This is a genomic window from Occallatibacter sp. FHG110214_02 (assembly GCF_059115385.1).
This window is the reverse complement of record NZ_JBZYWK010000026.1, coordinates 1-56,196: the sequence shown is the minus strand read 5'-3', so window position 1 is coordinate 56,196 and position 56,196 is coordinate 1. Positions and strand designations below refer to the sequence as shown.

Below are 56,196 nucleotides of genomic sequence, written 5' to 3'. Positions count from 1 at the left end.
GGGCGATTGAGAACAAGGTTGAGCTGGTGCATATTCAACCGGGCAAGCCGACGCAGAACGCTTATGTGGAGAGCTTCCACGGACGGCTGCGGGAGGAGTGCCTGCGGATAAGCTGGTTCCAGAATTTATTCGACGCCAGAAGAAAGATCGCGGCCTGGCGGCATGACTACAATCACCAACGGCCACACAGCAGTTTGAACTATCGGACGCCAGTCGAGTTCGCAGCGAAAACTGGCTATGTAAAGTGGAAAACGAGGAAGCCGTTTCCCTCTTTCACACAGCCTCGGCTGCTGCTGGTTAATTCGTACTAACTACGTGAGGATTTTGGGGGCAGGTCAACCCCACAATTTAGTTGCGCCAACGACGTTCAGCAAGCTCATGAAAATGCAAAATATAGAGCAATGATGAGCAATGCTGAAAGCTGTAATATCCTAGCTCTTAACCGACAGGTTGTAGGTCCGATTCTGACCCAGATTGCGCGCTGTCCCATGAAGCGCGCGTGGCAGGAAAATCCACCTGGAGAAGTCAACATCGCTGCCATGCTTCCAGCAACCTTTTCCCCCCTCCAGATCAGTGAAGCTGTGAGAGCATTGTTTTCGTAAGCACAAGCTCGGCTAAGTCGGGATCGGCCTGGCTCCAAAGTGTCTCTGCCTGTTCCAGCATTTCCTTTGAGCCGTCCATCTCCCCGGCGTGCTGCGCCACCAGCGCAATGGCAAAGTGCCCGCCTGCATAGTATGGGTCGTGTTGAATCATCTGTTGCGCCGCATATTGCGCCAGCGGCCAATCATCCACGGCGCGCGCGTCGCGGGCAATGGATTCTAGAATGAAGAGCGCGGCGATCCAGCCATCTGGACCGGGCATCGCGACAGCGGATTGGATCACGCGGACATAGATGGCTTCGCCGTCTTCGGTTTTGCCTTCGCGAAGGAGAAGCGCGGCCTCAAGCGAGGCAGGAACGGGCAATGCGGCCAAGACACGCTCGGGAACATGCGCGGCCTCCTGCCGGGCAAGAGCCAGCTCTTTCTGAGCCTCCTCGGCGCGATTAAGCCCTAGGGCTGCCTCACCGGCTAGCGTGTGCGCTGTCATGCGGGCCATGGGCCATGGGCTCGATGCCAACTCATGCGATGCTGTGAGCGCTTCGTCATAGCGGCCGCGGCTCAGCAGGAACTCCGGCCATGCCATGCGGTTGTAAGCAAGGAATTCGGTGGATGCGGGAAGCGCGAATGCCTGGCGCAGAAGCTTTTCCGCAGTCTTATTCTGGCCGAGCAGCTCATAGTTCATGGCCAGCAACTGCAGGTTGTGCGCGTGATGCCAGTCGTACTGCGCGGGAATTTTTTCGGTCCGGTAGTAGTTCTGTTCGAGCTCGTCGGTTTTGAGGAACTCCTGGATGGCTTCCTGGGTCTGCCCCATTCGCATGAGCTCGTGCCCGTGCATGTGGTGGGCGTGCGGAATGGCCCACGCAAGACGCGCATAGGAGGCGCTTTCTTCGAGAGCGTCGCGGGTGTTGCCGAGATTTTCATTGGAATGGATGGCGTAGTGAAAGGCGGCAAGATTCTTCGGATCGGCCGCGAGCGCCTTCTTGTAGTACGGCAGGGATTCGGCTCCGCTGGCCTGGCCGTGGGTGTAGGGTGAGGCTTCAACGGAAAGGCCTCGCTGCACCCAGAGCCACGGATCGTGTGGATTGGCTTCGGCCGCATCGTTGACGGCTTTGCGATACCCGGCATACTTTGCGGGGTCGCTGCCACTTTCGAGATAAGCGATTTCGAGGTTGCGAATGGTCAGCCACACACGCTCTCCGCTGCTCATGCTGACCGCGAGCACGGCGGCTTTGTTGTAAGCGGCGCGCGCGGAGGGAACGTCCTGCAACCCGATGTAGGCGTCGGCCAGACTGAGATACGCCATGGCGAGATGCGGATCAAGCCGCAGTGCCTGATGAAAGGAGCGCGCCGCGTCAATCCACATATACGAGTGCAGATAGGCCAGGCCTTGGTTGTAAAAGGCCTGCGCCTGCGGCGACTGCGTGCTCACCTTCTGCTGCATGGTGCCCGTTCCCTGCTTTAGCGTGATGGGCCGGGAAAGAATCTCTTCGGGCACAGGACCAGCTGCGTGCATGTGATCGTCGTGCTGCGCGTGGAGCGTCGTGATGGCGAGTACGCAGGCAACCGCCGCAGGGCTGAGCTTATATTTCATCGATATCGACCAACCGATCATAGAGTCCCAAATCCATTTTGCGTGTGCGGACCACGGGGTCCGCGATTGACAGGCGAATCTGATAAGCCCCCGGAGCTGCGGGCGACCAGGTGTGCGTCCAGACCGTCCAGGAATCATTCTTCTGCTGGTGAAATCCTTCGATGTTTACGAACTCACCCCCGGGATTGAAGCGAATGGCAAGCTTCTTGACCAGTTCCTGTCCTCCCCAGAGGATTCCTGTTATGCGGTACTTGATTTTGCCTGCAATCTTCCATTTTTCTACACGCACGGGGATTGCGGCATGATCCACGGTTGCGGGCTGATACTCCCGTGCCAGTTGCGGAGCGCCCTCCTGCAGCGTTCGCACCGCGTATTCCCGCATCTGGCTCGTGCAGTCGGCGCTGTCGTCCACAAAGGAGATGCGGTTGACCCACTTGATGCAGGAGCAGCCGTACCATCCGGGAACGACTAGGCGTACGGGCGCTCCATGATCGCGCGTGAGCGGTTGGCTGTTCATTGCGGTCGCTAGAAATGCGCCAGTCTGCTTGAGCGTATCAATAGGAAAGATCCAGCTAGCACCGGGAACGGAGGTCTGCGCGGGCGCAGCATATTCATCAAAGCCGGCAATCTCGACGGCGGTGGCCTCGGGCCGGATGCGGAATTGGCTGAACAGCTCCGTGATGGGTATGCCGCTCCAACTAGCCACGCTGATGAGTCCAAAGCGCGTCTGGCGCACATTGCCGGCACACTCCATGAGGTGTACGCCCATGGGCTTGGAAGAAGTCCGCAGCATTTTCATGTCAATCGATGACGGTTGCGCGACTAATCCATCGACGCTGACCTTCCATCCGACAGGAGAAGGCAAAAGGCGAGAGGACCGCGAGCGAACGAAGAACTCCTCTGCCGGAGTAATCGTGCGGGTTGCCGAGATGCGCGTAAGGTCCGTATAGAAGCGCCCGTCCAGCTCATCCGCAATCGGCGCATTAACGGGCGCAGAGCCTTCGTCAAGAAACGGCAGAAGCTTAAGGAAGCTGCCTCCAGCCAGGTCGCCGGGCACTGGAGCAGCTTGAATCCACTCAATGCCAGAGAGCAAGCCTGCCGCTGTGAGCGCGCCCGACCGGAGAAATCTTCTGCGGCTCGGCGCATCCGGATTCCCTTTTCCCTCTGGCTCAAAAGCCTTTGTGGGACTGGCTCGCCGAAGCGTTCGATCATCTCTTTGTGCCATTGCGGTGGCTTTCAGATTACTACGCTGGACGTGAGTAGAGTTGTTCTCTACTCACGTCCAGCGTGATGAGATTTTTCGCCTTCTGCGAATTGTCGTAGAAATCTTCATTCATTCCTTATTGACACTTGGTTGACTCCACGTTACGCTACGCCTACACAGACCCAGGGGGCAGGCTCTTTCCTATTTCACTCAGTCTGCAGTCCAGGCGGAATACGTAAGAATAGTTTTCGCAGTTGGTTTTCTTCCCCTTTTGCAGTCAAGCAGTCCGGTTTTTCGGCAGTCTTCTGTTCACGCTATCTGTTTATCACAAAAGAAATAGAGCCTTCGCTCTTAGAGGCTTAGTGTACGTGTTTTCAGAAGGCGCGCAAGTGCCTGCTGTACCACGCTTTTATCTCTTTGGAGGAACATCTGTGATGCCCAGGAAAAGCTTCCTGTTTTTGCTGTTGCTTTCCATCTCGGTAATGACCTCAATCCCACTCTTCTCGCAATCGGTGCAAGGTGTCATCTCGGGCACCGTTACTGACCCAAGCGGTGCGGTGGTGCCGGGCGCAACTGTCACGATCATCAATACCGGCACCGGCGCTTCGCTAGTCACCACGACGGTCTCGGGCGGTGAGTACCGCTTCCCGCTTGTGCCGCCGGGAACCTACAACATTGAAGTCAAGGCCTCCGGCTTCGGCCCGGCCAAGGCGGACGGCATCACGGTATCGGCCAGCCAGACGGTTCCCCTCAGCTTCAAGCTGTCGGTAGCCGCGTCTTCGGCGGTTGTCGAAGTCACATCGAACACTCCTCTTGTCCAGACGGAAACCTCGGACCAGTCGCTCCAGATTGACAACGCCACCATCCAGAACATGGCCTTGGTGGACCGCGACGTCTTCACCGAGCTTCCCTTCCTTGCTCCAACCGCGATGCCCGGTCTCGATACCGGCGTTACCGCCGGTGGCGCCCGTGAGTCCGGCACCTCATTCATGCTGAACGGCGGCGAGGATAACGACAACTTCGGCGAAGGCAGCGCCAACATTCATCCGCCGCTTGAGTCCATCCAGGACTTCAGCGTGCTCACCAACAACATGAGCGCGGAATACGGCCGCGGCGTAGGCGCCCTCATTACTGCCAGCCAGAAGTCTGGCACCAATAAATTTCACGGCGTGGTCTATGAGTTCAACCGCAACGCCTCGCTGAATGCGAATGACTGGTTTTACAACCGCACCTATTCCGAGGATCCGAATCCTGCGGCAGACGGTCTTTCAGCGCGCCCCAAGTACATCCGCAACCAGTTCGGCGGCGAGGTAGATGGCCCCATCTACCGCGACCACACCTTCTTCGCTGCGGCCTATGACCGCGTAAAGCTCCTCTCCGGCTCAACCTCGGCCCATAACTACGTGCCCACCCCCGCAGCCATCGATTACCTCAAGGTGCATGGAGGCACAATTGCGCAGGCCATTCTCGGCGCCTATCCGCCTTCCACGTCGAGTGACACCTCCTGCCTCGCCGGTGGCGTCGCGCCCGTCGAGCCCGACGGGCTTCCCAGCTTTGTCGGTTGCCTGTCCTTCTTTGACCCGGTTACGGATACAATCGACACCTACTTCGGCAAGGTCGATCAGATTTTCAGCGCGAAAGACCGCTTGAGCTTTACCATCAACCTTTCCCGCGAGCTTAACCAAGACACATACGGCGGAGGACCGCTCACCAGCAAGGGCCCCATCCCGGCGTCCACCAACAACCACTTCCACCAGCTTGTTTTCGATGAGACGCACGCCTTTGGCGCGTCGCTGCTGAATGAACTCATCATCTCGCACAACCGCCACTACAACGTCTTCGAAGAAGGCAATGGCGCATCGGATACTACCCCGAATATTTACATCGACAATGGCAATGAGGGCGGCGAGGGCTATTACCTCGGCGGTGCTTATGAAGGCGGCCAGGTCGAGAACTTTACCCAGGATCGCTGGGCCCTCCAGGAGAATCTCTCGTATCTGAAGGGGCGTCACTCCTTTAAGTTCGGCTTCAGCACGCAATGGGGGATCCTCTACCGCAACTGGGACCTCGGACTGCCCGGTCAATATGAATTCGGCGAGCTGATCGCGACAAACTGCCCCACGGCAGGAAATTGCTCGGTGATTACGCCGGCTACCGACCCCAACGGCAGCGCATTGCAATCGGATGGCACCATCGCAAACATCCAGGACACATCCCTGTCCAACTTTGCCGGTGATTACCCCTACTTCCAGGAAACATCCACCGACCCGCTGGCAGGCGGCAGGGCCAACGCCTACCGGCATTACACGAACCACGACTACGGTGTCTTCGTGCAGGATGATTTCAAGGTCACTCCCCGCCTTACGCTCAATCTCGGTCTCCGTTGGGACCGCTACGGTTCACCGGCCGAAGTTCACAACCAGATCTCGCAGTTCGTCAACTTCAATACTTGCGATATCCTTGAAGCTAGCTGCCTTGCCACCCTGCGCGTAGGCCAGGTCAATCGCATGTGGCCCACCAATAACAAGGACTTCGGTCCGCGCATTGGCTTTGCATATGATCCCTTCGGCGACCACAAAACAGCCATCCGCGGTGGATACGGAATCGCCTATGACCGCATCTTTGACAACATCTGGTCGAACGGCGCATGGAATCCTCCGTTCTTCGCACTGCTCGACCTTACTGCAACCCCGGGAGCAAACTCAATTTATTACTCCAATCCAACCTCCATCGGCTCAGCCTACGATCCAAAAGGACCTTGCGGACCGATTCCGTATCCCGCAGGCGGCGCTTGCGGTGGCGGTTTCCGCGCCGCTCTGCGCACCATGGACGTGAACATGAAGGACTCCTACAGCGAGAACTTCTACTTCGGCGTGGAGAGGGAGGTTCCGGGCAGCCTGCTCTTCCGTGTTAACTACCAGGGCGCTCTAGGCCGGCATCTGCCGGTGCTCGAAAACCTCAACCGCGTCGATGGAGATGCCGCCAACAGCACGCTCTCGGCGGTTCTTCCCAACGCGCTCTACAACGCCTTCAACTACCGCGCCAACAGCGTAGCCTCCAACTACCATGCCCTGGTTCTGCAGGCGCAAAAGCGTATGAGCCACGGCCTGCAGTTCGACACCAGCTACACCTTCTCCAAGCTTCTCGACCTGAACTCAGAACTCTTCGCAGGCTGCTCCACTATCGGCGGACAGAGCTCGGCGACCTACTTCACCACGCAGAAGAACCCGCAGATGCAGTACGGGCGGTCTTCTTTCGATCACCGCAGCTCGTTCAAGTTCTCTACCGTCTATGAACTCCCCTTCTTCAAGGCCGAGAAAGGGTTTGTGGGTCAGGCATTTGGCGGCTGGCACCTCGGAAGTCTCTTCCAGTTCTATACAGGCCACCCGGTTGATGTGTGGGATGGACGTTCCAAAACCCGTGCCCTGAGCACGAGTGGCGGTGCAGCCCTGGACCGTGACGGCATTCCTATTAACCTCGGCGGCGACTACAACCTGGACGGCTCCGCAAATGAGCGGCCGGTTTTTGTCGGATCCAACAAGAAGAACGTCTATAGCCATGCCACACCGGCAAACGGCATTTTCAAGGACAATAACCTTATTGGCTGCGGAGCCCCCTGGGTACCTGGAGACGTAGCACAGACTGGCAAAGTAGGCAGCATGTATTCTATTGCGGCCTGTAATGCCAGATTCGGAGTCGTATCGCCCAACTCGCTCTTTGTCACACCTCCCTACCCTGGACCAGGTGTGCCGACCTACGAGCGCTACAACGGACTCATGGGCCGCGACGTCTTTGTCGGACCGAGCTTCGCCCAGCTTGACCTCAGCCTGGCCAAGTCCTTCAAGATCTGGGAGCGCGGAACGCTGGATATTCGCGGACAGGCACAGAACCTCGCAAATCACCCTAACTTCGATGCTGTAACCGGAAACCTAGGCAGTTCCAACTTCGGCGAAGCCCAGCAGCTTTTGCCCTTCGGAACAGGCGAGCCGAAATCGCGCGTCCTATCTGTAGGCGCCAGGCTGGCCTTCTAAACTAAACCACAATAAAAGAGCGCCTGCCTTTACGGCAGGCGCTCTTTCTTATGCCATATTTAAGATCCCTGCCTCTTCCAGCTATAGTATTTTCCGGATTGGTGTTGAAGGGCCCGGAAAAACAGTACCACTTAGATGGTTAGTCTTTGGCCTGTTTTTGTTTCAGTCATATCGCGTCTAGCCGCGATATGACTGGCGAACTCTGTCGGCGTGCGATCGGCCAGAACTCTGTGAGGACGACTCACATTGTATTCCTGCCGCCAGGCCCATCAGGGAAACAAAGTTGTATCCCTCACTCTTGTCCTGCACACGCGATGCGGAGCCGCCATGCGGAAAATAACTAACTCTCCACCTCCGATCGCGCGTTCGAGCCCCGTCGTCCCCGCCAGATTCCAAGAACCTTAGCAATCTGGCGATTCCCAAACACAATCTCCCATCAAAAAGTTGAGCCCGGCATCTCTGCCGAGCCAATCTCTTGCTTTATCCAAAACAGCACGCCGCGCACAAAGGGAAGATGTATTTCCAACCCCTCATGCGCGGCGCAAAATGCCTTACTTAGTTTCCGGAACCACGGTAATCGTCACGCTGCTCGGATACTGCGCTCCGTGGTGAATAGACGTGTGAGCCACAACGCTCGTCGTCTCGTCATAGTTGTTGCCGCCCGTGTTCAGGTTGCGGTCAAACCGCGGGAAGTTCGAGCCGGCCACTTCCAGGCGAATCCGATGCCCCTTGCCGAAGTAGTTGCTGGTTACCATCGGAGTCAGCGTAATCTTGTACACCTTCCCGTTCTCCAGCAACACCTTCTTGTCATCGCCCTCGCGATACCGCAGGCGCTGAATCGTCTCATCCAGGTTGTACGCAGTGCCATCCGGCTGCACGTCGATAAGCTTCGCCGTCACATCCGTATCTTTCACGTCGCTGCTCACGTAGTAGGTAACCGTAATCGGACCGCTGACCTCAATCCCTTCTTCCAGCGGCTCGCTGGTGTAGACAAGAATGTCGTCGCGCGTCTCCATCTTCCGCTGATCCAGCGCACCGCCATTGCCGGGAATCGTATTCGCAGCGCAGCACACATTGCCGCCATAGCTGGGCGTCGGGTTCATTGGATCATAAGTAAACGTGTCCGCAACATCACCCTTGGCAGGAGCCATCCCCGTAGAAGCAAATTTCAGCAGCCCCGCTCCACCCTTTGCAGCGGAGTAGACCAGCTTGCCATCCCCATTCAAAGTATTGGCATGCCCGCTGCTCGTCAGTGTCAGAGTCACAGGCGTAGCACCTTTCGGAGGCCACGTCTCGCTAGTCTTCCACTTGTTCACGCCCATCTCGTAATACATCACCTTGGGCTGCTTCTCCAGAAAGCCGTTGTTCTCGCCTTTTAGAAAGTGGTCAAACCATCCAAAGGTCATCGCGTCATAGTCCAGTTTGGCATCGCCCATGCTGCGCTCGCCAACAACGGTGTCCTCGGTCGCCCGCTTGTATCCACAGTGCAGCGTCGGAGCAATCACCGCATACTGCTCATCACGATAAGGGTTCGTCTTGTCATCGCGAACAAAGTTATAAGCAGCCAGGTTCGGCCCAATGCTCACGTCATACCACGTCATAAACCAAAACCCCGGCTTATGAATCGGCATCGTATCGCTCTGCCAAAGCCCGCCCTTGCGCCATGCCGGGTCTCCCGGAGTCCGCTCAATCATCGCGCCGCCCGTATCCACCGGCATCTTGTCGGAATAAATTCCCGCCGGACCGCCGGCTGCCTTAATAATGTCCTTCTCCGGCAGGTGCAAAAACGCCTTCGCCCAGTCAATCTGCTTCATCTGCGGAGCCAGGTCAAACAGCTTCGCGCCTTCAATCAACTCCGCCTGCGTAGCGTCTTTCGGAAACATCGGCCGAATCTGGTTCTGCTCTCCAGCAATCCAGTCGATGAACAACATCTGCACCGCGCCTCCGCGATACCAGTTGCCCTGCTCGTTATACGGCCCAACCTTACCCACGCCCGCGCCAAAGCTCTGCGGAATAATCGTCGTCAGGTACTGGTTGTTCAGCGAAGCCGCAGCAAGCTGCCATTCTGCCGTCGAGGAGCAGCCAATGAGCCCAATCTTGCCATTGCCCCACTCCTGCTTGCCCATCCAGTTGAACTGGTCTTCCGCATCCGTCAGCGGCGCGCCCAGGATGTCGTAATTGCCCTCGCTGAAGTAGTGCCCGCGCTCATTCATCTCCACAATGGCATAGCCGCGCTTCACATAATCCAGCTCCGTGCTCATATCACGCCACGTGCCATTGCGTACATCCCAGAAGTTAAAGTTGTAAGGAGTACGGCTGAAGATAATAGGAACCTTTTTGCTCGTGTCCTTGGGACGATAGATATCTGCTTGCATGCGCGTTCCATCGCGCATGGGAACCATCACCTTCCGGTCGATGACTGCAATATCCTCAAGCTCTTTTTCAATCTCTTCCCGGTGCTTGATAAGGGCAGCACGAGCTTCCGGTGTTAGCGGCCCATTGCGTGGCCCTTGCGCGTATAAGCAACAGGTAAGTGTAGACACAGCAGCAACCGCAACCGACAGGGAGCGCATGCGCATAAGACAGACCTCCAGAGTCTTGTTTGATTCCATTTGTATGAATACTGTCAGCTTAACAGCAGAAATCTATCATGCCCGGGCGCGTGGAATACCATGGAAAGGCTTTTGAGTAATAGCACTAGGATGGGTAACAGCTATAGTACCTACGTGGTTTCCTGCAAATCTGGACTCCCGTACCGAGAGACGGTATCCTGCTACTGTGAGCCTGGGAGATGTCAGAATGCCGCAAGACCTTGCGTACGAATCTGCTCCAGCGAGTGCTTCCGTCACCGCGCCGCTTTGCGTTGATCTCGATGGCACGTTGGTAAAGTCCGATACGCTCCACGATTCCTTGCTCGTCCTTTTGCGTACGCATCCGCTTAAGGCCTTGTCATTGCCGTTCAAGGTGTTACAGGGAAAAGCAGCCTTCAAAGCCTTCATTACAGATTCAGTCGCGCTCGATGTAGCGCATCTTCCTTACAACCACAAGCTGCTTCAATACCTGCAGCAAGAGCACGCCAGTGGCCGTGAAATCTATCTCGCCACCGGAGCGGATGTACGCCTCGCCCAGCGCGTCGCCGACCATCTAGGAATCTTTGCTGGCGTCTTCGGCAGCGATGGCACGGTCAACCTCACCGGTTCCAGCAAGCTCGACCGCCTGCGCGCCAACCTGCATGCCGAGTCTTTCGATTACATCGGCAATGCGACTCCCGACCTGCCTCTTCTCGCGCACTCCGAGCATCCCATGGTTGCCAATCCCACCACGCAGTTGCGCGTGGCCATGCGCGCGCAGGGAATTACACCGGAACATACATTTGAAGACCGCGTTCCACCCTTAAAAGGCTTGCTTAAGGCAATCCGCATTCATCAGTGGGCCAAGAATGTTCTCATCTTTGTGCCGCTGCTTCTCTCGCACGCACTGGCAATCTCGCGCATCTCGTCGGCAATTATTGCCTTCCTCTGCTTCAGTCTCACCGCGTCGGCCACTTACATCGTCAATGACCTTCTCGATATAGAAGCCGACCGCCGTCATGCCCGCAAGCGCAAACGCCCCTTTGCCGCAGGCAATCTTTCGGTATTCACGGGCATCGCCATCTCGTTGCTGTTTTTATCAATCGCTTTTGCGGGTGGCTTCCTGCTCTCATATCAATTCCTTGGCTGGCTCCTGCTTTATCTGGTGACCACACTCTCTTATTCCGTCTATCTCAAGCGTGTTCCCATCGTAGATGTGCTGGTGCTCTCCGGCCTTTACACCCTGCGCCTGCTTGCCGGCGGAGCAGCCACGCAAACCGTGCTCTCGCATTGGCTTTCCGGTTTCTCCATCTTCCTTTTTCTGGCGCTGGCATTCGTCAAGCGCTTTGCCGAACTCGAAAACCTGCGCATACAGGGAGCCTCGCCAAAGAACGGCCGCGGTTATCTCATGACCGATATCGAGCAGCTTCGTAGTTTTGGAACCGCAAGCTCCTATGCCGCCGTTGTCATCTTCGCCATTTATATCAACGGCTCGGACGTGCGTTCTCTCTATCACCGCCCCGGCGATTTATGGCTGATGGTTCCAATCATGATTCTGTGGCTCAACCGCGTATGGTTGCTCGCCTCTCGTGGAGAACTGAACGAAGACCCGGTAGTCTTCGCGATTACCGACCCCATGAGCCTTCTCATGGGCGTCGCAATTCTGATTACGGCTTTCATTGCACTCTGACTCGCAGAGTCAGAGCGCAACTGCAACCTCAGCCTTCAGCCGATTCCACGGCAACGCCGTTGTCCGCAGCCTGCTCGGCGTGAAAATGCCGCCAGATATTCTCAGCCGTTTTTTGTGACACCACCGCTGCCAGCGATTCCACGGAAGCCTCTCGCACATCGCGCAAACTGCCAAAGTGCGTAATCAACCGCTGCCGCGTCAGCGTCCCCACTCCTGCAATCGTCAGCAACTCGCTGTCGCGGTCCCGCATCTCCCGCCGCTTGCGGTGATAATCCACAGCGAACCGGTGGCTCTCATCGCGAATCATCTGCACCAGGTGCAGCACCGGTGAACGCCTGTCCAGCACAACCGGCTCATCCTCATTGCCGTAGAGATAAATAACCTCTTCCTTCTTCGCAATCGAAGCCAGCGGCTGCGTCGTCAGCCCTAACTCTTCCAGCGCAGAAGCCGCCGCACGAAGTTGCCCCAACCCGCCGTCAATCAGCACCAGCGAAGGCATCGGCTTGTCCTCATCCTTCAGCCGCTTGTACCGCCGAAACACCACCTCGCGCATCGAAGCAAAATCATCCACGCCAAGAACGGTCATCACCTTGAACTTGCGATACTCGCTCTTGTTCATCTTGCCGTCTTCCCAAACCACCAGCGAAGCCACCGTCTCCGCGCCTTGAATATGCGAAATATCAAAGCACTCAATTCGCTTTGGCAGCTCCGGCAACATCAACGCATCCGCCAGCGATTCCTTAATCGCCTTCTGCGATGGCTCCAGCACGCGGAACCGCTGCACATACGACTGCTTCGCATTCTGCCCGGCCAGATCCACAAGCGACCGCTTCTCGCCGCGCTGCGGAACGGCCACTTCAATCCGATGTCCCGCCCGCTCGCTCAACAGCGCCGTCAACGATTCGCGGTCAGGAAAATCCGTAGGAATCAAAATGCTCCGCGGCACATAAGGCTGGTCGATGTAGAGCTGCTTCAGCAGGGCAGAGAAGAGCTGCCCCGGATTAAATCCCGTCTCATTCATCACCCACAAATCCGTGGCGGAATATCCCCCACCCTCCGGCTCGCTCTCCGCCGCAAAGCTCTCCATCAACTCCGGCAAATCCTCCCAGAAGAACTCGCGCCGGTCCACAATCTTGCCGCGCCGCATGTGAAACAGGTTCACCGCCAGCGCGCCATCTTCAAAGTGATACCCAAACACATCCGCGTCTTCATTCAGCTCTGTCGTCGCAATCCGCTGCTTCTCCTGCAACTGGTGCACCGTCGTCAACTGGTCCCGCAGCCGCGCCGCCGCCTCAAACTGCTCCGCCTCAGCCGCAGCCATCATCCGCTCCGTCAGCGTCTTCTCAAGCTCCGCAGCCTTTCCCTCCAGCAGCATCTGCGCATCCCGCACGGCCTGCTTATAAGCCTCCGGAGTCGTAAGCCCTTCCACGCAAGGCCCCAGGCAGCGGTGAATGTAGTACTGCAAGCAAGCCCGAGGATGATACCGCGACAAATCCACCTTGCAGCTTGGAATCAAAAAGCTCCGGTGAATCAGCTCCACCACGCGGTAAGCCAGGTTGCCCGGAAAATAAGGCCCATAATACGCAGCCCCATCCTTCCGCAGCCGCCGCGTCACAAACACCTTGGGGAAGCGATCCCCCATCGTCAGCTTCACATAGGGATAGGTCTTGTCATCCCGCAGCAGAATATTGAACCGCGGCTTTTTCTGCTTGATGAGGTTATTCTCAAGCGCCAGCGCCTCGCTCTCATTCCCCACCAGGATGTAGTCAAGATCCACGGCCTCGCGCATCAGCGAGCCGGTCTTCGCATTGGCCTGCGCCGCCTCCAGAAAATAAGACCGCACCCGCGACCGCAGATTCTTCGCCTTGCCGACGTAGATAACCTTCCCCTCGGCGTTCTTATACAGATACACGCCCGGCTGGGTCGGCAGAGTCCGGATTTTCTCGTAGAGGTCCATAACAAAAGTTCAGGGCACAAACCCCATCTACTAGCTTATCCGCATAGAGAAGAAAATACGAATAGAACCCTCAAGAGGGAAGTTTCGGTGCTATCAAAACCCCAAACTTACCCACTAGGTAAAGATTACATACTTCACCTCCCCTCAAACCTGCCCCGCAAATTCCCTAACGCATTGATTCCGGGCAATTTGAGCAAAATCCCCGGTTTGGCACGGCAGATGCTAAATAGAGGGCAGAACAAGAACACCGCACTGCTGCTTGAGGTGATTGCGGGAGGATAACAAATGAATCTTCGTACTGGAATTAGCACCGTTGCTCTGGCATTTCTGGCAGTAACCGGATGCGCAAGCAAGAATTACGTACGCACCCAGACCGCACCAATCGTTGATAAGACCAACAACCTGGAAGACCGCACCGCGGAAAACAACCGCAACATCCATGACGTGGACGCCCGCGCAACCGCCGGCATCCAGCAGGCTCAAAGCTCAGCTAACTCTGCCAGCCAGAACGCGCAGAACGCCACCATCGCGGCAAACAACGCCTATAACGCTTCTAACGATGCCGTTCATCGCGCCGACACTCTTGATTCGGTTGTGCAGGGCCTCGACAGCTACAGATCGCTCGCAGATGTCTCTGTAAATTTCGCATTCGACAAGGCCAACCTCACCCGCGACAGCAAGGAAACGCTTGACGGTTTCGCTTCGCAGCTTGGTGGTGCCAAGAGCTACATCCTCGAAGTCACCGGCGGCACGGACTCCGTTGGCTCCAAGGAATACAACTACGACCTCAGCAACCGTCGCGCCGACGCAGTGGTGCAGTACTTGGCCGCCAAGTATAACGTGCCCGCGCACAAGTTCTATCTCATCGGTATCGGCAAGGATCAGGCAGTAGCCTCAAACTCAACAGCCGAAGGCCGCCACAAAAACCGCCGCGTTCAGATTCGCCTCCTCAGCAACATGGGCACCGGAGGCACTGGACAAACCGTACCGCCAGCACCAACCGGCTCACGGTAAAGGCATCAGCTTATATATAAAGCGCAGTCATACATAACGAATCATTAACGGACTTATATATACATAAATTAGAGCCCATAAATTACATGCAGGGAGAAGCAAACAGCCCCGGCTTTTGACCGGGGCTGTTTGCTGTCTGGAATAATTATTGCGCCCTTGCACAAATCAGGTTCGTATGAAGGGTACGGGCTTTAGCCCGTACATCAATCCCGCAAAATATCTCCGGGCTTTAGCCCCTGAGGGAAGATTCTTGCCGGAAACCTACTGAGGCATCAGCGCATCAAGCCTTATGCTTCCCCTGCTTATACCGCAGCAACGCTCTCTCTTTCGCATGCGGTCCACGCGGCAACGGCAACGGCTTCCCCGCAGGCTTAGGCGCAAGCAGTTCCATACCATCCAGCGCATCCACAGCCTTCAAAACCTTCAGCAGGGTACTGACCGTCGTGCTATGCCCCTTTTCCAGGTACAGCACAGAACGAGTAGCAATCCCAGCCTTTTCAGCCACAGTTTTCTGGTCGAGATTCTTAAGCAGCCGCAGCTCACTCACACGGTGCCCAATCATTTGCAGAAGCTGCTCAAGAGACTTGTTATTCAGATTACTCATATGTGCATAATATTGCGTTTTTATACCGAAAGCACGACATAACCCCGCAATATTATGCGCGCCAGCCCATCACTCAGCGGAATTCGCGGAGTGAGCCGGCTTCTGAACGCTCTTATGGTGCCGAACATCGTCGCCCTGCACCCAGAAAATCACATCCTCGGCGATATTCGTAGCATGATCCGCCACGCGTTCCAGGCTGCGCGAAACCATCAGCGCATTCAGCGCCTGCGGAGCCACTGTGCTGTTCTCTTCCATCACCTTCGTCAGCGTCTTGTAGGCCGAGCGGTTCATCGCATCCACGGCATCGTCCATCGTCAGCACGCTGCGCGCCATCTCCGCATCGGCTTCAATGAACGATTGCAAGCTCCGCCGCACCATATCCGCAGCCAGCGTAGCCATCCGCGGAATATCCACCGGAAGCTCCACCAGCGGCAACTGGTCCATGCTCCGCACACGGTCGCTGATCGACTTCGCAGCATCGCCCACCCGCTCCAGGTCGGCGTTAATCTTGATGACCGAAAGAATAAACCGCAAATCCTTCGCCATCGGCTGTTCCATCGCCAGCAAGTCCAGCGCCGCCTGGTCAATGTCGCGCTCCATGCGATTAATCGCCACTTCGCTGCGTGTCACCAGTTCGGTAATCGAGAGATCCCGCACGCGATAAGCCTCAATCGAGCGCTGAATCGCCTGCTCAGCCAACCCGGCCATCACCAGCAGGTTCTCTTTCAAATCCTCAAGGCTCTGTTGGAAACGAATACGTGTCATCCGAACCTGCCTGTAATGTAATCCTCGGTGCGCTTATCGCTCGGATTCGTGAAGATCTTATGCGTGGAGTCAAACTCAACCAGCCGCCCATTCAGGAAGAACCCAGTCTTCTCCGCCACACGCGCCGCCTGTTGCATATTGTGCGTAACAATCACAATCGTGTACTGCGACTTCAGCTCGAAAATCAAATCCTCAATCTTCGAGGTAGAAACCGGGTCCAGCGCCGAAGCCGGCTCGTCCATCAGCAGCACTTCCGGATCAACCGCCAGCGCGCGCGCAATACAAAGCCTCTGCTGCTGGCCGCCCGAAAGGCTGGCGCCCGACTTCTTCTTCAGGTCGTCCTTCACTTCATCCCAAAGCGCCGAGTTCCGCAGCGACTTCTCGACAATCTCATCCAGCACGCGCTTGTTGCCATATCCGTTCAGCTTCAACCCGCTGGCTACATTGTCATAAATCGACATGGTAGGGAAGGGGTTCGGCCGCTGAAAGACCATCCCAATGCGTCGCCGAATCTCCACCGGCTTCGCATCGGCATAGATATCCACATCGCCGACCTTCACCTGCCCCGTCACGCGCGCAATCGGATTCGTTTCGTGCATGCGGTTCAGGCAGCGCACAAACGTGCTCTTACCGCAACCTGAAGGACCAATGAGCGCCGTCGCATGATTGGCCGGAATATTCAGGTTAATGTCCTGCAGCGTGTGATTCGATCCATACCACGCATTCAGATTTGTAACATCAATTCCAACGCCCACTCGAGCATTTCTCCTTCACACAACGCAGAAACCACAACTGTCAGCGTGCGTTTTCCTTAAGAAAACGCACATTCGCAAGCCATCAAAAGAGCACTCATAAGGAGAAAGGCTCGTTTTTAACTTGCTCCTTTGAGAACACCGCGGCTGGTCACATATCGCACCAGAGAAACCGCCGCAACAATCAACACAATCAAAACCAGCGCCGCGGCCCACGCCAAACGGTGCCACTCGTCATAAGGCGAAAGCGCATACTTATAAATCTGCAGCGGCAAAGCAGCAATCGGCTGGTTCAGGTCCACGCTCCAGAACTCGTTGCCCAGCGCCGTAAAAATCAGCGGAGCCGTCTCGCCCGCCACGCGTGCAAACGCCAGCATACAGCCCGTAATAATGCCCGGTGAAGCCGTCTTCACCGTAATCGAAAGCACGCTGCGCCAGTTCGGCACACCCAGCCCCAGCGCCGCCTCGCGCACTGAGCCCGGCACCATCAGCAGCATCTCTTCCGTCGTCCTGCACACCGTCGGAATCATCATGATTCCCAACGCCACGCCGCCCGAAAATGCCGAAAAGTGCCCCAGGAAAGGCAGAATCGTAACATGCGTGCTCACCAGCAGCGCATACGCCGCCATGCCCATCACAATCGAAGGCACGCCATTCAGCACATCGGCGGTAAACCGCACCGCATTCGCCAGCTTCGTCCCGCGCCCAAACTCGGCAAGATAAATTCCCCCGCCAATTCCAATTGGCACGCCAATCACAGACGCCATCGCCAGCAGCACAGCCGAGCCAACAATGGCATTCGCCATGCCGCCGCCCTCTTCGCCCACCGGCTTCGGAATCTGCGTAAAGAAGGCAAGGTTCAGCGAAGCCGCGCCCTTGTAAACCAGGTAAACAAAGATCGCAATCAGCGGAGCAATCACCAGCAGGGTAGCCAGCACCGCCAGCCCTGTAACGGCGTTATCCGTCACCGCGCGAATCTTCGATCGAATTGGATTCCCACTCAAAGGCAACTCAAACTCCCCATAAATCCCATAAGAAGGAAGGTCTTTTCGTCCTTAGCCCCTCGTCCTTCGTCCCTGCATTTACCGACTCTGCGCCGGAGCCCCACGCGTCACAGCCCACACCAGCAACCGCGCAGCCGCGTTCACAATAATCGTCACGATAAACAGCGCCAACCCCAGTTCTGTCAGCGCGCTGCGATGCATATCCGTAACAGCCTCGGCATACTCATTCGCAATCACCGAAGCCATCGAGCTGCCATTCGCCAGCAGGTTGTGGTGAATCTCCGAGCTGTTGCCAATCACCATCGCCACGGCCATCGTCTCGCCCAGCGCACGGCCCAGACCCAGAATCACCGCGCCCACAATGCCAATTCGCGCATTGCGAAGCACGCCCATCCGGATCATCTCCCACCGCGTCGCGCCCAGAGCCAGCACCGCCTCGCGCTGCGAGTGCGGAACCGCGCTCATAACCTCGCGCGTCAGGGAAGAGATAATCGGCAAAATCATGATGGCCAGGATCACGGCCGCCGAAACAAAACCCAGTCCCGTCGGATTGTCATCCGTAAACAACCCCGTCCACCCCAGCACCTTCGCCAGCCACGGATTCACATCCTCACGCAGCAGCGGCACCAGGATAAACACCGCCCACAAGCCGTAGATCACTGAGGGAATCGCCGCCAGCAACTCCGTCAAAAACGCCAGCGGGCCGCGCAGTGCCTTCGGGCACATCTCCGTCAGGAAGATGGCCACGCCAATCGCCAGCGGAACCGCCAGCAGCAGCGACAGGAACGACGAAACCAGCGTGCCATAAATAAACGGAACCGCGCTGAAGTGCGAATTGACCGGGTCCCAGAACAGCGGATCGCCGCTCACCGGGTCCTTGTCAAACGTGTAAAAGAACCGCAGCCCGAACTGGTGCCACACCATGCTCGACTGCTTCATCAGCACAATGGCAATCAGCGCCACAATCCCAAAAATGCAGAATGCGCACAGCACCATCAGAATCTGGAAGGTCTTGTCTGCCACCGCGGAATTTCCACGGCCGCGCAAAAACTCGCGAATCTCCGACCCTGCAGGATGGGGCTGCGGGGCGGATGCCGAACCGGACGGATTCGGTTGCGGAGGCTGTATCTGGGGTTGTAAGGCGCGTATCTCTGCCACTGGAACGGTCACCTCTATCAGGCTATCCGGCAAATGTGAATGGAATGTTACAACCTAGAGAAATCAAGCGCATAGAGCCATGGAAATAGGGTATTTTATGCGCACAGCCGCTTTTTCTTGTCCTAGGCAGACTAGGCCCTAAGGCAATCTCTGAGGAATCACCTGAAAGGGTACGGGCTTCAGCCCGTACATAACGGCCACCAGGTTTCCGGGGCTTTAGCCCCTGAGGGGTGCTTTTTCGCTCATCCCGCCTGAGAACTCCAATCTCATCCCCCTTTTCCGGTAATCTTATCCCGGAAATCTCCGGGGACAAACTCATGCGCGTACTTCTCGCCGTCTTTTTGCTCATCGCCAGCCTCTCTGCCCAGCAGCCCCAGCCGAATCTCAATCCCGACCCGCCGGCCCGAGACTGGCACGCCTATTGGATAACCCATCCCACCATTCCGTTGCGCGAGCCCGTAGTTCTCCACTTCCGCCGCGCACTCGACCTCCCCTCCGTTCCGTCCAGTTACATCGTCCGCGTCAGCGCCGACAACCGCTTCATCCTCTACGTCAACGGCCACCGCGTCGGCGACGGCCCCGCCCGCGGCGACATCGTCCACTGGCGCTACGAGCGCTTCGACCTCGCTCCTTATCTGAAGGCTGGCGACAACGCCATCACCGCCACCGTCTGGAACTTCGGCATCTATGCCCCTGTCGCGCAAATGTCCGACCGCACCGCCTTCCTGCTCGAAAGCGAAGCCACAGGAGAGCAGGGAATCAGCACGCCCAAAAACTGGCAGGTAGAAGTCGAGCCCGGCCACACCCCGCTTGCGCACGTTCCCGGAGGCAATAACGAATACATGGCCCAAGGCCCCGGCGAACAGCTCGACGCCTCGGAATACGACTGGACATGGAACACGGAAAACTCCACCGGCAACTGGCAACCCGCCGCTCCCGCCATCCGCGAAAGCCCCGGCAACAGCAACGCCCACTCCGCCACCACCACCGCGGACAACAACTGGGGCCTCGTCCCTGACGAACTCCCCCACATGGCCTACGAGGAAACCAGCGCCGGCAGCATCGCCCGCGTCACTGGCATCTCAGGCCTCGCCAGTCTCAACGCCTCCATCCTCCCCAACAATCACATCCACATCCTGCTTGACCGCAAAACCCTCACCACCGCCTACCCCGAGCTAACCGTTTCCGGCGGCAAAGGTGCGCGCATTCAGCTCACCTACTCCGAAGCGCTCTACGATAAGAACCGCCACAAGGGCGACCGTAATGAAATCGGAGACCGCCAAGCCCGCGGCCTTGCAGACATATTCCTCCCCGACGGCGGCTCTCACCGCACCTTTGAACCGCTCTGGTGGCGCACCTGGCGCTACCTCGACCTGGACATCACCACCACCGATGCGCCCCTGACACTCGAATCCCTCAAGGCCCATTTCACCGCCTACCCCTTCGAGGAAAAGGCGAAGCTAACCGCCCCCGACCAAACTATGGGCCCGGATCTAGCCAAAATCTGGGAGATAAGCTGGCGCACCGCCCGCCTCGACGCCCACGAAACCTACATGGATACGCCCTATTGGGAGCAGCTCCAGTACATCGGCGACACCCGCATCCAGGCCCTCATCTCCTACACCGTCGCCAATGACGACCGCCTCGCCCGTCAGGCCCTCAACGCCTTCGACAACTCCCGCATCCCTGAAGGCATTACCCGCAGTCGCTACCCCAGCTACGCCCAGCAGACTATTCCGACGTTTTCGCTCCTCTACATCGGCATGCTCCATGACTACTGGATGTACCGCCCCGACGCCGACCTCATCCGCACCCTGCTCCCCGGTGAGCGCAGCGTCTTAGGCTGGTACGCACAACACGAGCATCCCAACGGCCTCCTCGAAAAACTCCCATGGTGGAGCTTCATCGACTGGGTCAACAACGGCGAAATCCCCAGCTACAGCGCCAGCAACGAGTCCTGCGTAACAACACTGGAGTATCTGGGAGCCCTCAACGACGCCGCTGACCTCGAACAAGCCCTTGGCGACCCGCACATCGCCCAGCAGCATCACGCCCGCGCCGAAAAAATCCGCACCGCCCTCTACAACCAATGCTGGAGCCCCGACCGCAACCTGCTGGCCGACAACCCCGACAAAAAAGTCTTCAGCCAGCAAGCCAACGCCCTGGCCGTCCTCTACGACGTAATTCCCAAAGCCGAGCAGCAAGCCGTCATAGGAAAAATCCTCCCCATCGAGCCCACTCTCGACGAAGCCGCCTCCAAAGCCAGCGGCAACATCCTCCCCGCCTCCTGGTACTTCCGCTTCTATCTGGCGAGAGCCCTCGACCACGCCAACATGGCCGACGAATACCTCAAGTCCCTCGACCCCTGGCGCAAACTCCTGCCACTTCACTTCAGCACTTGGCCCGAGCAGCCCGGCAACACACGCTCCGACTCGCACGCCTGGACCTCGCACCCCATCTACGACCTGCTAACGCTGGTAGCCGGCATAGAACCCGCCACCCCCGGCTTCAAGACAGTCCGTATAGCCCCGCACTTAGGCGCATTGCCATCCCTAACCGCAACCTTCCCCCATCCCAGCGGCAATATCGAAGTCCAATACACCCGCACCGCCCAGTCCTTTGACGCAGATATCACCCTCCCGCCAGGCGTCTCAGGAACCTTCGTCTTAGGCAGCACGACCCACCCCTTAAACCCCGGCCCAAACCATCTGCACCTGCCACAATAGTCGGGTGCCGCAGGTCTGTGTGTTCGGACCTGGGATACCGCAACAGCCAGTCCATCACGAATCTGCTTTTGCACTTGCCTTTGCTATTGCAGTAGCTTTGCCTTTACTAGTCTCTAGTCCTTGTCCCTACCCCCCAATCCCTGTTACAACTTCCCAATGGCCAAGGCAAAGCCCTCCAAAGCCGCCAGCAAAACAGCGGCTGTGGAAACGCAACCAACCAAAACCCGAGCTCTCTCCACGCCCCCCGGCCACGTCAACCTCCGCATGCTGGCCGATCACCTCCAGCTTTCGCAGACGACAGTCTCGTTAGTCCTCAACAACTCCCCATCGGCCAAGTCCATCCCCGATGAAACCCGCCGCCGCGTCATGGAAGCCGCGCAGCGCTTCAACTACCGCCCCAACTACTTCGCGCGTTCCCTCCGCCAGTCGCGTTCCATGTCCGTAGGCGTCCTCGCCCCCGATCTCAGCGAAGGCTACTTCACCCGCGTCATGAGCGGCGTAGTCTCCGAGCTGACTGCGGCCCACTACTTCTACTTCACCGCCTGCCACGACTGGAACACCGACCTCATCGCCCAATACCCGCGCATGCTCGTCGAGCGCGCCGTAGACGGCTTCCTCTTGCTCAACACCCCAGCACAGGAAATCCAGGTCCCCGTGCCAGTAGTAGCCATCTCCTCACACTCCGCCGCGCCTAACGTCACCAACATCGTCCTCGACCACGAATCCGCTGCCCGCCAGGCCCTCAAGCACCTCTACGAGCTCGGCCACCGCAACATCGCCTACATGCGCGGCCCCCGCGCCATCCCCGACTCCGAGTTCCGCTGGGAAAGCATCCAGAAAGCCGCCCGCACCATCGGCCTAAAAATCGACCCCGCGCATGTTGTCCGCATGGATTCCGAAGTCTGGTCCACCAAGGCCGGCATCCACCCCATGGCCCCGGAAATCGGCTACCTCCCCATGAAAGCCCTGCTCGAAAAGAGCACCGCCTTCACCGCCGTCTTCTGCTTCAATGACATTGCCGCCATCGGCGCCATCCGCGCCCTCAAAGACGCCGGCCTCTCCGTTCCCAATGATGTGTCCGTAGTTGGCTTCGATGACATCCAATCGGCAGCCTACTCCACTCCGTCGCTCACAACCGTCCGTCAGCCGCTAACAGAAATGGGCCGCCGCGGCGCGCAACTCCTCTTGGAGCGCATATCCCACCGCGACCGCGAATACGCAGTAGAAATCACCATGGCCCCAGAATTGATAGTGAGAGAATCCACCGGCCCCGCAAAGAAGTGAAAGAAGAGAATAGGGAACAGGGAACAGATGCAGTTCCACAAACTTCGCATATCCCAGGTCTCCTTCTTTTGGAGACCTCGGATACCAATACCGCCCGTTCACCTACAAAAGAAAGCAGTGTTATCTTGAGCGAAGCGCATTGGGGCCCCACGAAGTGGGGAAGGCGGAGCGAAGGATCTGCGGTTGCAGTTTATAGCTTTTGTTCTTTACAGCTTTTCCGCCTTTTATAGCTCTATAGCTCCAGCCGTTTATCTAAAACCCTGTACCCTGCCTCTAAGAACAATTAGCCTCAAACCACCGGCTGATATAAACCTGCGCATGCCGCTCACCGCAGTAGTGCCTCACCCCCGGCCGCGTAGCCGCGTCATAAGACCACCGATAAACCGTCAGATGCTCACTGCTGCAATCAATCACAACCCAGCGAACCGGGCTATCCGTTTCCTCACCGCAGATTTCGCATCGAAATATAGTCCCAATCGCCATTCAGCCTCCCGTAGTCGTTCCCCCGCAGAGCAACCGTTCCGCCTACTCTAACATCTGCAACGCCAGCGGTGCAGCAATCATGCAATCCAGGCATGCAATTCCGCTCAAAGCCCGGTTCAGCACCGTCGTCTTGCACGGCTCCACCGTCACCACAAACGGCAGCGCGTCCGCCGGATACCCCGCCTTCTGCACAATCGCCCGGATATTGATCTCTTCCTTCGCCAGCGCCGCCGTAATCTCGGCCACAATCCCCGGCTTGTCCTTCACCAGGAACCGGATATAGTGCGGAACCTCAAACTCCGCGCCAATCCCAGCCTTCTCCGCCGGAATCTCCACCCGCCGCGATCCCGCAGCCAGCGCCAGCAAATCGCTCACCACCGCAACCGCCGTAGGATGCCCACCCGCGCCATGCCCGGAGAAAACCACATCTCCGCCATACCGCCCGCCCAGCACCACCATATTCTCCGTGCCGCGCGACCAAGCCAGCGGCGACCGCTTATCCACCAGCATCGGCCCCACAGCCGCGGCAACTTCACCGTTCGGCTTGTCCGCCCGCGCAATCTGACGAATCGTGCATCCCAGCTCCCGTGCATAGCTGAAGTCAATCGCGGAAACCTCGGTAATAGCCTTCGGAACAATCAACTCCGGGTCCACATCCACCCGCATCGCCAGCCGCAGCAAAATCGACAACTTCGCCCGCGCATCAAACCCGCCCACATCCTCCGTCGGATCAGCCTCGGCATACCCCTTAGCCTGCGCATCTTTCAGCACATCAGCGTAATCCGCGCCCTCTTCCATCTTGCTCAGAATGTAGTTGCACGTCCCGTTAAGAATGCCTTCCATCCGCTCAATGCGGTCCCCGGCAAGCCCTTGCTCAATCCCCGGAATCACCGGAATCCCGCCTGCCACAGCCGCACCATACTTCAAATGCCCGCCATTCGTGGCAGCCAGCTTCTCCAGCTCCACGCCATGAAAAGCAATCAGCTTCTTATTCGCCGTAACAACCGACTTCCCAGACTCCAGCGCCCTGCGAACCCAGTCACCCGCCGGATCAAGCCCACCGGCCAGCTCCACAATCACATCCGCGTCAGAAGCAAGCACAGTATCCGCATCCTCGCTCCACGTCACGTCTGCAGGAACCCAATCCGCCTTCTTCCGCCCCACATTGCGATTGAAAATATGCGTCAGCTTCAACTGCTCCGGCTGCGACTCCGTAAGAATCCGCGCCACGGAGCTACCAACCGTTCCAAACCCAAAAACCGCAATCCGCAGCGGACTCCGCACCCCACCCTGAACGTCAGACACAGGAAACTCTCCTCACCCAGATGACTGTTTCGATAATACCCGAGCTGGTCTTTTCAGACCCCCATAGCCCGGATGAACGCCGCGAGATAATCTCTGGTTCGCAACAAGAATCTCAAGCATCGCAGTAAGCTGTTTCTGCTGCTCCGCCGAAAGCCCCGTCATCAGCTCCTGGTGATGCTCCTTCGCCGCTTCGCCAATCCTGCGCAAAGCCTCTCCACCCTTTGCATTGAGGTGGAGCGCGTAAAGGCGGCGGTCCTGTTCAGAAGGCCGCCGCTCCAGCAATCCACGCTCCTGCAGCTCATCCCCCTCACTTGTTTCCCCGGCTTCATCTGGATCATCGCGGCAGGCTTCACAGTAGGGAAGCGAATCAAGGCAGAAAAAGCAGCCTGAGCGAAGCCGAAGAATCAGCAGTCATTCCTGCAGTTGTCTTTCCCCACCTCTCCACAAAATCCCCGTGCCCCACCCTTGCGACTTTTTTCTGTCGCAAGGGTGGGACAGCACCCCAGCCAGACTAGAGCCCTGTATCAGGGCGCGACTTCAGTCGTGCCGAAAGCGTCCATAAAAACACCGGGCTTTAGCCCCCGCGTTTTTGCCTTACTCATATGCCCAAAAAATAAATCTCAAATCTGTGGATAACTCTTGCGCTCAATTAAGGGGTTTTATGTCACACTCATAATCAACAGAAGAAACGGCCCGATTCCAAAGGAATCGGGCCGTTTGTCTTTCCGGACCAAAAAAGTTTTTTCGGATCATTTTTTTCTGGAAAGTAACCACTTTTCGTAAGCCTGTTAACAATCAGGTAAACACACAATACAGCATGTATCGCATTATATTTCAACCATTTACAGACGAACCTGTAGCCCCGCGACACATCAGCACAAAAGTAGGCCGAGGCTTCAGCCCCGGCAATAAAGCAAGCAGAACAAGATGGGCCTTTAGACTGTACCTGCCGAATCGCAAACCGAGCATTTGGGCAGGTCAGGGCTTTAGCCCTGACATCCTGCACAGACCCAAACGTGGGCCTTTAGGCCCTGAGGTATGCTTTCGCACACTTCGCGCCACACAAAAGCATCTGCAGGATAGGGGCTCCCATATCACTGCACCGTGAACCCAAATCAAGCCCGGAAAAAAGGAAAGAATTTTTATTTTTTTGGAAAAGTAACCACTTTTCGCCAACCTGTTAACCAATCAATAAACAGCGAAATCAACACATAACCCATTAAAATTCAACAACATCACCCCACAATAGGCAGCGTGAAGAAAAACGTAGCCCCGGCCCCCAATTCACTCTCCGCTCGAACATGCCCCCCATGCGCATGCACAATCTGCGCCACAATGGAGAGCCCAAGCCCCGTCCCGCCCGTCTCCCGCGACCGAGCCTTATCCACGCGATAAAACCGCTCAAAGATGCGCTCCAGGTGCTCAAACGGAATCCCCGGCCCAAAGTCCTGCACAAAGAACTCCACATCCGGCCCAAGCCGCCGCGCTCCCACGCGAACCTTCTTCCCGCTCCCGCCATACTTCAGCGCATTCTCAATCAAGTTGCCAAAAACTTGGTTCATCGCATCCGGGTCCGCCTGCACCGGCTCATCCGGAGCCCCCGCATCCTCAAGGTCCACGCCCGAATCCATCACCAGCCCGCCCAGCGACTCAATCGCATCCTGCACCAGCGCATTGGCTCGCATCTTCTGCTTCACGACCTTGTAATCCGGGCTCTCCACCCCCGCCAGCGCCAGCAGGTCTTCCGTCAGTCGGCTCATCCGCCGCGTGTTCTTCTGGATGACGTTCAGAAACTCCCGCGACGTCTCCGGCTTCATCTCCGGCGACTCAATCAGCGTCTCCACATAGCCCTGCACAGAAGTCAGCGGCGTCCGCAGCTCATGGCTCACATTGGCAATAAAGTCCCGCCGCGACTTCTCCGCCGCCTCAATCCGCGTCACGTCATGCAGCACGGCAATCGCCCCGCCAGAAGTCAGCGGAGCCGCATTGATCTCAAAAATCCGTCCCGGAGCCAGCGTACTCGATCGCCCCGTCTTCACCGCGCCCGTCTCCAGCGCGCCCTTCACGCAGGCCAGCAAATCCGGGTCGCGCAGCGACTGCACCAGCGCGCGTCCCACGCGAATCTGCGTCCCCGCAATCCGCTGCATCACGGCATTCGACCACCGCACCTGCCCCTCGGCAGTCACGGCCACCACGCCCTCCTGCATCGAGTCCAGCATGGCCGCCAGCTCCTGTCGCCGGCTCTCAATCTCGGCAAAGCTCTGCCCCAGCCGCTCCGCGGTCTGGTTCAACGCCGTTTCCATGGAAGAGAGTTCGTCGCCCCTGGCATAAAGCCGGGCCGTCAGGTCACCCGAAGCCACGCGATGCGCAAAATCGACAACCTGCTTCAGCCGCCCGGTAATCCGCAGCGCCACCCACGCCGCCAGCGGTAGTGCCGCCGCCAGCGCAATCACGCCGCTCCACAGCGCCTCGCGAGTCAGCTTGCGAAAAACATCCACCGGCCCTTCCGGCAGCATCTGCCGAAAGACAAACTCCATCACGGCTGTATGAAACACCAGCAGCAGGGCAAAGAGTCCCAGCAGCTTCACAAATACTTTGCGGGTCACTCGGCTCGGCTCCTGTCGCAGCGTGGAATGAGCCCGGTGCGGGCGCATCCAACGCCACACCGCCTACTCCTTGGGAATTTCAAAGCGGTATCCGGCCCCGCGTACCGTCTTCAGGTAGCGTGGATTCTCCGGGTCTACCTCAATCTTTTCACGAATGCGCCGGACATACACGTCCACCGACCGCGGCGTAACAAACCGGGCATCGCCCCACACCGCATCCAGCAGATGGTCGCGGCTGTACACGCGCCCCGGATGCCGCGCCAGGTAATCCAGCAGCCGGAACTCCGTAGCCGTAGTCGTAGTCAGCTCACCGCGAACCGTAAGCTGCATGGCATTCGCGTCAATCACCACTTCTTCAAAGCGAATGACCGAAGGCGAAGTGGGCCGCTCAAAGCGCCGCAGCACGGCCTTGACGCGAGCCACCAGCTCCCGCGTCGCAAACGGCTTGGTGATGTAATCGTCCGCGCCCAGCTCCAGACCAAGCACGCGGTCGTTCTCCCCGGCACGCGCCGTCAAAAAGATGATCGGAATCGTCGCCAGCGCATGATTGCTGCGCAGCCTGCGGCAAACATCCAGGCCATCGCCGCCGGGCACCATAATGTCCAGCAAAAACAGCGACGGCGGAGTCCGCTCCGCGTCGGGAATCAGGTTGGTGGGGGTTAGGTAGGGCCGAACGGTGAATCCCGCTGCTTCCAGGTGATGTTGCACCAGGCGGGAAATGTCGGCGTCGTCTTCCAACACAAATACGGATTGGCTCAAACCGGATAGTCCTCAACCGGCGGCCAATTGAATTCTGATGCGGAGGCCGCTCGGAATCATGAACAGATTACTGCACAGAGGCAAAGAATTTGCAAACGTTTGATGAATTTGCCCCGGAAAAACTTCTGGCCGGTAACCAACACCAACCCCGCAACCTTGCATCAAAAGCCTTTGGGGTTCCCAAGGAGGGCATTCTAGTGAAGAAATACATTGCAGAGCTGGTCGGCACATTCTTTTTGGTGCTGTTCGGCGTAGGTGTGGCCGCAATCGTCGGCAAAGAGGTAGGCGTAGTGGGTATTGCGCTCGCCTTTGGCTTCGGACTCATCGCCGCGGCTTACGGTATCGGGCCCATTTCGGGCTGCCACATCAACCCGGCCGTCAGTCTTGGCGTGTTCGTGGCCGGACGCCTGTCGGTGAAAGACCTTATCGGTTACTGGGTAGGCCAGTTTCTCGGCGGCATCCTCGGCGCGTGGGTCGTTTACCTCATCGCCACCGGTCTGCTCGCAGGCTATAACGTAACCACCAGCGGCCTCGGCCAGGACGGATGGGGAGCGAACTACGGCAACGGCTACGGCGTTGGCGCAGCCTTCATCTTTGAGCTGGTAGCCACGCTCGTCTTCTTGATCGTGATTCTCGGCTCCACGCAGAAAGCTGCCCCCAGCGGTTTCGCCGGTCTTGCCATCGGCATCACGCTGACGGCAATCCACCTCCTCGGCATCCGCGTCACCGGCGTCAGCGTCAACCCCGCCCGCAGCCTTGGTCCCGCGCTCTTCGTCGGCGGACAAGCCATTTCCCAACTCTGGCTCTTCTTCGTGGCGCCCTTCCTTGGAGCCATCATCGCGGGAATTCTCTTCCGCGCCAAGGTCCTCGAAGTCACCGAGTAGTTCTTCAACTTTGCGGAGGAAACAAAACCCCGGCAAGCAGCTTGCTTGCCGGGGTTTTGTTGTTTGTGCATCGGCGATTACGCGTCAGGCGTTCCGTTTTCTTCCGTCTCAAGCGCGGCAATGTAATTCACCACTGCCTCGCTCCAGCCGTCGATATGCGTCCACGCGCCATAACCCACGCCGTTGCGGTTGCTGGCCACGTTAATCACATAGCCCTTGCCAGACGGAGCACCTGCCTGGTCGTGCGATTGCTCATCGGTGATGACCACCACGCGATCGTAACCCTCGCGGCAATCCTCTTCCGCCTTGTGCAGCGCCCGGCCCAGATACGTGCCCACGTGCGGCTGGCTGTTGTCCAGCGCGTCGCGCAAAGCCATACCGCGCCGCGCAGGCACCAGCCGCGCATGTTCGGAGAAGGTGTAAATCGTAATCTTCTCCGCAATCTCGCGCAGCAGAATCGCCAGTCCATATGCGGCATCCGTACGCCGCATCTCGGACTGCCGTGCCAGCGTCGCCTCCATCGATCCGGAGACGTCCACCAGCAGCAGCGTGTGCCCGCCAAGCATGTTCGCACGGCCTTCAAGAGCACGGAACATTGCGCTCTCCAAAGCCGCTTCCCACTGCGGAGCATGCCGCGCCGCAGCCAGAAAACGGAACGGCAAAATGCGGTCCGTCTTCATCGCTGCCAGCGCCGCAAGCACAAGTGCCTCATCCACCCCGGCCTCGCGCATATTGCGCAGATTCCGCAGCAGAGCCAGTGCGCCCAGCTTGCGCCCGGCAAGCAACCGCTCCCAGGCTTCACTGCGCGTCTTGCCCTCGCCGCGTCCGGTAGCAGAAAGCGCCACCTCCCACGTATCGGGAGTGCTCAGCTCATTCTGCGCCAGCCGCTTCCACAATGTGATCTGCGCTGCATCCACAGGCCGCGCATGGCAAAGGAACAACACGTCGCGCAGACGTACCACACCAGCACGGTCGTACTTCGCCAGCGCATACTCGTCGAACTTGCGAAACGCCGTCGCAAGCCCCTTCTTCACCTGCGCGGAAAGCGGCTGCTTTCCACCGGCCCAGTAGATAGCCACAAACTCGGCCAGCTCGTCGGCACGCTGAATCACACGCTCCAGCGTCTCCGCAACCAGCGCGCGATGTGTGGCATAACGCGCCATCTCGCGCACCAGCAGCAGCGGCACATGCCGCAGCTTCATTTGTTCGCGGGCCTCAACTGCCAACGAGGCCACGCGCTCCGCTGCCACACGAGGCACAAGCTCACGAATCCGGCCTGCAATCTGCACGCCATCCTCGTAGAACTCGTTCTCCCACAGCATGCAGGAGAGCACGGAGCGCCGCAATGCCTGTTCGTGCGTCAGCACACGTGCCGGTGCGCCTTCGTGCGTACGAGGTGCTGCGGCAAGATGGCTCAGCTTCAAAATATTCAGTTGCATAGTTCCTGCCTCCTTTCAAGAGTTGGTAAAAATCTGCCGGGGAAAAATCGAGCACGGTATCAGGCTTGATCCTGCTTCGGCAAGAATCGAGCCTGCAAACTCCGCATCCAATACAGCCAATGCGGCGATCACCATTCGATCCACGAGGAAACCGAACTCTGCGCCACCGGCAGGTAAAAATGCATGGCCGTTAACTGCGTGCCACGGCATCCAATTCATCCTCGTCTTCTTTCGCGAGGACACTTGCAAAGCCTTTCCCGCCAAAGCCTGGCGTAGGCTTGCGATGCACATCTTCACTGAAGCTCAATGCAAGCTTCTCCATTTGCTCCCAATCCGGACGTCGCCTGTCCCAGAAATCTGTGCACTCATGCACAACAAAGGGAACCGCGCGCGCCGGGCTTGAGTTGGTGCAGACTACCAGCACATCCGATTCGCGATAACCAGTCGTGAACTGGCCATTCGTGCAGTTTTTGCACAAATGCGCATTGCCCATCGGCGTGCCATTCTTCACATTCAACTTGCCCATAACAGTGCTTTCTAATCGGCGCTTCACGCGCTCGAAGTCTTCAGCCGGGGAACAAGCGGCAACGGAACATTCAGGTGCTCTACCACTGAGCTACTCGAACTCGCGTTCAAGACAGGATTTGAACCTGCGACCACCCGCTTACGAGGCGAAGTATCCGTAACCTACACCACTGGCTGTTTTGTTGATGTTGTGTCTGAGGCAGACGTATCCACGAGCAAAGCAACAGCATTGCTGCGCCGCACAGGAAAACCATCCCGAGGGAACATGTGAAGACAGGGTCTTGGTCGATTAACAGTCGATGTACCTGGCTTCTTCACCACTCGGGCGCAGAACTACCGCAGCTTATCCGCAGTGCGGCGTCATATCAAAGCTGGTGTTTCCGGTGTTTTCAGGTATGCGCGCAAGATGCGTAGGTGAAAAAACTTGCGGCTTACAGGAAGGATGGAAACCACGCCCTGAGACCGGTGCAGCTCATTCCGAGCGGCTCCAGTTTCTGCAACGAATTGTGCTTCGTATATTGCATGGGCGTTCTCCTACGCAGAAATGACTTTGACACAGGTTTGGAAAAGAAGCAAGTGCTTCGCGCAGAATTATTCACGCATTCATCGAGATATTTATTTTATGTCGAACCATATTTCGCCATGCCTATCGAACCAGGCAAGGCGCAAAAGATCGCGCAGTCTGCTTCTTATCCTGCCTCAATGGCCAAAGAGCAGTCCGTAAAGCAGAATTCCAAAAATAAAAAGGCTGACCACCGTATATAAAACATCGCGCTCCATCAGGAAAGCAACAAGCCCAAAGACAACGCGGGCAATTGGAGTAAGAATAAGCGCGATCAAGCCAAGCTCGATGATGGCCGTCCCGTTGCCATGCGCAAGCTGAGGCAGGAAGGTAGAGAAATCAAGAATAGAAAACGGAGTTCCGTGGAAGTAGCGAAAATCAGCCGACTGATTGTGCTGCTGAATGGTAAAGAGAACTCCCCCAATAAGAACCAGTGCTGCAGCAAGCAGCACGCCGCCGCGCAGCAACTTTCCCATCATCGCTTCCATGCGGGTATCGTCCATTGTCTCTTTCATAGAGCCCCCAGCCAGCCATGGATAATCATCTCCACTCCAAGAGAAAGAATGACGATTGAGAAGATGATGCGTAGGTAAGAGACGCGAGCGCGCACAAGAATCTTCGCTCCAATCATGGAGCCGGCCAGCACACCAAGCATGACCGGGAAGTCCAGGCCGGCATTAATATAGCCGCGGTGCAGGTAAATCCCCGTGCTGGCAGCGGCTGTCACGCCAATCATGAAATTACTGGTGGTCGTGGAGACCTTGAAAGGAATCGACATGACACGGTCCATAGCCAGCACCTTCACCGCGCCTGAGCCAATGCCAAGCAGCCCCGAGAGCACTCCGGCAACAAGCATAAGAAGGAATCCCGGAACGATATGCCGCACGGCATAGGGAACGAGCTTGCCTTGTTCGGGAAATGTTCCGTTGAGCCGCAATTTGTTCGACCAGTAGTTGGGCTCCACTACAGCGTGATCACCCTTCTTTTGCCATGACAGGTAAGCCGAGTAGATAAGCACCGCGCCAAAGATAATTGCAATGCTGCGAGTAGGTACAAAGGCAGCCAGCCCCGCTCCTGCAACCGCGCCGACAGTGGTGGCGACCTCAAGGAACATACCGATGCGGACGTTGGAATACCCATCACGAACATAGGCAGCGGCCGCCCCTGAAGAAGTCGCAATAACCGATATCAATGCCGCTCCGATGGCATAACGGATGTCAATTTTGAAGACGAGCGTAAGCAGAGGTATGAGAACCACTCCGCCGCCAAGCCCGGTAAGCGCTCCCACCATACCTGCGAGGATTGCTCCTGCCAGAAGCAGAAGAGAAAAAAGCAAAAGGGACATAAGCCGTCCAGATATCCTTTCCAGTCCAGCTATATCATCTCCCGTAGAGTTGGAAATGATATAGCTGCATTTGTCTTAGAGCAGCTCATGCACGGGCAATAAACCGCAGCCGGACATAATCGGCAACCCAGTTGCCATCCTCATCCCGCAGCACAGGCGCAAGCAGCGCAACACTCTCGTCTACTACCGTATCCCGCAATGGCTCCGGCAATCCTTCCAGCACGCCACGCCGAAACGTCCGCAGCCACGCCGCCATTCCACCTTCAAGCAGTGGAGTAGGCCGCGGAATCAATTCAATGCGTTCAACAATGAACCCATGTGCAGTGAGCCGCCGCCGATATACCTCCGGCGTCGGGTAGTAATTCACACGGTTTTCGCGATCCGCATATCCATGCCTTGCGAGCACTGCCATGAGCGCCACAAGAATTGCAGCGACGTTGCCATGCCCACCCATCTCGGCAACAAACCGCCCGCCCGGCTTCAGCACACGCCGCACTTCCTTCATCATGGCGTCGTGGTCGCGCACCCAATGCAGCACAGCATTGGAAAAAACAGCATCAAAACTTGCATCAGGGAAGGGAAGTTTTTCCGCATGAGCTACTACGGCATCAATGCCACGCTCACGTGTAGCAGCCACCATCTCTGCAGAAGCATCAACTCCGCTCACGATAGCTCCCGCAGCCGCAAGCCGCGCAGTCAATTGTCCATCACCACATCCCAGGTCCAAAATTCGCTCGCCCTTTTCGAGCGCCAGCCACTCCACCACTCCACCGGCAAGTTGATGAACAAACGAACCCACCTGCCCATACTGTTGTGCATCCCACGTCTGTGTCATATTCCAAGTTTCGCGCCAGGACGCCGTATTAGGCAAAGTGATTATCTTTTCCACATTGATAAATAATGTTTATATGTTCGTGTCGTCAGCGAAACGCAAAAAATGGGGGAGGAGATTCCACTTAAGATTGCCGCGTCAACCCGGCAGCCGTTCAGATGGCTTTGCTTCTGGGCACATCGGGCCTACCGGCCATCCCGTAGAGCGAGCCTGCCAGCGGAGCCAGAACCCCAGCAATAATCATCGGTACGCCCACAAACGCACCCAGCCCCGTAAGGCAAAGCAAGCTTCCCACAACCAGCAGCAACGGCGTGGCAGCGAATCCCGTAAGCATCCCACCGAATGCCCCTTTTACGGGTGCCTGCTCCGGTACCGGATGCTCCACGCTTGCTTCTTCAGAGTGTGAAAGATGTGCACCGCAGCTAGCGCAAAAGCGCCACGGTGACTCAAGATGTTGTCCACAATGCGAGCAGAGGGTATTCATGGTGAACTCCTCCCTTGGCAACACAAGTTATGCCTGTGCTTAAAGGAAAAATGTGAGGAGAATCACACTGTTTTGTCCCTTGCCCCCTCACCGCCTACAATGAAGCGGAAGATTTTTCTATCGAGAGGATGTTCCCATGCCGCTTTCCGGAGAAGCAATTCGACTCATGAATTACATTGACGACGTTTCCGTAACGCTGCGCCGAGTGCTTGCCTTCATTCCGACGCTCACGCCGGAAGAGCGTCTGCGCGTCTACAACCATCTCCGCGCCGCCAAACCCAGCCTGAATGACGTAGCCCAGGCCCTCGAAGCCGAATAACGGACCATCGGTTCCGGCGCGCAGGTTTGCCCCTTGCAGCCGCGCGTCGGAACCGCAAGCCAGCCGCTATCGAGCCGCTGCAAGAATCTCTTCGTAATACTTCACATACAGCGGAACCACCAGCGTCGAGCAGAACCGCGTCTGCGCAGTCTTTCGAGCCGCTTCGCGCATCTTCTGGTGCCGTTCCTCATCGCCTAGCAGCGCAACTGCACCCGCGGCCATAGCCTCCACATCGCCCACGTTGAACAGCAGCCCATTCACGCCATCTTCAATCAATTCAGGCACGCCGCCCACGTGCGTGGCAATTGCCGGAACCTTGCATGCCATCGCTTCCAGCGCCGCCAGCCCAAATGATTCCATCTCGCTAGGCATCAGCATTAGGTCTGCCAGCGGAAGCAGCTCGTTCACGCGATCCTGCTTGCCCATAAAATGAATGCGGTCATGAATTCCGAGATCATGTGCCAGCCATTCCGCAGTTGAGCGGTCCGGCCCGTCTCCCACTAGCACCAGCCGCGCAGGCAGTTGTTGCGTTACCTTTGCAAATATCTTAACCGCATCCACAACCCGCTTCACAGGCCGAAAATTCGACAAGTGCATCAGCACAAACTCACCCGGACGAGCAAAGCGTGACCGCGCCTCCGTGCGTTTCTCTTCCTCTCGAATCGGCACATAGAAATTGCAGTTCACAAAGTTGGGAATCACTTCTATCGGATGCTTCACACCAAAGTAGGCATTCGTCTTTTCCTTCAGATAAGCAGAGATGCTCGTCACGCCATCGCTCTCGTCAATCGAGTAGCGCGTAATCGGCAAATAGCTGCGGTCCAGCCCAACAAGCGTAATGTCTGTGCCGTGCAGCGTAGTCACAAACGGCAGCTTGCGCCCGCGGCTTGCAAGCATCTGCCGCGCCAGCAGCGCACTCACGGAATGCGGAATCGCATAGTGCACATGCAGCAGGTCGAGGTTATAAAACTCCGCCACCTCTGCCATGCGAGAGGCAAGCGCCAAATCATAAGGCGGAAACTCAAACAGCGGATAACTGGAGACAGGCACTTCGTGATAAAAGATGCCCGTGTCGCGCCCCGTCAGCCGGAATGGCTGTGAGTACGAGATGAAGTGAACCTCGTGCCCAAGCGCAGCCAGTTCAATTCCAAGCTCCGTTGCAACAACGCCCGAGCCACCATAAGTCGGGTAACAAGTAATGCCAATACGCATGCCGTCTGCTTTCAGAAAAGAAACACTGGAAATATGGACGCTCCACAGAGGCCCCAGGATGCAGAAGCCATATTAACTGTTCGTGACGGCGCCGAATGAAACCAGGCTCAAGTCCGGCACGTTGCGCAGAGCCGCAAGCGCCTCTCGTTCCACATCCCGCGAAGCCAGCAGACGCGTATTTGCCTGCGCAAGTTCTGCATCGTTATACCCCGGATGCGTCACCAACTCATATGTCGAGTCGTCCTTAGGAACTGTCGCCGTAATCGATCGCACAGCCTGCGCATCAAGCGTGCCTGTAGCCAGCACTCCCAATGCCCCAGACGTTGTCGTAAAGCCCTCTTCTTCCACGATGCGCCGGAATCGCGCCTCCAGAAGCCGCAGCACGCGCACCTGGGCTTTTCGTACAAACGGTGCATTAGGCGTCGCATTCACTGACCACACCGGCTCAAACGGATTCCGCACTACGCGTATTCCGCAAGCCCGCGCTGCTCTCAGCACAGGCTGCAGCACGCGCGGAAACATATGCGTATGCTTGTGCGTGTCAACGTGTGTCAGCGTAAGCCCTTGCTGCAGCAGCACCGTGATCTGCTGCCGTGCCTCCCGCTCAATCTCTTCCGTGCGAATATGCCCTGAATACAAATTTTTCAGAAAAGCGCCAAGCGTAGGAAAGAGCGTTCCGCCCGAAGCAAGTGTTTCAAGGCCATTCGCAACAGGCACGCCATCCACCAGCACCACATGGCACCCCACGCCCAGCGAAGGAGTAGCCTTTGCAATCTCAATTGCTTCCTCAGTAGCACTTGCCCGTGCCATCAGCGTCGCGCTTGTCAGCACACCTGCTGCATGCAGCTCAACAATTGCGCGATTCACACCACTCGTCAGGCCAAAGTCATCAGCATTAACAATCAATCGGCTCACTGACTGAGTGTAACAATCAGAGAATGCTCTCCCAGCTACGCCCGGCACGATTGATTCGCAAGAGGAGGCAACCAGCCGCAAATGCTGGTATGATGGAGGAAGGCCATTCACGGCCTCCCTTCTTTCAAGAACGGGCGGTTAGCTCAGCTGGTTAGAGCGCTTGCCTTACAAGCAAGATGTCCGGGGTTCGAATCCCTGACCGCCCACCATGAAAAATTCCCGCAGTCACCAAAATCAATAACTTATGCGTAAGTCGATGTATTTATTGCGGATACGTCATGTTCCATATTTTCCATGTGTTCCATGTTTTCTATTCTGCACCCTGTGTCCCTGCAAAATGTCGTACAAAATTAAGCATGTTGTACAAAACATTTGGGTATGCTCCAACTGCCTCACTGCGCCGATCCTCCGCGCTTTCGTTAGCTTGCTCATCGACCTCCTTCCGCTTTATCCAAGATACGAAAACAGGGACACCAGCCATGCCGGTCGTAATCCAGCCAGATCCTCTGGCGACGATCCTGTCGCCAGAACGAATCAGACCAGCAAATGTAGATTGCGGAGGGAACGACTGGCTTTCAGGAAAGTCTCTTTTATGCGGAAAAGTGCTAAATTCTGCGGCGGTATTCCCCGGGCGCGATGCCGAAGGTGCGAGTGAAGATCTGCGAGAAATGCGATTGGCTGGAGAAGCCGCACGCAATGGCAATGCCGCTTAGCGAAAGAGAAGTATCTAATAGACGTTTCTGCGCTTCTTTGAGTCGAAGGTCGAGCAGATACTGATGCGGGGTCTTTCCTGTTGCGAGTCGGAACATGCGCAGAAAGTGCGCCCGGCTGTAGCCGCTCTCAGACGCCAACGTGGCGAGGTCTGGATTCAGATGGAAGTTAGCGTGCATGTATTCCACGGTTCGAGCTACCAGATGCGGAGGAAGAGCGGACTCGGTATGGGAGTGAGAGGAGGCTGTCTCCTTGACCAGGTGCAGAAAGCGTATCGCCGCGGCATGGGCTAAGGATTCGGCATACAGGAGCCCATTTGGTCCGCCCGCTGTGCATTCCGACGCGAGCAGAGAGAGCAATTGCTGAAGCACGGGATCGTGAATTCCGAGCTGCTCGCATGGCGAACCGACAGGTTGGGCATCCAACTCCTCCCGGATCTCCCTCATCCATCCCGCGCGAAAGGCACAGACAACAATCTCCGACCTGGTGAAGAACCGACCCGCTGGAAGCACGCCGGCGGGGCAGAGCGACAGCATGCCGGGGTCTTTCTGGAAGGGAGTGAAGCAGCCGTGTCGCAGTTCGGCTCTTTCTCCATACGAGGTGTGCCGATCCCAGAGAATGACATGAGAAACATTGGCGACAGCCTCTTCGACTTCGCCGACACGAAGGTCTCTGCGCTCGACAATGAAGCCGTTCCATCCGAGTTCCAGGCTCGAGCGCTTCCGGAGAACGGAATTCGCGTACAGACCGTCGATTTCGGCGCTGTGCCGAAGCGCTGCAGGGTCAGTGGTGGGGAAGCCACTCATACTCCTCTTTGATGGCCCAGGACGCCAAGCAGTTGCAACTTCTTAAGCCTTTCCCGCAGAGAAAGTTTCCCTACCATCGAATTGACTGACTGGATAGTTATGATCTATAGTGGGCTCAGATGACAATCTCGGCTTTAACCCGTTCGAAGATTCGCCACTCGGCCCATGCAGAGCGAGAAGACCGGCCGCATGTACGCGATCGAGAGGCGACTCTCATTGCCATTCTTTCGGCAGCAGAAATCGAGTTGGCGCAACATGGCCTTCATGCAGCCCGTACTGAGGATATCGCCTCACGAGCAGGCGTTACCAAGGGACTCATCTTTCATTATTTTGAAAGCAAAGAAAAGCTTTTTGAAGCAGTGCTGCAAAACGCATACGAACCAGTACCTGAGCTTCTCAACAAACTCCCATCGAGCGGCAGCAGCGCGCGGGAACGCCTTGCATTGATCGTTCGATACCTGCTGCAGTTGCAAACAGCCAGGCCGCTGGTGCCCTCGATCTTCATGCTGGAAGGCATTCAGAATCAGGGGGCATATTACCGCAGCCTGGGACTCCCCTCTTTATACGCGGCGCTTGAGAGAATCTTGCGCCAGGGAGTCAAAGAGGGGGCCTTTCGAGAAATGGATACCTGGCACGCGGCGATCAACATCGTTGGCCTTTGCTCCTTCTACTTCTGTGCAAGAAACAATTTCCTGGATGCGGCCCCCAAACGGGACAAGGATGCATTTTCCCCTGCGTCGCTCAATAGACACGTGAAGGAAGTCCTGGCTTTCGTAGAAGGAGGCACTGCTCCCACGCCATAGGTCTGTGAGGTACGTCTGGCACACACACTCAAACACCAGTGAGGGAATTCAGGCCGTCTATTCTTGGGACGCTTTATTAACTGACCAGTAAGTTAATAAAGGAGGAACTTGTATGAATCTGACTGCATTACGCACGCGCTCTTCGACACTCTTCTTCGGTATCGCCGCTTGCCTCTTCGCGGCCCGGCTGGGAGCACAAACTACTCCCCAGGCTCAGGACCCGGCCCAGAGTCAAGCCGATCATGCGGCGGGTCTCTCGGGCTCTGGGGCAGGTACGGCCTCAACACCGGCTCCTCTTCAGCTATCGCTGGCAGACGCGGTAAAACTGGCACTGTACCAGAATCTGGATATCCAGCTGGCGAATCTATCCGTCGCCACTGCCCAACAGCAACATACGATTGCCCGGTCGGAGCTATTGCCTCAGGCGCAACTCGATGCCAACGACGTTGTAAGCAGGTATAACGTGCAGGCGCTAGTTGGTGTGACTCTTCCCGGTGTAGCGCCGAACGTCCGCTTTCAAAGCATCCACATCGGACCGAGCTACTCCATGCCGGTCTTTGACCTAACCCTGCTCCGCAGGTATCAGGCGAGCAGCCATCGTCTGGCGGCTAGTGTGCAGGACGAAAAAAGCGTGCGTGAGCAAACAGTCTTACTCACCGTTTCCGAGTACATGGCGCATCTTCGTGCCCTCGCAAGCACGAAGGCAGCCGCCTCGCGGGTTCATCTTGCGGAGGAACTCGCGAGGCAAGCGCACGATCTGTTCGCGGATGGCGTTGCGACGCGTATCGATGTATCGCGAGCCGAGGTTCGACTGCGTGAGGAACAACAGCAACTGATCGATGCAGAGACCGAAGTGAAGACGACGACCTATGCGCTGCGTCGCGTCCTAAATCTCCCCGATAGTCAGGAGCTCGCATTTTCCGATTCAGACACCTTTTTTCAGACCCCCTCGCTTCAAGTGGTTGATCCTCTCGGAACAGCATTCGAGCAACGTCCCGAACTGGCGTCCCTTGCCCAACAAAAGGCCGCGGCAATCTCCGATCGCAAAGCCGCATTTGCGGAGAGCCTGCCCAGCCTGCACTTCGATGGATTCTGGGATGAACAAGCCCGCACCCTGCAGACGCTTGCGCCGGGCTACGAGTATCACATGAGCTTCAGCGTCCCGATATTTACCAGTGGCAGACTCCGGGCAGAGCGGAAGCAAGGCGCGGTTGAGGAGACCATCGCAGACCGGAATCTGGCAGTGGCGCGGAACAACGTAACCGAGCAGGTGCGCGCCGCCGAGGCGGAGCTCGACGCCGCACGCCATCAGGTCGAGCTCGGACGCCAGGAGGTTGACCTTGCCCAGGATGAGATCACGCTCTCCAGGGGCAGGTTCGCGGCTGGCGTGACCGACAACCTTGAAGTGACCGCGGCGCAGGATCTGCTCGCACACGCCAACGACTCCGAGATCGCTGCTCTTTTCCGCTATAACATCGCTCGCGCTCAATTCGCCAGAGCAATCGGCTCCATTGAACAAACCTATTCTCAGCCATAGAGTTCCCCGTCTGATTCACGAGCAGTGAACCAAACCAGTTTGAGAGGTAAGAGGCATCCATGTCACTAACAAGCGACCCGACTCCTATCGAGGAACAACCTCCAACCGAAGAACCTTCCTATGTCGGCGCCGTCGCGGAAGACGAAGCGATCGTAGCGGTGGAGAGGGGAACTGCGAAACGCCGCACGCTCCTCCTTTGGGTTGCAGTCATAGGTGGGGTACTGATCCTCGGATTCGGCATCCGCTATCTCCTCTGGGCATCAAGTCATGAAGAGACCGATGACGCCTACCTGACGGCCCACGTTCATCCGATCAGCGCCCGCATCTCCGACACCGTTGAGCAGGTGCTCATCGATGACAATGAGCAGGTAAAGGCCGGACAAACACTCGTGGTGCTGGATCCAAGGGATTTCAAAGTGCAGCTCGAAGCCGCCCAGGCCACGCTGCTATCAGCCGAGAAGGAACTGGATCGAGCAGAGGCTTCCGTCCAAAGCAATCGGCAAACAGCCGCGGGAAGCACCACACAGGCTACCGGTTCGGTGCACGAGGCCCAGGCCGCAGTTGTAGCTTCGCAGGCAACGGTACGCTCTTCCGAAGCTGCCATCACGCGAGCGGAGGCGGAGCTGGCACAGGCGGAAGCTGTTCTCCACCGCTCTGAGCTGGACGTTCACCGCTATGAGGACCTCGAAGCAAAAGGACAGGTCTCTCGGCAGACGCTCGACCACGCGCAAGCGGATTACCGGGTCGCTCTGGCCGGCCGTGATGCGGCGGAACAAGCCGTAAAGCAGGCCCATGAGCAACTCCAGGAATCGCAGCAGAGCGTTGCCCGTTCTCAGGCCCTGCTCATGAAAGCTCAAGGCGATGTGCAGGCGGCCGGAGGCGTCACGCTGGACACCAAGGTCCGGCAGGAGCAGGCTGAAACGGCGAAAGCGGCCATTGATAAAGCCACGGCGGAACTGGCAAACGCTCAATTGCAACTCTCCTATACGGTCATTCAGGCGCCGGCGCCAGGACGCATCGGCCGCAAGTCGGTGGAAGCCGGCCAGCGAGTGCAAATCGGCCAGCCGTTGTTAGCGGTCGTCGAAGAAAAGCCCTGGATCGTGGCGAACTATAAAGAAACCCAGCTCAAAAAGATGCGTCCCGGTCAAAGCGTGGAGATCGAGATTGATAGCTTTCCGAGCCACCACTTTCATGGGCACGTCGACAGCCTCGCGCCAGGTTCCGGCAATGAATTCGCGCTGCTGCCGCCGGACAATGCAACAGGAAACTTCACCAAGATTGTCCAGCGTATCCCTGTCAAGATCCTGCTCGACGATGACAGCTGCCGTGGATATGAGCACCTTCTCGCGCCGGGCATGTCCGCTGTTGTGACCGTGGAGACGCGCTAAAGCCGATCGGCGACTGAGAACTCAGGAGAACATGATGGCAACAACAGCAGCTCTACGGTCTGGAATGTCCGCCGGCAACCCTCATGCGGTCGCCGAAGACCATGTTCCCCTCAAGACGTGGATCTGCGTCTGCGGCGTCATGCTCGGATGCTTCATGGCAGTCCTCAATATCATCGTGACCAACTCCTCCTTGCGGGATATTGCCGGTACGCTGGGGGCGAGCGCTGACGATATCTCCTGGGTGCCAACGGCTTACCTTGTCGCAGAAATTGTAGTCATCCCGTTAACGGCGTGGCTGGCGCAGGCCTTCTCTCTCAAGAATTACCTCTTGGTCAACTCCATCCTGTTTCTCATCTTCTCGGTTGCCTGCGGACAGGCTCGCAGCCTTGAGCTGATGATCGTCTTCCGCGTCCTTCAAGGTCTATCCGGTGGGGTGTTGATCCCCCTTGCCTTCACGGTCGTTCTGAATTACCTTCCTCCATCCAAACACGTCATTGGTCTCGCAATTTATAGCCTCACCGCAACGGTTGCACCCTCCGTCGGGCCACTGATTGGCGGATATTTGACCGATGCCTATGGATGGCCAATGATCTTCTATCTCAACATTGGCCCGGATCTACTTCTCATTGCTGCCGTATGGTTCACGATGGAAAAGGAACCGATGCAGTTGCACCTTCTAAAACAGGGCGATTGGTGGGGAATTGGCACGATGGCTGTTGGTCTCGGTGCGCTTGAGATTGTCCTCGAAAACGGCAATCGAAAGGACTGGTTCGGAGATCCCGGTATTGTCCGCCTGGCCTTTGTTGCTGTCATCTTCCTGGCGGCGTTTATTGTGATCCAGCTCAAAAAGAAGTTGCCGCTCGTCGACCTGCGCCTCTTCGCTCGGCGTAATTTTGGCCTCGGAAGCATCGTCAACCTCGCGCTCGGTGTCGGCCTCTACGGCGCGATATACATTATCCCTGGCTATCTGGGGCAGATTCAGGGGTACGATGCTTACCAGATCGGTCAGACCATCATCTGGATGGGCCTTCCGCAACTAGTTCTCATACCGTTCGTTCCCCGTCTCATGCAGCATGTTGATGCTCGAATCCTGATCGGGATAGGTTTGTTCCTGTTCGGAGGAAGCTGTTTTCTTAGCGGGTGGATGGACCTTGATTTTTCCGGTCCGCAGTTCCGGATACCTCTTATTGTCCGGGCAATAGGGCAACCTCTGATCATGGTTCCTCTTTCGGCGCTCGCAACAGCCGGCATGGCAAAGGGCCGGGAAGCCGGCGCCGCATCCGCCCTCTTCAACATGATGCGAAACCTCGGCGGGTCCTTTGGCATTGCAGGGCTAACCACCCTGCTGTCAGTCAGGGAGCGCTTCCATTCTGAGCGCATTGGAGAATCGGTGAGTCTGTACGCTGCGGGAACCCAAGACCGCTTCCGCCAGGGCACGGCATTTTTTCTGACAAGAGGAGCCGATCCTGCATCCGCCCTCGGACAGGCGCTGGTTGCAATTGATCGAAGCGTGCGCCGGGAAGCATTCCTCATGGCCTACAACGACTGCTTCATCGCTCTGGGTGCCGTCTTGTTAGGAAGCGCAGTTGCCGTCTTGTTCCTCAAGAAATCCAAGGTAGCTGGCGGAGGCGGGGGTCATTGATCTCTATGACCTCCGCCTACTTTCAATTGTGGCGCGTTTATTGGGCCGTCATGCCACCGTCGATGATGTGTTCGGTGCCCGAAATGAAGGAAGATTCGTCCGACGCGAGAAACAACACGAGATTGGCAACCTCGCTCGACTTCGCGATACGCCCCAGCGGAATCAGGCTTGTAGCATCTCCGCCCTTTTCATCGGTCGCTTCCACCATCATCGGCGTTTCGATGAAACCAGGATGCACGGAGTTCACACGGATGTTCTTCGATCCATATTCGATCGCGGTCGCCTTTGTCATGCCGCGCACCGCGAACTTGCTGGCAACATAGGCAAGACTCGGGAACCCGTAGATGGCAGCGATCCCGGCAACCGAAGAGATGTTGACGATGGATCCGATGCCAGCCTTCAGCATGGAAGGCAGAACGGCCTTCATTCCGAGAAAGACGGCGGTCTGGTTGATTGCAATGACCTTCAGGTAATCAGCCTCGCTGATGTCGCTCGTCTTGGCGACAGGGCCAAGTATGCCTGCATTGTTCACCAGCACCGTGACCGGGCCGAAGGCGGCTTCGCTCTTCTGGATCACCGCAGCCCAATCCTCCGCTTTCGTGACATCCTGACGAAGGAACAGTGCATTTCCTCCGAGCTCTTTGGCCAGCGCCGCTCCGGTATCTTCACGGAGATCGGTCAGAACAACCTTTGCGCCCTCAGCGACGAAGCGGCGTGCATGCGCCTCTCCCATGCCACGCGCCGCGCCTGTAATCAGGGCGACTTTTCCCTGCAACCTGCTCATGCTTGTGCCTCCAGTGCCTACGGGGTATTTTCGGCAGGACAGAGTCTGCCTCTTCCTTTAGACTATAAATATCGTTGATACGTCAACTATTGTCATGTCATATAAACGGGACGATAATTGGTCGGTCGCCTTGACCTGGATGGTGCTCCCGGCGGGGCGCGCGTGGCAAAGGGCCGCTGGCGCCGCTCTCGCGCGGTTCGGAGTGTCTCTCTCTATGGCCGCACCGATTCTCGTAGTGGCTCGGCTGGGCGATGGAGTTCACCAGAAAGCGGTTGCCGATGAAGCCGGAATCGATTCGGCGGCCGTCGTACGCTCCGTGGATCAACTGGAACGGGACGGACTCCTGTTACGGAAGTCAGACCCGATTGACCGCCGAGCCAAAACGCTTCACCTGACTCCAAAGGGCCGCGCACTGGCAAGAAAACTCGACAGAGTTATTCGGAAGCTTCGCGATGATCTGCTGGCAAGTGTCAGTCTAGAAGACGGCGAGGCGGCAGTCCGTGCCCTCCGAGAACTGGAACGCGCGTCCAATCGGAGCGCTATCGGAGTTCCTCTCGTGGACGTGCAAGCGGATTAGGCCCGGGCTACATCTGGGACACGTCCGGGCTAATTCCCGGATGGTCGACAAATAGAAAGTGATCTCCCAACAAGAGGAGTTGCATCAGATAAAAGCGTTGTTCTGCCCACTGGATTTATTTCGGAGTTCCCCTCTCTACGGGAACACTTGTGTACAAGCGGGCAATCTTCACTTCTTCCGAACAACCATTCGGTTGCGAGCATCCCGACTGATGTAGCTGTAAGCCCACGTCCAGAGGACGGAAAGCTGACGGTCCTTCCCACTCAAGAACAACAGATGGATGAACAGCCATACGAGCCACGCGCGAAGGCCACCCCAGTTGGCTTTGAAGGGCCACACGATATGGGCAACAGCGTGATTAGCGCCGATGGTAGCCATGTCGCCTTTATCAAAATAGTGAAACTCGGTGCGCGGCCTTCCGGCCAGGTCCGCCTCGATGAGTTCTGCGGCATGTTTTCCCATTTGCATGGCCGGTTGTACTGTCGCCGGAATACGTCGACCGTTCTCTGTGACAGCAGCGAGATCCCCACACACGAAAACCCTCGGAGCATCAGCCGGGTTCAGGTAGCCATCCACAAGCACGCACCCTCTTTTATCCAAAGGGACCTGAAGCTTGGCTCCCAGCGCGGAGGGCGCGACACCTGCGGCCCAAAGCGTAATGGTTGAGGCGATCTTCTCTTCTCCTGCAACGATGCAATCGTTTTGAATGTCCGTGATCTGTGCCGAAGTATGTACGCGGATGCCAAGGGATTCAAGCTGTTGCACGGCGCTCCGGCGCAAGTTCTCCGGAAACGCATTCAGAATCGATGGCGCGCCTTCAAATAGCGATATTCGCGCCTTGGACGTATCCAGATGATGAAAGTCCTTATTGAGTACATGTTTCGCAATATCGGAAATCGCCCCGGCAAGCTCGACTCCCGTGGGTCCGCCGCCAATCACAACGAAGTGAAGGTCGGGCTGCGTGGCTCTATTCACCATAGCCAGTTCCGCTTGCTCGAAAGCAAGGAGAACGCGGGAGCGGATATCGACAGCATCCTCAATCGATTTGAGCGACGGAGCGTGCTCCTCCCAATTATTGTGTCCAAAGTAGGACGAAGTCGTTCCTGTCGCGAGAATCAAATAGTCGTAGAGGAGGGCATCTCCATTGTCCAGGACTACTCGCTGGGTGAAGCGATCAATGTCGCGCACCTCCGCGAGAAGGACAGTGGCGTTCTTCTGCCTCAGGATGGAACGAATGGGCCTGGTGATGTCTGAGGGCGAGAGTACAGCCAGAGCCGCCTGGTAGAGGAGGGGCTGGAAAGTATGGTGAGTGTTGCGATCAATGAGAATCACATCAACGGGCAGTTTCCTGAGCCGTTTCGCAGCTTGTATTCCTGCAAATCCTCCGCCGACAATAATGACACGCTTGCGCTGCTCTGCCGTTTGCTGAACCATCTGACCTCCGAATCGTTGAGCTTCCGCCGATGTTGCGCACCAGGTAGGTGATACCTGAACTCCGGTTGCTATCCTGGTCGCGCGAGGTACTCGCTTTCAATATGGATGCTGGCTCCGTGTACGAAGCATGTTCTCCAGCCATAGCTGGATCATCGTGAACGAGCATCCTCTACTACATGTGAGAAAACCGGAGCCGCTTCAGCGCACCTTTACAGACGCCTCTACCGACATACCTGGAAGCAGCAGCAGGTTTTGATCTCGTGCCGAATTGAGGCGAATCCGTACTGGGATTCTTTGCACGACTTTGACATAGTTGCCGGTGGCATTCTCGGGCGCAATGAGCGCGTATTTCGAGCCCGTAGCACCCCCAATGCTCTCGACGGTTCCATCGATGGTCTTGTTGAAGGTATCGATGTGGATCGATGCGGACTGGCCGACATGCATCGAGTGCAGCTGTGTCTCCTTGAAGTCGGCGATGACCCAGATGTTATCCGTCGAAACGATGTCCATGAGCAGCGAACCGGCCGTTACTCGCTGCCCTGACTCGATCTGCTTGCGTCCGATGATGCCGCTGACCGGGGCGATGATATTCGTGTAGCCAAGGTTGAGATCTGCATCGCGGAGCGCTGCTTCGGATTTCTTCAAGTCTCCGGCGACGCGCTCCACGCTGACCTTCGACGTTGCAATCGCTTCCGGAGCCGTTGAGGCGGCTTCGAGATCGTTCCGGCGTTCCTCAAGATGCTGCCGTGCTGCCCGCACATGCTCCTGTGTCGCGGTGAGGTTTGCCTGTGCCGCCTCTGCTTGCGCAGCCGTGGTCTTGGCCTCTGTCATCCGCTGGTCATATTCAGAGCGCGATATCTCATGGCTGTTCACCAGGCTTTCATAGCGCTGCCGGTCGGCCTCGGCTCTCTGGTGGCTGGCAGTCGCCTGCGAGAGCAGTGCTTCGGCGGACTTCTCACCCGCCTGAGCCGCGGACAGATCGGCTTCCGCTTCGACGATTGCGGCCCGGGATGAGGCCAGGCGGCTCTGAGCTGTGGCTTCTGTAATGGGAACATTCAGTTTTGCGGCCTCAAGCTGCGCCTTTGTCGCTTGAACGTCGCCTTGCAGGCGATCTACTGCGGGGCTGTAGTCATTGGTGTCCAATTTTGCGAGCACAGTTCCGGCGGCGACATAATGCGTATCGTCCACAATCGGATTCACCCAAACAACGGTGCCGCTGACGCGAGCATTCAGGGGGTGAACATGTCCGTCGATCTGCGCATCATCGGTTCTCACTTCCGCTGAGACCACGAACCAATAACCAAGCGCTGCAATCAGCAGCGCGGCGACAGCGACAGCAACGGCAAGAGCCGAGCGCCTTGCGAACGAAACTGCATGGGTCGAATTCTGTACATCAGTCTGGGACGCCATCACTTTACTCCGAGATAATCTGCATAGTTTTGCTCTGCCGTTCCAGTCGAGCGGATCAACATGAGCTTAGCCAGGTTGTGCGCGTAGATGCTGGCGATGTTGTTATCTGCTGCATCCGCTACCGCCTGCTCGGCCTGGATCAGCTCCAGGCTGTTGCTCACTCCTGCCTCGAAGCGATCCCTCGACTGTTTGAGCCCGTCTCTCGCGAGTGCGAGGTTTCCTTTGGCGACCTCGACACTCTTGTCTGCAGCCTCGATGTCCAGATAGGCGGAGCGCACGTCATACTTTGTCCGTGCGCGCAGGTCTTCCAGTTCCGCCCGCCTCTGCTTCAGGACCGCTTGCGCTGAAGCGATCTCCGATTCGATTCTTCGACCCGTGAAAATCGGGACCGAGAGTTTCCCTGCAACTTCGTAGTCGCCATTGAAGGCTCCAGCGTTGACGCCGGTTCCACCTCCTCTGGCATGCACCTCGATTACAGGCAGACGCTCCGCGGAGCGAGCGCTGACCTGTTGTGACGCGACGGCAACTCTGGCGGCCGCCGCCTTCAGATCATTCCGCGCTCTTTCCGCCAGGGCGACGAGGTCATCCACTGTCTCTTTGGGTTCGGGTGTATAGGAGAAGGTGTCGGTGAGGGTCAACTGCTGCTCCGGCTGAAGACCGATGATACGGGTGAGAGCCAGCTTATCTTTTTCGAGTCGAACCTGGCTAAGCGTGAGCCGCTGCTCTGCTGTCTCATGCGCGACATGCGCCCGGATGGAATCAATCTCTGGGGATACTTCGCGCCGAACACGATCTTCAATGAGCGTGTCGAGCGCGGCAGCAGAATCAAGTTCCGCCTGCGCCGCCGTCACGCGCGACTGGCTGGCGGCGACCTCAAGGTATGCGCTCGATGCGGCCAGGACAACAATATTCTTGGCATCTGCAAGGGAAGCCTCGCTCACCTCTTCCTCGTGCCCTGCGGCCTTCACTTCGTGAATTGCCGAGAGATCGAATACATCCTGACCGTAGCTGATATACGCGCTTTGGTAGTTGAACATGGGGATCACTTTCGGCAGGCCCAGTTTCTGCCCACCGATGGTCGTCATTGGGAAGTTCCGGAAACTCTCGACAGCTTCCGCAGAAAGCTGCGGCAGCAACGTAGACAAGGCTCGCATGCGAAGCGCACGCGATTGCGAGTGTGCCTGCTCGCTATCTACAAGGCCAAGGTTGGCTCGCAGAGCGAGTGCGACGGCCTCACGGAGGGAGAGGGGCATGATGCCGGGAACGAGGGGCTGAATCGGTACGCTCCCCAGATATGGGTTCTGTGCCTGCGCCGCCAAAGCACTCGGGTTGGTGGTATTCGATCCGGGATCAAACGGACGCGGCGTTGCGATGGTATTGGAAAGCGGACTGAAGCTGCCGCTGCTCTGCGCCCGCAGCGAGAGACAGCTCAACAGAAGCGCAGCTCCTGCCGTAAGCACGCGAAATGCGCGAATGGATAAGGAGTATGTCACAGGGCAATCTGGGGAATCGTAGGTTGAGGAGCCATATCCTCGCCTGGCTCCGGGGTTGCAGATACTCGCTGAGGGGGCGAGTTAAGAGACGGTAAGAGAGGGAGCAGCAGCATCGTGACTGCGGACAAGGCAGCCATCGCATAAAAGACATCTGCGAACGTAAGAACCATGCTCTCTCGGAAGATCAGCGCTCCCAGACGCTTGATTGCAAGACTGTTATCCACATCGATCGAAGTGCCGATCGTCGCAAGATTACGGTTGAAGAGAGAATCCAGCAGTCTCGTTGAGTGCAGCGTAGAGCGGCGATCGATCAGAATCACGACAAAGGTGACGCCGAGTGAGGCCCCGAGTTGTCGGCAGCCGTAATAGATGGCGCGAGCGCTTGAGGCCTCATGCGGCTCCATTTTCGCGAATGCCACCAACGCCAAGGTCGGAACGGAGAGGGCGATAAACACCCCGTTCAGGAGGATGGGCAGCCAGAGATAGCGATCAGGAGTGTCGGAGGTCAGAAAATGCCCGAGCAATCCCGTCGAAACCATCTCGGTTGCGAGCGCAGCAAACATGACTGCTTTGCCGCCCACCTTGCCGATGAGTTTGACGATGACCGGGATAAAGGCAAGCACAGCCGTTGCAGACAGCCCTCCCAGCGCAAGAATGGACCCGGTCTGCAGTGCAGAATGAGACTCAACTCGGCGGAGATACTGAGGAACTGCGTAAAGGCTTCCGGCAAGCAACATGCCAAGCACCGTGCCAAGCACCGCGGCTGAGAACAACCCCCGATCACGAAGAAAATGGAGATGGAGAAGGGGATGCTTATTCCAGGGAGAGAATTGCCAGGCCGCGAATCCGAAGTGGGCGAGGACAGTCACTGCTGCCAATGCCAGAATCCATGGCGAACCAAACCAGTCGTCGATTTCCCCGCGACTCAGGATCGTTTGCAGCGAGCTTATGGATAGAAGAAGGAGAGCAATCCCGGCGAGGTCAGGTGGGTTGGTCTCCACGTCATCTCTCCAGTGATGTGCGGCAAAGTGGTGAAACAACCAGGAGGCCAGCAGCATGAATGGAACCGTGACGGCAAACATCCATCTCCAGCTCCAGTTATCCGCGAACCACCCACTGAGTATGGGTGCGAGAAAGCGGCCGATGAGGAAAAACCCAACGGCGTATTCGGTCAGTGGAAGGACACGGTCTTTCGGCTTGAATCGGTGCGTGAGGAAGACCAGGGTACGCGCGAGAAAACTGCCGCCTGCAAATCCCTGGATCAGCCTGAACCCAAGGAAGATGCCGAGCGACGGGCTCACCGCGCAGCCGGCGGAAGCCATCGCGTACACCGCGGCCGAAAGCGCGAGATACCGTCGATTACCGAAAAAGCTGATGAGCCGGTGAGAGAGAGCTATCGCCACTGCAAAGGCCGTCGAGTAAAGCGTCACAGCCCAGCTTGCTTCATCGGCAGAGGCACTCAGCGTTCCGGTGAGGTCCGTGAGGATAAGGGCGACTCCCGATCCGGTCCACTGCTCGATGGCAGTGGCGACAGTGAACGCCAGTAGAGTTCCGAATAATTCATGCGGCGGCTCGGCCCGGGATGACGGCTTCCCATTCATAGCAATCTTTCTTACTTAGATCATGCGGAGTCGATAGGGTTCCAATAGGATTTAGCGCGAGTTTTGATAGAAAATACTTATCGTTTAGGGGAGAATTGAATTCTGGTGCCTCATATGACGATGAATTGGGTCTCAATTTCAGCGCAGAGATTATGATGGCGGAGACAGGTCATCGATTCCCCATGATTGAGAACCGCCATTTTCGCTACTTCGCCGTTCTAGCAAAAACATTGCATATGACGCGCGCGGCAGAACAGTTGCATATCGCACAGCCGGCACTGACACAGAACATTCAACAACTGGAACAGGAGCTTGGCACCCTGTTGGTCTGCCGAACCGGACGCAAACTATCGCTTACCGATGCAGGGAAAGTCTTTCTTTCAGAAGCCGAACGGAGCCTCCAGCAATTCGAGCTTGCAAAGATTGCGGCACAACGCGCAGGCCGTGGCGAGATCGGGCAAATTGCAATCGGGTTCGGAAGCACCGCAGGTTTGAGCGTGGTTCCTCAGATGGTCAAGGCATTCCGTGAAAAGTACCCTGATGTTCAGGTCATCCTTCGCGAGATCGGTTCCGAAGCGCAGATTGCGGCATTGAGAAGTGGCGACATCGATCTCGCCATCGCGTATGCTCTTCCAGACCCGGAGTTTCAGTACAGGGAGATGACACCTGAATCGCTGGTTGCGGTGCTGCCCGAGCATCACCCGCTTGCTCAGAACGAGTCGGTATCGATCAAAGACCTGGTTCAGGATTCCTTCATCCTTCCGGCGCAGAACATTGCTGTGACCCTGGAGGGAGCAGTCCTCGCCGAGTGCGCGGATGCGGGCTTCAAGCCCAAGCACATACAGGAGGTGCATACTGCCCAGACGGCGCTCGGCCTGGTCGCAGCCGGCCTCGGAGTATCCATTCTGCCGGCTTCCGTTCGTAAGCTGCGGAGGGATGGAGTCACCTTCTTGCCGCTTCGAAATACGCGAATCGAAGTGCGAATGCTGATGTTGTGGAAGAGAGAGGATGTGTCGGCCGTCGTACAGAACCTGCTCACATGTATCTAACAGACGGCTCGCCCGGCGCTCGCAGAATTGGATGTCGAAAGGCGCAACTCACCAAAGCGCGCCTTAAGTAATAGTGGATGAATCGGCATATCGCCGCAGAATTTAGCACTTTTCCGCATGAAAGAGACTTTCCTGAAAGCCACTCGTTCTCTCCGCGCTCTATATTCAACGGTCGTAGGAGATTCATTATGAGCGCTGAACCTAAGAAGTGGATACGGGCCGAGATCGAATCGCTCGATCCGAATGTGGACTATGTCAGGATCTGGCAGTTGTCCAGTTGCTACGACTCAAGCGAGTTCATGTCGAACCTGATGTATGCGCTGACCTTCCCTAATTTCGTCGTCACCGAGTGGGGTTCAACCGCGGTCTGGCGCGAGGATGGCGGCAAGACGGTCGAACGCGCGACTTCCCGCGTGGAGCAGACCCAGAGCACCAATAGCTTGTGGTGGTGGTACGGCCCGCATGACGAGCGTACAAAGAAGTCCGTCGATGGAATCAACCGGCTGCATGCTTTCTGGGCTAAGAAGTATCCGGGAGTGTTTTCGTACAACGACGATTACATCTACGTCTGCGCGTTCTCCGCGGTGCTCGCTCATCGCCTGCGCTTGCGTATGGGGCTGCCCGGCGTTTCGGAAAAAGAAAAGATTGCCGCACATAGATTCTGGGGCGAGTTGTCCAAGCTCTTTCTGGCCGAGAATAACACGCCCGTGCACGGATACCCGGAGGACTTCGATGGCTGCATCCGCTTCTGCGAAGGCTTTGAAACCGCGCCCAGTCCCAAGCCGGAGCGAGGCAACCTGATCGCCGCGGCAATCCATGAGCAGTTCGTTTTCCGCTTCTTCCCCGAGGAGTACCATTGGCTGGGGCATCAGTTGATCCGCAGCCTTGCACTGCCGACCACGCTGGAAACCATGCAGATTGATCCGCCGCTGCCGATGGCCAAGGAAATCCTGCCCAAGATGATGGGGCTGGTCCTGTGGTACAAGGAGACCTACGAAGATGATCCTCCGCGCAGCTACATCGAGATACGGGAAGCTCTGAGCCAGGAGCAGCGTGTTGCGTTTATGCAGTCGATCCGGGATCTGGATAAGAAGTTTCCCGCACACTTTTCGGCGCTCTATAAAGATGATCCAAAGTTTGCCGGATGCCCGTTCCACGCGGCATTGCCGCGCTACAAGGATGAGGTGGAGTTCGAGGTTCCCGACACCGTGCGCGACATCGAGTCGACAGTGTCAGGTAACGTCGGCGTCGCTAGCGCAGGTTAATGACTCAGGCCATCAGCGGTTGCTCAGGGAGAGAACATTAGGCGCCGCAACGTGGAGTTCCCACGTTGCGGGAGGCTCTTGATTCTCAGGTCCCTTGTGATTTTATCGAGCGGCACATCCGGCGATTTGCCGTTGCCCGCTCTGGCTATGGAAACCACTTTAATCTGCTATTCCTCACTACACCGCATCCTCGCACCGAGTTGAGGGGCACCCCGCATGTGCGGGCTTACAGAACGGGAGAAATCGAATGTCAGCCACAACCAAGGAATCGAATCCACAGGCCTCGAGCCAACTCACACAGTCATCCGCTCCCAAACCCTATACAGGTTTCGACGGGCTGTTTATCGACGGCGCCTGGCGCCCTGGCAGGCAGGGAAGCAAGGAATCCGATACCAACCCTTATAACGGTGAGACGTTGGCGGAGATCATACAGGGAGACAAGAGTGATCTGGACGACGCATATCAAGCGGCTGCCAAAGCTCAGGTAAGTTGGGCAGCGGCTGCCCCGGCCGAACGCGCTGCTGTCATCCTTCGCTCCGCATCCATCATGGAGGCCCGCCGTCAGGAGATCGTGGACTGGCTGATCCGCGAATCTGGAAGCACACGAGGCAAGGCCGAGTTGGAATGGCAGTTTGTCCACTCTATTACACTCGCAGCCGCTTCTTTTCCCCACCGCGTGGAAGGCAGGATTCTTCCTCTGGACGAGTTCGGAAAGGAAAGCCGGGCATATCGTCAGCCACTCGGCGTCATCGGCGTGATCAGCCCGTGGAACTTCCCTCTGTATCTGTCGCATCGTTCGATTGCTCCGGCCCTTGCTCTGGGCAATGCGGTGGTCGTCAAACCAGCAGAGGATACGCCGGTGACTGGCGGTTTCCTGATTGCAAAAATTTATGAAGAGGCTGGTCTCCCTAAGGGCCTGTTGAATGTCGTTGTCGGCCCCATCGATGAGATCGGGGATGAGTTCACCTTGCATCCGATTCCCAAACTGATCTCGTTTACAGGATCGACGCGGATCGGTAGACGAATTGGCGGACTGGCGGTGAGCGGGCCTCAGATTAAGCGTGTGGCTCTTGAGCTTGGTGGCAACGCGCCATTCGTCGTTCTTGATGATGCCAATGTGGACCATGCTGTCCGCGCTGCAGTCGTAGGCAGATTTCTTCATCAGGGGCAGATCTGCATGAGTACGAATCGCATCATCGTTGACGCGAAGATATACGACGAGTTTGTCGATCGTTTCTCAGCTCATGTTAAACAGCTGAAGTACGGCGATCCCAGCGACCCTGAGGTTGCGATCGGCCCAATTATCAACCAAAAGCAGCTCAAGGCCCACCTTGCCCACATCGTAGGGGCAAAAGCCGCAGGTGCTCGACAGGTCGTAGGCGGCGATCCCCAGGGGCAAGTCCTGCCACCGCACGTCTTTGTCGATGTGAAGAACAGCATGCAAATCGCTCAGGACGAAATGTTCGGCCCGATTGCGCCGATCATCAAGGTAAGCAGCGAAAAAGAAGCCCTCCAGGTTGCGAATGACACCCAGTTCGGCCTGTCAAGCGCTGTATTCACAGGGGACAGAGAGCGCGGTGTGCAGTTTGCATTAGGGGTTGAAGCTGGTATGACCCACGTCAACGACCACACGGTCGATGACTCGACCACGGGACCGTTTGGAGGCGAAAAGAACAGCGGTCTCGGGCGCTTCGGCGGCGATTGGATCATTCACGAGTTCACCAGGGATCATTGGGTTACCGTGCGTCACAAAGAGACGGTGTACCCCTTCTAAAAAGCTGGAGGAGCTGGGGGGCTCACCACCTCGGCTCGCCAACACCATGTATCTTCAGTTGAAGATCGGGTGCTGTGTTAGCAAATCCACTTGAGTACCAGTGCTGTTGGGCGACGACACACGCCTCCACCGCGCCACCGAAACCATCTACCACCATCTGGGAGTGTCGGACTTTGCGAGCCATGCGGTAGTTAACCGCAAGTCGGTCGTGCTGGTGGGAAACAATATTCCGCCCGAAGTCGCTGCCGTGCTCGGCTGCGCCGTACTCACCGGCGGAGGCGCCGTGATCAATGCTGGCAATCCATCAGGAAGCCTCAAGGACGTGGACCGGCAGATTTTTGAGATAGGAAATGATTTCGCTCCAATGGCGGGGACGCGGTGATCGCGTTGCGGTGATTCTGGAAGAAGGTCGACTCTTGCAAAGCGGGGTGGGAAAAATCCATGGCAAAGAAAGTGGCTGAGGTCTTCATCGAAACACTCGTGAACGCCGCTGTAAAGCGAGTTTACGGAGTGGTAGGCGATTCCCTGAACGGGCTGACGAAAGTTATCCGGAAGAGCAAACAGATCGAATGGCCGCGGGATATCCCGTCATCACTGCCCTCCAGATAGTCTGAAAGGCATAGAATCCTGCGGGAAGAGATTCTGGCTTATAGGAATAATTTCCCCCGTTTTCTGTGACGATAAATTGCTAGCCTTCTGCTTGACCTTTGCGTACTAAATTCAATTTGCATGTTTGATGTGGATCATTGTGCGATGGGGAATCTCGATGGAGAGCTTTATTCAAATCTAAGTCCGCATTGATGACGATGCCTCAGATTGTTTAATAGGCATGTTTGTTCAGTTGGATACATTCTCACGCAAGTCCTGCCCCTAACGTCGCAATATGCAACAGGCGGATGGTAGACCACATGACAGTACCGAAACGGGAGAAGAGAATCGTTACAAGCGAACGAGCGAGGCCTTGAAGTGTTGTCATTGCGCCGGTTTATCACCATGCGGACAGGAGTCGGCCTGTCGTGGGTGTGGGTGAACTCAAACCACAGGAACGCATCCCCCAAGTGAAAGTGCGTACATTCCATTTTCGATATGCAGCAGTAGCCGCGGCGCTGACGAGTGCAGCAGCGGTTGCGACGGCGTCTTCGCCGACTTCGATTTTCTCCACGCTGTCCACGCCGGCGGCGCAGGAGAATGGCATCGCGATTTTTGTGCTGGGCATCTGCGCGGCGATTTTTATTGCCGTGGCGTCGCTGCTGGCATATGCCATGTGGAAGTTTCGCGCAAAGAAGACGGATACGTTTGAGCC

Annotated in this window: 47 protein-coding genes, 1 tRNA gene and 1 pseudogene; 21 read left to right on the top strand and 28 right to left on the bottom strand. The window is 57.1% G+C overall.

Annotated elements, in window-relative coordinates; all coding sequences use genetic code 11:
- The coding region (locus tag AC5S3R_RS18215; RefSeq protein ID WP_494268596.1) for an integrase core domain-containing protein at positions 1-311 on the top strand (311 nt) is incomplete at its 5' end.
- Positions 312-570: 259 nt separating this feature from the next.
- Here the strand turns inward: AC5S3R_RS18215 and AC5S3R_RS18210 are convergent.
- Positions 571-2,190, bottom strand: coding sequence for a tetratricopeptide repeat protein (locus AC5S3R_RS18210; protein WP_494268595.1), 1,620 nt, complete (start codon positions 2,188-2,190; stop codon positions 571-573).
- Positions 2,180-3,283 carry a molybdopterin-dependent oxidoreductase gene (locus AC5S3R_RS18205; RefSeq protein WP_494268594.1) on the bottom strand — a complete coding sequence of 368 codons (1,104 nt, stop codon included), beginning with the start codon at positions 3,281-3,283 and terminating at the stop codon, positions 2,180-2,182. The genes AC5S3R_RS18210 and AC5S3R_RS18205 overlap by 11 nt, the downstream gene beginning before the upstream one ends.
- A gap of 545 nt (positions 3,284-3,828) precedes the next feature.
- Here AC5S3R_RS18205 and AC5S3R_RS18200 point away from each other — a divergent pair.
- Positions 3,829-7,425, top strand: coding sequence for a TonB-dependent receptor (locus tag AC5S3R_RS18200; protein WP_494268593.1), 3,597 nt, complete (start codon positions 3,829-3,831; stop codon positions 7,423-7,425).
- Positions 7,426-7,976: 551 nt separating this feature from the next.
- On the opposite strand, the gene AC5S3R_RS18195 is transcribed toward AC5S3R_RS18200, so the two are convergent.
- The gene (locus tag AC5S3R_RS18195; RefSeq protein ID WP_494268592.1) at positions 7,977-10,004 is read right to left on the bottom strand and encodes a CocE/NonD family hydrolase; all 2,028 of its coding nucleotides are present in this window, start codon (positions 10,002-10,004) and stop codon (positions 7,977-7,979) included.
- A gap of 220 nt (positions 10,005-10,224) precedes the next feature.
- On the opposite strand from AC5S3R_RS18195, the gene AC5S3R_RS18190 reads away from it, so the two are divergent.
- On the top strand, positions 10,225-11,685 hold the full coding sequence (locus AC5S3R_RS18190) for a UbiA family prenyltransferase (protein ID WP_494268591.1): 1,461 nt from the start codon (positions 10,225-10,227) through the stop codon (positions 11,683-11,685).
- Between the two features lie 28 nt (positions 11,686-11,713).
- Here the strand turns inward: AC5S3R_RS18190 and uvrC are convergent, their stop codons facing one another.
- A complete protein-coding gene (gene uvrC / locus AC5S3R_RS18185) occupies positions 11,714-13,642 on the bottom strand; it encodes an excinuclease ABC subunit UvrC (protein ID WP_494268590.1) in 1,929 nt (642 codons plus the stop codon).
- Between the two features lie 285 nt (positions 13,643-13,927).
- Here uvrC and AC5S3R_RS18180 point away from each other — a divergent pair, with 285 nt between their 5' ends.
- Positions 13,928-14,656, top strand: a complete 729-nt coding sequence (locus tag AC5S3R_RS18180) for an OmpA family protein (protein ID WP_494268589.1) — start codon at positions 13,928-13,930, stop codon at positions 14,654-14,656.
- Positions 14,657-14,936: 280 nt separating this feature from the next.
- On the opposite strand, the gene AC5S3R_RS18175 is transcribed toward AC5S3R_RS18180, so the two are convergent.
- The 5 genes from AC5S3R_RS18175 to pstC all read right to left on the bottom strand — a co-directional run bounded on the left by AC5S3R_RS18175 (position 14,937) and on the right by pstC (position 18,939).
- The gene (locus tag AC5S3R_RS18175; protein WP_494268588.1) at positions 14,937-15,260 is read right to left on the bottom strand and encodes a helix-turn-helix domain-containing protein; all 324 of its coding nucleotides are present in this window, start codon (positions 15,258-15,260) and stop codon (positions 14,937-14,939) included.
- Positions 15,261-15,329: 69 nt separating this feature from the next.
- Positions 15,330-16,025 carry a phosphate signaling complex protein PhoU gene (phoU, locus tag AC5S3R_RS18170; RefSeq protein ID WP_494268587.1) on the bottom strand — a complete coding sequence of 232 codons (696 nt, stop codon included), beginning with the start codon at positions 16,023-16,025 and terminating at the stop codon, positions 15,330-15,332.
- Complete coding sequence (gene pstB / locus AC5S3R_RS18165) at positions 16,022-16,780, bottom strand: phosphate ABC transporter ATP-binding protein PstB (protein ID WP_494268586.1); 759 nt, start codon at positions 16,778-16,780, stop codon at positions 16,022-16,024. The genes phoU and pstB overlap by 4 nt, the downstream gene beginning before the upstream one ends.
- A 116-nt stretch (positions 16,781-16,896) precedes the next feature.
- The gene (gene pstA / locus AC5S3R_RS18160; RefSeq protein WP_494268585.1) at positions 16,897-17,781 is read right to left on the bottom strand and encodes a phosphate ABC transporter permease PstA; all 885 of its coding nucleotides are present in this window, start codon (positions 17,779-17,781) and stop codon (positions 16,897-16,899) included.
- Between the two features lie 78 nt (positions 17,782-17,859).
- Entirely contained in the window at positions 17,860-18,939 is a 1,080-nt protein-coding gene (pstC, locus tag AC5S3R_RS18155; protein WP_494268584.1) for a phosphate ABC transporter permease subunit PstC, read from the bottom strand.
- 317 nt (positions 18,940-19,256) lie between these two features.
- On the opposite strand from pstC, the gene AC5S3R_RS18150 reads away from it, so the two are divergent.
- Positions 19,257-21,665: an alpha-L-rhamnosidase-related protein gene (locus AC5S3R_RS18150; RefSeq protein WP_494268583.1), complete on the top strand. Its 2,409-nt coding sequence runs from the start codon at positions 19,257-19,259 to the stop codon at positions 21,663-21,665.
- 156 nt (positions 21,666-21,821) lie between these two features.
- On the top strand, positions 21,822-22,949 hold the full coding sequence (locus tag AC5S3R_RS18145; protein WP_494268582.1) for a LacI family DNA-binding transcriptional regulator: 1,128 nt from the start codon (positions 21,822-21,824) through the stop codon (positions 22,947-22,949).
- A gap of 525 nt (positions 22,950-23,474) precedes the next feature.
- Here the strand turns inward: AC5S3R_RS18145 and AC5S3R_RS18140 are convergent.
- On the bottom strand, positions 23,475-24,737 hold the full coding sequence (locus AC5S3R_RS18140) for a homoserine dehydrogenase (RefSeq protein ID WP_494268581.1): 1,263 nt from the start codon (positions 24,735-24,737) through the stop codon (positions 23,475-23,477).
- A gap of 171 nt (positions 24,738-24,908) precedes the next feature.
- On the opposite strand from AC5S3R_RS18140, the gene AC5S3R_RS18135 reads away from it, so the two are divergent.
- Positions 24,909-25,127 carry a hypothetical protein gene (locus AC5S3R_RS18135; protein WP_494268580.1) on the top strand — a complete coding sequence of 73 codons (219 nt, stop codon included), beginning with the start codon at positions 24,909-24,911 and terminating at the stop codon, positions 25,125-25,127.
- A gap of 845 nt (positions 25,128-25,972) precedes the next feature.
- Here the strand turns inward: AC5S3R_RS18135 and AC5S3R_RS18130 are convergent.
- The gene (locus tag AC5S3R_RS18130; protein WP_494268578.1) at positions 25,973-27,343 is read right to left on the bottom strand and encodes a HAMP domain-containing sensor histidine kinase; all 1,371 of its coding nucleotides are present in this window, start codon (positions 27,341-27,343) and stop codon (positions 25,973-25,975) included.
- 63 nt (positions 27,344-27,406) lie between these two features.
- Positions 27,407-28,102, bottom strand: coding sequence for a winged helix-turn-helix domain-containing protein (locus tag AC5S3R_RS18125; protein ID WP_494268577.1), 696 nt, complete (start codon positions 28,100-28,102; stop codon positions 27,407-27,409).
- Between the two features lie 197 nt (positions 28,103-28,299).
- On the opposite strand from AC5S3R_RS18125, the gene AC5S3R_RS18120 reads away from it, so the two are divergent.
- Positions 28,300-28,986, top strand: coding sequence for an MIP family channel protein (locus tag AC5S3R_RS18120; protein WP_494268576.1), 687 nt, complete (start codon positions 28,300-28,302; stop codon positions 28,984-28,986).
- A gap of 77 nt (positions 28,987-29,063) precedes the next feature.
- Here AC5S3R_RS18120 and AC5S3R_RS18115 read toward each other — a convergent pair whose 3' ends face one another.
- The 8 genes and pseudogenes from AC5S3R_RS18115 to AC5S3R_RS18080 form a co-directional block, all read right to left on the bottom strand.
- Positions 29,064-30,425, bottom strand: a complete 1,362-nt coding sequence (locus AC5S3R_RS18115) for a TROVE domain-containing protein (RefSeq protein ID WP_494268575.1) — start codon at positions 30,423-30,425, stop codon at positions 29,064-29,066.
- 15 nt (positions 30,426-30,440) lie between these two features.
- Positions 30,441-30,635 carry a hypothetical protein gene (locus tag AC5S3R_RS18110; protein WP_494268574.1) on the bottom strand — a complete coding sequence of 65 codons (195 nt, stop codon included), beginning with the start codon at positions 30,633-30,635 and terminating at the stop codon, positions 30,441-30,443.
- Positions 30,616-30,978, bottom strand: a complete 363-nt coding sequence (locus AC5S3R_RS18105) for a hypothetical protein (protein WP_494268573.1) — start codon at positions 30,976-30,978, stop codon at positions 30,616-30,618. The genes AC5S3R_RS18110 and AC5S3R_RS18105 overlap by 20 nt, the downstream gene beginning before the upstream one ends.
- Before the next feature lie 671 nt (positions 30,979-31,649).
- Complete coding sequence (locus AC5S3R_RS18100; RefSeq protein ID WP_494268572.1) at positions 31,650-32,015, bottom strand: DUF1634 domain-containing protein; 366 nt, start codon at positions 32,013-32,015, stop codon at positions 31,650-31,652.
- 8 nt (positions 32,016-32,023) lie between these two features.
- On the bottom strand, positions 32,024-32,857 hold the full coding sequence (locus AC5S3R_RS18095) for a sulfite exporter TauE/SafE family protein (RefSeq protein ID WP_494268571.1): 834 nt from the start codon (positions 32,855-32,857) through the stop codon (positions 32,024-32,026).
- An 85-nt stretch (positions 32,858-32,942) separates the two neighbouring features.
- Positions 32,943-33,692, bottom strand: coding sequence for a class I SAM-dependent methyltransferase (locus AC5S3R_RS18090; protein ID WP_494268570.1), 750 nt, complete (start codon positions 33,690-33,692; stop codon positions 32,943-32,945).
- Positions 33,693-33,843: 151 nt separating this feature from the next.
- Complete coding sequence (locus AC5S3R_RS18085; protein ID WP_494268597.1) at positions 33,844-34,074, bottom strand: hypothetical protein; 231 nt, start codon at positions 34,072-34,074, stop codon at positions 33,844-33,846.
- A gap of 27 nt (positions 34,075-34,101) precedes the next feature.
- Positions 34,102-34,173, bottom strand: a pseudogene (locus AC5S3R_RS18080) (zinc ribbon domain-containing protein); the annotation flags it as partial.
- A gap of 166 nt (positions 34,174-34,339) precedes the next feature.
- On the opposite strand from AC5S3R_RS18080, the gene AC5S3R_RS18075 reads away from it, so the two are divergent.
- Positions 34,340-34,492 (top strand): hypothetical protein, encoded by a 153-nt coding sequence (locus AC5S3R_RS18075; RefSeq protein ID WP_494268569.1) that lies wholly within the window; start codon positions 34,340-34,342, stop codon positions 34,490-34,492.
- A gap of 66 nt (positions 34,493-34,558) precedes the next feature.
- Here AC5S3R_RS18075 and bshA read toward each other — a convergent pair whose 3' ends face one another.
- Both bshA and AC5S3R_RS18065 read right to left on the bottom strand, forming a co-directional pair.
- Complete coding sequence (gene bshA / locus AC5S3R_RS18070) at positions 34,559-35,704, bottom strand: N-acetyl-alpha-D-glucosaminyl L-malate synthase BshA (RefSeq protein WP_494268568.1); 1,146 nt, start codon at positions 35,702-35,704, stop codon at positions 34,559-34,561.
- Positions 35,705-35,776: 72 nt separating this feature from the next.
- Positions 35,777-36,619 carry a ChbG/HpnK family deacetylase gene (locus AC5S3R_RS18065; protein WP_494268567.1) on the bottom strand — a complete coding sequence of 281 codons (843 nt, stop codon included), beginning with the start codon at positions 36,617-36,619 and terminating at the stop codon, positions 35,777-35,779.
- Between the two features lie 132 nt (positions 36,620-36,751).
- Between AC5S3R_RS18065 and AC5S3R_RS18060 the strand changes: the two genes are divergently transcribed.
- A tRNA-Val gene (locus tag AC5S3R_RS18060) sits at positions 36,752-36,828 on the top strand.
- A 396-nt stretch (positions 36,829-37,224) separates the two neighbouring features.
- On the opposite strand, the gene AC5S3R_RS18055 is transcribed toward AC5S3R_RS18060, so the two are convergent.
- A complete protein-coding gene (locus AC5S3R_RS18055; protein ID WP_494268566.1) occupies positions 37,225-38,136 on the bottom strand; it encodes a helix-turn-helix domain-containing protein in 912 nt (303 codons plus the stop codon).
- A 119-nt stretch (positions 38,137-38,255) separates the two neighbouring features.
- Between AC5S3R_RS18055 and AC5S3R_RS18050 the strand changes: the two genes are divergently transcribed.
- The 4 genes from AC5S3R_RS18050 to AC5S3R_RS18035 all read left to right on the top strand — a co-directional run bounded on the left by AC5S3R_RS18050 (position 38,256) and on the right by AC5S3R_RS18035 (position 43,506).
- On the top strand, positions 38,256-38,939 hold the full coding sequence (locus AC5S3R_RS18050) for a TetR/AcrR family transcriptional regulator (protein ID WP_494268565.1): 684 nt from the start codon (positions 38,256-38,258) through the stop codon (positions 38,937-38,939).
- Positions 38,940-39,051: 112 nt separating this feature from the next.
- Positions 39,052-40,476 (top strand): TolC family protein, encoded by a 1,425-nt coding sequence (locus AC5S3R_RS18045; protein WP_494268563.1) that lies wholly within the window; start codon positions 39,052-39,054, stop codon positions 40,474-40,476.
- A 59-nt stretch (positions 40,477-40,535) separates the two neighbouring features.
- Positions 40,536-41,864: an HlyD family secretion protein gene (locus tag AC5S3R_RS18040; RefSeq protein WP_494268562.1), complete on the top strand. Its 1,329-nt coding sequence runs from the start codon at positions 40,536-40,538 to the stop codon at positions 41,862-41,864.
- Between the two features lie 31 nt (positions 41,865-41,895).
- Positions 41,896-43,506, top strand: a complete 1,611-nt coding sequence (locus AC5S3R_RS18035) for a DHA2 family efflux MFS transporter permease subunit (protein ID WP_494268561.1) — start codon at positions 41,896-41,898, stop codon at positions 43,504-43,506.
- 37 nt (positions 43,507-43,543) lie between these two features.
- Here the strand turns inward: AC5S3R_RS18035 and AC5S3R_RS18030 are convergent, their stop codons facing one another.
- The gene (locus AC5S3R_RS18030) at positions 43,544-44,290 is read right to left on the bottom strand and encodes an SDR family NAD(P)-dependent oxidoreductase (protein WP_494268560.1); all 747 of its coding nucleotides are present in this window, start codon (positions 44,288-44,290) and stop codon (positions 43,544-43,546) included.
- 94 nt (positions 44,291-44,384) lie between these two features.
- On the opposite strand from AC5S3R_RS18030, the gene AC5S3R_RS18025 reads away from it, so the two are divergent.
- On the top strand, positions 44,385-44,867 hold the full coding sequence (locus tag AC5S3R_RS18025; protein WP_494268559.1) for a MarR family winged helix-turn-helix transcriptional regulator: 483 nt from the start codon (positions 44,385-44,387) through the stop codon (positions 44,865-44,867).
- A 168-nt stretch (positions 44,868-45,035) separates the two neighbouring features.
- Here the strand turns inward: AC5S3R_RS18025 and AC5S3R_RS18020 are convergent, their stop codons facing one another.
- The 4 genes from AC5S3R_RS18020 to AC5S3R_RS18005 all read right to left on the bottom strand — a co-directional run bounded on the left by AC5S3R_RS18020 (position 45,036) and on the right by AC5S3R_RS18005 (position 50,805).
- A complete protein-coding gene (locus tag AC5S3R_RS18020; RefSeq protein ID WP_494268558.1) occupies positions 45,036-46,301 on the bottom strand; it encodes an NAD(P)/FAD-dependent oxidoreductase in 1,266 nt (421 codons plus the stop codon).
- Positions 46,302-46,499: 198 nt separating this feature from the next.
- Entirely contained in the window at positions 46,500-47,711 is a 1,212-nt protein-coding gene (locus AC5S3R_RS18015; protein WP_494268557.1) for an HlyD family secretion protein, read from the bottom strand.
- Positions 47,711-49,144, bottom strand: coding sequence for a TolC family protein (locus tag AC5S3R_RS18010; RefSeq protein ID WP_494268556.1), 1,434 nt, complete (start codon positions 49,142-49,144; stop codon positions 47,711-47,713). The genes AC5S3R_RS18015 and AC5S3R_RS18010 overlap by 1 nt, the downstream gene beginning before the upstream one ends.
- A gap of 56 nt (positions 49,145-49,200) precedes the next feature.
- Entirely contained in the window at positions 49,201-50,805 is a 1,605-nt protein-coding gene (locus AC5S3R_RS18005) for an MFS transporter (protein WP_494268555.1), read from the bottom strand.
- A 95-nt stretch (positions 50,806-50,900) separates the two neighbouring features.
- Between AC5S3R_RS18005 and AC5S3R_RS18000 the strand changes: the two genes are divergently transcribed.
- The 6 genes from AC5S3R_RS18000 to AC5S3R_RS17975 form a co-directional block, all read left to right on the top strand.
- Positions 50,901-51,854, top strand: coding sequence for a LysR family transcriptional regulator (locus tag AC5S3R_RS18000; protein ID WP_494268554.1), 954 nt, complete (start codon positions 50,901-50,903; stop codon positions 51,852-51,854).
- 188 nt (positions 51,855-52,042) lie between these two features.
- Complete coding sequence (locus AC5S3R_RS17995; protein ID WP_494268553.1) at positions 52,043-53,119, top strand: hypothetical protein; 1,077 nt, start codon at positions 52,043-52,045, stop codon at positions 53,117-53,119.
- Positions 53,120-53,366: 247 nt separating this feature from the next.
- Positions 53,367-54,893: an aldehyde dehydrogenase family protein gene (locus AC5S3R_RS17990; protein WP_494268552.1), complete on the top strand. Its 1,527-nt coding sequence runs from the start codon at positions 53,367-53,369 to the stop codon at positions 54,891-54,893.
- Positions 54,894-54,999: 106 nt separating this feature from the next.
- Positions 55,000-55,275, top strand: a complete 276-nt coding sequence (locus tag AC5S3R_RS17985) for a hypothetical protein (protein ID WP_494268551.1) — start codon at positions 55,000-55,002, stop codon at positions 55,273-55,275.
- A gap of 59 nt (positions 55,276-55,334) precedes the next feature.
- Entirely contained in the window at positions 55,335-55,502 is a 168-nt protein-coding gene (locus tag AC5S3R_RS17980) for a hypothetical protein (protein ID WP_494268550.1), read from the top strand.
- Positions 55,503-55,951: 449 nt separating this feature from the next.
- A partial coding sequence (locus AC5S3R_RS17975; protein ID WP_494268548.1) for a hypothetical protein occupies positions 55,952-56,196 on the top strand: 245 nt, incomplete at its 3' end.

Bases quoted from the DNA above. Each gene is read 5' to 3' on its own strand.
- AC5S3R_RS18210 (WP_494268595.1), bottom strand. From the start codon at position 2,190: ATGAAATATAAGCTCAGCCCTGCGGCGGTTGCCTGCGTACTCGCCATC.
- bshA (WP_494268568.1), bottom strand. From the start codon at position 35,704: ATGCGTATTGGCATTACTTGTTACCCGACTTATGGTGGCTCGGGCGTT.
- AC5S3R_RS18045 (WP_494268563.1), top strand. From the start codon at position 39,052: ATGAATCTGACTGCATTACGCACGCGCTCTTCGACACTCTTCTTCGGT.
- AC5S3R_RS18150 (WP_494268583.1), top strand. From the start codon at position 19,257: ATGCGCGTACTTCTCGCCGTCTTTTTGCTCATCGCCAGCCTCTCTGCC.
- phoU (WP_494268587.1), bottom strand. From the start codon at position 16,025: ATGACACGTATTCGTTTCCAACAGAGCCTTGAGGATTTGAAAGAGAAC.
- AC5S3R_RS18020 (WP_494268558.1), bottom strand. From the start codon at position 46,301: ATGGTTCAGCAAACGGCAGAGCAGCGCAAGCGTGTCATTATTGTCGGC.
- AC5S3R_RS18100 (WP_494268572.1), bottom strand. From the start codon at position 32,015: ATGGACGATACCCGCATGGAAGCGATGATGGGAAAGTTGCTGCGCGGC.
- AC5S3R_RS18145 (WP_494268582.1), top strand. From the start codon at position 21,822: ATGGCCAAGGCAAAGCCCTCCAAAGCCGCCAGCAAAACAGCGGCTGTG.
- AC5S3R_RS18030 (WP_494268560.1), bottom strand. From the start codon at position 44,290: ATGAGCAGGTTGCAGGGAAAAGTCGCCCTGATTACAGGCGCGGCGCGT.
- AC5S3R_RS18025 (WP_494268559.1), top strand. From the start codon at position 44,385: ATGTCATATAAACGGGACGATAATTGGTCGGTCGCCTTGACCTGGATG.
- AC5S3R_RS18110 (WP_494268574.1), bottom strand. From the start codon at position 30,635: ATGCCGTGGCACGCAGTTAACGGCCATGCATTTTTACCTGCCGGTGGC.
- AC5S3R_RS17995 (WP_494268553.1), top strand. From the start codon at position 52,043: ATGAGCGCTGAACCTAAGAAGTGGATACGGGCCGAGATCGAATCGCTC.
- AC5S3R_RS18180 (WP_494268589.1), top strand. From the start codon at position 13,928: ATGAATCTTCGTACTGGAATTAGCACCGTTGCTCTGGCATTTCTGGCA.
- AC5S3R_RS18175 (WP_494268588.1), bottom strand. From the start codon at position 15,260: ATGAGTAATCTGAATAACAAGTCTCTTGAGCAGCTTCTGCAAATGATT.
- AC5S3R_RS17990 (WP_494268552.1), top strand. From the start codon at position 53,367: ATGTCAGCCACAACCAAGGAATCGAATCCACAGGCCTCGAGCCAACTC.
- AC5S3R_RS18040 (WP_494268562.1), top strand. From the start codon at position 40,536: ATGTCACTAACAAGCGACCCGACTCCTATCGAGGAACAACCTCCAACC.
- AC5S3R_RS18015 (WP_494268557.1), bottom strand. From the start codon at position 47,711: ATGGCGTCCCAGACTGATGTACAGAATTCGACCCATGCAGTTTCGTTC.
- AC5S3R_RS18195 (WP_494268592.1), bottom strand. From the start codon at position 10,004: ATGCGCATGCGCTCCCTGTCGGTTGCGGTTGCTGCTGTGTCTACACTT.
- AC5S3R_RS18035 (WP_494268561.1), top strand. From the start codon at position 41,896: ATGATGGCAACAACAGCAGCTCTACGGTCTGGAATGTCCGCCGGCAAC.
- AC5S3R_RS18115 (WP_494268575.1), bottom strand. From the start codon at position 30,425: ATGCAACTGAATATTTTGAAGCTGAGCCATCTTGCCGCAGCACCTCGT.
- AC5S3R_RS18200 (WP_494268593.1), top strand. From the start codon at position 3,829: ATGCCCAGGAAAAGCTTCCTGTTTTTGCTGTTGCTTTCCATCTCGGTA.
- AC5S3R_RS18075 (WP_494268569.1), top strand. From the start codon at position 34,340: ATGAATTACATTGACGACGTTTCCGTAACGCTGCGCCGAGTGCTTGCC.
- uvrC (WP_494268590.1), bottom strand. From the start codon at position 13,642: ATGGACCTCTACGAGAAAATCCGGACTCTGCCGACCCAGCCGGGCGTG.
- AC5S3R_RS17980 (WP_494268550.1), top strand. From the start codon at position 55,335: ATGGCAAAGAAAGTGGCTGAGGTCTTCATCGAAACACTCGTGAACGCC.
- AC5S3R_RS18190 (WP_494268591.1), top strand. From the start codon at position 10,225: ATGCCGCAAGACCTTGCGTACGAATCTGCTCCAGCGAGTGCTTCCGTC.
- AC5S3R_RS18005 (WP_494268555.1), bottom strand. From the start codon at position 50,805: ATGAATGGGAAGCCGTCATCCCGGGCCGAGCCGCCGCATGAATTATTC.
- AC5S3R_RS18090 (WP_494268570.1), bottom strand. From the start codon at position 33,692: ATGACACAGACGTGGGATGCACAACAGTATGGGCAGGTGGGTTCGTTT.
- AC5S3R_RS18050 (WP_494268565.1), top strand. From the start codon at position 38,256: ATGACAATCTCGGCTTTAACCCGTTCGAAGATTCGCCACTCGGCCCAT.
- AC5S3R_RS18055 (WP_494268566.1), bottom strand. From the start codon at position 38,136: ATGAGTGGCTTCCCCACCACTGACCCTGCAGCGCTTCGGCACAGCGCC.
- AC5S3R_RS18095 (WP_494268571.1), bottom strand. From the start codon at position 32,857: ATGTCCCTTTTGCTTTTTTCTCTTCTGCTTCTGGCAGGAGCAATCCTC.